Below are 53020 nucleotides of genomic sequence, written 5' to 3' on the forward strand. Positions count from 1 at the left end.
TCAACTGAGCATCGAGCGCTACGGTCGGCCGATTCAGCCCGGCAGCCACATCCGCCTGGGCCCTGGCGGCCTGCATCCCATAGCCCGCAGCGCGACCGAGACTGGAATTGGAGCGAACACGTTGTTGAGCGGCCGCATAGGTCAGAGCGACTGTAGCGTCGCCCTGGGCCGCCTCTTGGGGCGCGGCCTGAACTTGGGAGACCGCCGCAAGGGCGTTCGGCGCTGATCCGGCCAAAATGCCGACAGCAACCGCCCCGATCCAAGCTGCACGCATCGTTTCACTCCGACGTCAGCAAGCATAACTAACTCAAGCGCAGCCGTTACGTCCAGCAACTGGCGTTGCGATATCAGCCAAGGGTCTAACCCTATCCTCGTTATCGAGCGGTCGCTGTTGGAAGTTAGTTGCCTAGAAGCTGACATCCCTTAGGTCGCCTTGGAGTCAAAACCAGACGTTGTTAGGGCGCTGACAAACTGATTCGTTGCCGATGGCGCTCGAACGCGGTCTTTGCGCGGTCGCGACTCCACATTCGTCGGCCTGCGTGTAAGGGTTCGGTTGGGAGGACTGACTGATGGCGACACGCAAGACCCTCATCAGATCGCGCGCTGGCGTTCGCCTTCAACGCATCGAGCATCTGGTCCGTCAGCAGGTGGTCCAGTCGTCCTGGCGGCTTTCAACCCTACGCCAGAACCAACCACGCTCATTTGCCGATGAGACGGAAGCGGAGGACGCCTTTGACATGGAGGTCATCGCTTCGCTGACCGATCCCATCATCATGGACATGCAGCGTCGCGGACTGATCGACTGACATGGCGGCCAAGCTGAAGGTCTTCACCTGGTCCGACGGCTTCCATGCCTTCACCGTCGCCACAAGCTCGCGACCCAAGGCTTTGGAGGCCTGGGGCTCAAAGCAAGATCTGTTCGCAACCGGCCTGGCCAGCCAGCTTTCCGGCGGACCGGATTACGAGGCCGCCCTAGCCTCTCCTGGCGAGGTCGTCGAGCGCGGGCTTGCGATCGATGTCGGCAAGATCGGAAAGGCGAAACCCGCCAAACCTCGGGGACCATCCAAGGCGAAGGCCGCCAAAATCGAAAAGCTGCAGGCGGCGCTGGCCGATCTGGATGAGCGCCGTCAGGCCGAGGTGGCTGATTTCGAGGACCAGCAGACTACGCTGAACAAGGCGCGTCAGGAGGCGGAGGCGACCTATGAGGCGGACCGTAAATCCCTGGCTGCGGATCTGAAAAAGGCCAAGGTCTGATGTGTAACCTCTATCGCCAGCGCTCGGGTCCCCAAGCCATAATGGATGCGGCGAACGCGATGCGGTCGACCGTCGGCAACCTCGCGCCGGGCGATATCTATCCCGATTATCCAGCCCCAATTGTACGGTGGGAGGGCGCAGAGCGCATCCTTGCATCCGCGCGCTGGGGCATGCCGTCGTCCAAAAGAATGATCTTCGACAATGCGACGAAGCGCGCCGACAAGCTGCGCGCCAAGGGCGGCGAGGTGGACTTTCCGAAAATTCTGGAGTTCGAGCCCGACAGCGGCACGACCAACGTCCGCAACACCCGCTCCAGCCATTGGCGCCCGCATCTGTCGCCAGCGTCGCGCTGTCTGGTCCCCTTCACGGCCTTCAGCGAACCAGGTCGGGACGCCGCCGGCAAATACCGACCCGTCTGGTTCAAGCTCGCCGGGGACGATCCCGAGCCCCTCGCCTTCTTCGCCGGCATTCACCTTCAGGCCCACACAAGCGTGCGCAAGATCAAGACCGGCATGGAGACGATCGACGTCTTCGCCTTTCTGACGACAGACCCCAACGCCGAGGTCGGCGCGGTTCACCCCAAGGCCATGCCGGTGATCCTGATGCAGTCCGACGAGATCGAGGCGTGGATGACGGCGCCGTGGGAGACGGCCAAGGCGCTTCAGCGACCGCTGCCCGACGGCGCTCTGTCAGTTATCGACGCCTGAACCGCGTAAAGCCTCCGATCGTTGTTTAAAGACGATCCGGCCCCGTCCTGGCGCTCGCCACAAGGTCTGCGGTCAACGGATCAGGCGACAAATCCCAACGGGTCAGCGCCGCGTCGAACACGGTCGAATCAGCGGCCCGTCAGTTTCATTTGGCGGGGCGTTGGGCGCCGCGTGAAGAGCGCAGACGGTCCTGAACGAGTCTTCGGGGAGTGGTGGCGGCGCGACGGGGAGATCGACGCCATGCGAGACTATTTCCAGCTGAGGACGAGGCTGGGGAACGCTTCTGGGTTTTCAGACGGGGCGATGGCGAACAGCCTGTCACCGGGGATCTCAGTTGGTTTCTCCACAGCCTTTTTGGCTAGACATTTTCCCTGTGCGCCGACCGTGAGACCCAGCCTCTCGTTCAACCGCGCGACTGAGCCGCCTGATACGCCTTGATGCCCGGCTGAAAGCTTGGACGGAAGTCTGCCGATATCCCCAATCCCGGACGTTGCGCCATGAAGCGATCAAACCGCTGCTGCCCCTCCAACTGCAGCGTTTCCACCCAACTCATGTCCACGCTCACCTGGGGCGGAGGATTTTTCATGTTTGCCGCTTTGACGTTCGCACCAACTGGAATGCTCTTTGGAACGACCCTCTCAACGACGCTCGGCGTTGCCGGATCACGGCCCCCAACCCTCGCTATCCCAGCCGCCCGTGCCGCGCTAAAATGCACAATATCCATGTAACCCTCCCAATCCGCACTCCCCGGTTGCAAGGAACGCGCCGCGCAGCGCCATTATTCCCCTTTGTTTTTCCACGTTTTATTTTAACGAATTAACCCCATTACCAGCAAAACGCGCCGGCTCGGCAGTTTTTTCCACTACAGCATCATCCAGTCTGTTTCGAAGACCTAGAGATGGTCCACCCATAAGACAGGAGGCGTTGAGGCCATCATGGTCGGTCGAGCCGCTCCGACCAAGTTGCCAAGATCTTAGGTTGTTCGATTCTCAAGCTTGAGCGTCTCCATGAAATCCCCGCCATGGTACCATTCAGAGATGATCAGAGCCTGATTATAGACCCCAATCCGAAGCACCCAATTGCCAGCAAGCTTCAGGGTCATATCAAAGCCGAAGGCGTTCCATGCCCATTTGAACGGCCTCCGGAAGATCATTCGCCGCGACATTGTCCCCGAAGCTCTAAATGAGAAACTGTTTTTTAGTTTTACACGTCATCATTGACGCCCCGAAAACTTTTGGTTGCCTAGATGGACGGTGACTTCGGTCTCCTGTCAACTCCTCGTTGTGATAGATGCGCGGTTGAGCAACCTTGCACGAAAGGCCGACTATGAGCGCCGATAACTTCAAGCCACGTGAAGCTCCGCGATGGGATGCTCGACACCCCACGCGCACGCCCTACATCGAATGGCTCCCGTTCCAGAAGTTGGACCAGCCCTGGAAGATCAACGCCGCTCTCCGAGCTGGCTCCGGGGCGTTCGTAGCCATCGCGCTCTCCCACGGTTTCTCCGCCTTCTCTGCCTGGATCTCCCCTATCCGCGGCGACACCCTGCTGTTCGGTTACGACAAATCGGCGGTCCTGACGGCGAACCTTCTGGTCGGCTTGTTCGCCCTGTGCTTGGCCGCGGTCACGTTCCGCGCTCCCTCGCGTCCTTTGTACTACCTCGCCTTGGCCTGGTCGCTGATCGAACTCATCCCCCCGCTAACCTATGGCCTGTATGGGCATGGAGCGGGCTATTTCATCAGCTTATTCGGGCTGGCCGTCGCGATGACTGGCGTCCAGGGAATTCACGCGCGGCGACGATTCCGGAGTGGCGTCCCCACGTCGAGCCAACTCTGAGACCGTCATTGCGGCAGACGCTCAACGGCTCGGTCCGAGTGATGCGCAAAAGGCGGTCTACCTATGCTCTTCCTTGAGGTTTAGTGGAGCTTTTACGCACGATCGACCGCCGGATGGGGGCGTTCCTCCTAGTCTGCGACCTTGTAGTGCTGGAACCGACCACTTGCCGCGTTGACGTAGGAGATGTCGCCTGTTGGCAGGGCGTAGACTTGGGAACAGGCGGTCAGAGGCCGCTCGGGCTCGTCTCGACGACGACACATCCAACCGTCAGCGATCCAATAGGCGCCGCCAAAGCTGTGGTAGTCGCTTTCGAAGCGATAGGTACCGTCACGCTCGAAAGCCTCGGTGACGATCGCCGAGCTGTGCTGAATATCAACGTAGCGCTTCCCGACGAAGGTCGATCGCAGTTGGGCGTCCGTCATCGGGACCTGACCAGCAGGCACTCTAGCGTAGGTCACTCGCATCGAGGACGGAGGCGCGGGCGTCCCCGTCGCCACACCTTCAGCCGCTTGCATGTCCTTGGCTGCGTTGGTGACGCGCGCCTCGCTGCATGAGGCCGCTCCAGTGCCCAGGACGCCGAGAACGAGAGCGGATACGCACGTCAGGGGGCGCACTGCCCAGCCTGATCCTGATGACGAGCGGCGCGAGGGCGTCACGCCCCATGGGATTGCTGCGGTCATGCAAACATATACTCCTGATGGAACCGAGCCCCCGTCGGGGTAGCTGAAACCATCCCCTCCTCAATGTCAAAGGGAGCCGCCGACGCAGGACACAGGCTGGTTGGGCCTGTCGGGGGCATTCGAGGCTGAATCAGGTGAGAGTAACGCGTCGAGCGTGCTCCAGACCTAGTTCCCAAAAATAGATGGCCTTCATGCTGGACAGCACGTCCAAGCCCTCGCTTCCCGTCGGGTCTGTTAGCCTATCGCCAAGTCCTAGTCGCTGCGACGACGAGCGTCGAGGGTAATAGCCGCCTACCTGGTCTTCAAACCTGAAGCCGGCCCCACTGGCCAGCTCGGATGATTGCGCCACTGAGTTCGCCGCCCAGATTTGAGGATGGGGGCTGACTATGCCGCTCGAGACCTGCCAGTGTCAGCCGATTCTCCGGCATTTGCAGGAGTCATAAGTGACCCAGTACACCCGCCCCTGCGTCCGCATGAAGCCCTAAAAGCGGACCTTTTTGGACGTCCGTTTTGAGTCTGTAGCGGGTGCTGGACGCACCGTCAGCGATTGCCGATCGACAAACTGCTGCCGACACGCCGTCACCACGCCCGAGTTCCTGGGCAGTTTTTGGCCAGCGGCTCTGGCCGAGGACCAGCTAAATCATTGAAGGAAATGGTGGACGCGACAGGGATTGAACCTGTGACCCCCTCGATGTCAACGAGGTGCTCTCCCGCTGAGCTACGCATCCGCCGTAGGGCTCCGAAAAACGTCTTCGGAGCGGGAAGAGCGGTCGTATAGCGGCGAGGCCGGTCGGCATCAAGCCGATTTAGCGGCAAGAATGCGATTTCTCGCCGAACACCGCTCGGCCCAGTCGCAGCGAAGGGTCAGGCGGCGACCATCCGCTCGACCTCATTGACCAGATCGCGCAGGTGGACGGGCTTGGACAACACCTTGGCGTCCGGCGTGGCCTGGGCGGCGGTCAGGGCGACGGCGGCGAAGCCGGTGATGAACATGATGCGCAGCCCGGGCTGGCGGGCGGCGGCGACGCGGGCGACCTCGATCCCGTCAGCGCCCGGCATGACGATGTCGGTCAGCAGCAGGTCGTAGGGACCGTCTTCCAGGGCGTCGATCGCGTCGTCGCCGTTCTCGCAGTCGATGACCTGGTGGCCTGCCCGCTCCAGCGCGCGCGTCAGAAATCCGCGCAGCGAACCGTCGTCTTCGGCCAGGAGAATACGCGCCATTCGAAAAACACCCTTGAAACAGACCGCAAACCTAGAGCCCGAACGGTAAACCGCCGATGAAATTCGCTGATCAGCCGACTTCCTTCCACAGCGAAACGCGCTAAGCGGAGGCATGACCGACGGCGGCGACAGCTTTTCGATCACCGCCCCTGCGGCGGACGCGCCCGCGACGGCGCTGGTGTTCGCCTCGCCCCACTCCGGCGACCTCTATCCCGACGACATGGGCGCCGCGCCGGGTCTGTCGCGCGCCAGCCTGAAAAGCGCCGAGGACGCCCTGGTCGGGCGCTTGGTCGCAGAAGGACCGCGCAGAGGCGCCGCGCTGATCGAAGGCCGGATCGGCCGGGCCTATGTCGATCTGAACCGTGACCCGTCCGAGCTTGACCCGGCCCTGATCTCGGATCTGGACGGGCCGGTCGGGGCCAAGACGGCCGCCGGTTATGGCGTGATCCCCCGATTGGCCGGCGACGGGACGCCGCTCTATGCGCGCCGGCTGACGCTGGCGGAGGCGAGACACCGAATCGCCAGGGTCCACGTCCCCTATCACCAGGCCCTGGGCGAACGGATGCAGGCGACGCGCGCGACGCACGGACGCGCGGTGCTGATCGATTGGCATTCGATGCCGGCGCGCGCCGTCGGGGCTGAGGTCGTGCTGGGCGACCGTTACGGCTCGGCCTGCAGTGCGCGGCTCAGCCGGCGTCTGCGCGATTTGTTCGAGGGCTTGGGCTGGCGCGTGGCGCAGAACCATCCCTACGCCGGCGGTTGGTCAACCCAGCGCTGGGGCCGGCCGGACGAGGGCTATGAGGCCATCCAGATCGAACTGAGCCGCAAACTGTATCTGGACGAGACGACGCTGGCCCCCAACGCGACCTATGCCAGGACGCAAAAGGCCCTGTCCCGCGTGATCGCCGCCCTGTGCGCAGACGACTGGTCGGCCTGACTGATCGCTGATCAGGTCAAAAAAAAGCCGCACCCGAGGGTGCGGCATTAAAAGTCTATAGGGAGGAAACGCCCAGGAAGGGCAAGACGCCCGGAGGCGTCAGAGGTCAATCTAGGTTGCGATGCACAATGGGTCAAGACCCATGCACGCGCACATGGTCACGCCTTGTTACGCAAATGTGGCGTATCGCCTGACAAGACGGCGCTCTTTCGACCAAAGTCGGACGAGCGTTCAGTCTCGCAACTGCGAAAGGATCGGGTCAGTTGTCCAGAAGCCGCCGTGCGTTGCGAATGGCGCGGGCGGCGGGCGAGGCCTCCTGGCGATAGATCAACAGGCCGAAGGACGAGGCGACGCCCAGCGCCAGCCACAGCGGCCCGAACAGCCAGGCCGCCGCCGCCAGGGCGAAATAATAGCCGCGCACACCCTGACTGAAGGAACTGAGCGCCGGATTCAGAAGCTGGCCTGCCGCCTCGCTGAAGGCCTTGCGGTCGGTCTTGGTGTGGATTTCCGGCGCCGCGCCGATCAGCGCCAGGGCGTAGTTCATCTGGCGCAGCGCCCAGATGAAATCCAGAAAACCGCGCGCCAGACAGATCAGCACCAGCGCCAGCTTGGCCTCCAGAATCTTCATCGGCACGTTCTCCGCGCCGACGGCGGCGAATCCCTGAAGCGCGCTTTCGCCGCCGAACAATATGCCCGCGACCGCCGCAATCAGCAGCAGGTTGGTGGAGGCGAAGAAGGAGGCGGAGTTGATCGAATGGCCCATAAGCTGGCTGTCGATCAGCTTCATCTCCCGATGCGTCATGGACTGCATCCAGGCCGCCCGGACATGCTCCATGTCCTGGTTCAGCGAGCCGCCCTTCCTGCTGATGAAGGCCAGGATGGGGCTGTATCCCAGCCAGCAGATGAAGAAGAGGGCCAGCGCCGCCCAATCGGTCCAGGTCATGATCCAGATGTCCGCGATGATGCGACCCGACGCAAGCCCGCCGAGGGCGGTGTTCGCCACAGGGCGCCCTTGCCGTGACGGGCCGGGGAGCCTATCACCCTTCGCCTTTCAAAGTTTCGCAGTCGCAGCAAAGACCCCGCCATGAACCTCGACGCCATTCCCGTCGGCCCGAACGCTCCCTGGGACATCAACGTCATCATCGAAATCCCGCAAGGCGGCCTGCCGGTGAAATACGAGATGGACAAGGAATCGGGCGCCCTGTTCGTCGACCGCTTCCTGCACACGGCCATGTACTATCCGGGCAACTACGGCTTCGTGCCGCACACCCTGTCGGACGACGGCGATCCCTGCGACGTGATCGTGCTGAACCCGACGCCGGTCGTTCCCGGCTGCGTCATCCGCTCGCGTCCCATCGGCGTGCTTAAGATGGTGGACGAGGCCGGCGGCGACGAGAAGATCCTGGCCGTGCCGGTCGACAAGCTGAACCCCTACTACACCGAGATCGCCAGCTATCGTCAGCTGCCGGCCATCCTGATCGAGCAGATCGAGCACTTCTTCACTCGCTACAAGGACCTGGAGAAGGGCAAGTCGGTTAAGGTTGAGGGCTGGGGCGACGCCGGCGAAGCCGCCGACCTGATCGCCAAGGGCATGCAGGCCCACCAGGACAAGCTGGCCAAGAACAAGGCCGCCAACGCCGCCTGATACTAGCGACGAGCGCTTGAAGCCTTAAGGCGTCCTCCGATCGGGGGACGCCTTTTCGCTGGGCGATCTGCTATCGCCGCCGCGCCGAGCCCGGAGGAGGCATAGTCGGCAGCCCCGGCTTCAAAATCACGCCGCGACGCCCTGCCCTCTCCCGCAACGGTTCGGCCTCTCCTATCTGCGTCGCATGACCGAACTGACCCCCCGCGAGATCGTCTCCGAACTGGATCGCTATATCGTCGGCCAGAACGACGCCAAGCGCGCCGTCGCCGTCGCCCTGAGGAACCGCTGGCGCAGGAAGCGCGTGCCGGCGGACCTGCGCGACGAGGTGACGCCCAAGAACATCCTGATGATCGGCCCCACCGGCGTCGGCAAGACCGAGATCGCGCGTCGGCTGGCGCGGCTGGCGGGCTCGCCCTTCCTGAAGGTGGAGGCCACCAAGTTCACCGAGGTCGGCTATGTCGGCCGCGACGTGGACCAGATCGTGCGCGATCTTGTCGAAAGCGCCCTGATCATGGTGCGCGAGCGTCGGCGCGGCGACGTGCGGGCCAAGGCCGAGGCCGCCGCCGAGGACCGGATCCTGGACGCCCTGGTCGGACCGGGCGCGGGGCCGGCGACGCGCGACAGTTTCCGCAAGAAGCTGCGCGCCGGAGAACTGGACGACAAGGAGATCGAGATCGCGCTGGCGGACACCGCTTCGCCGATCCAGGGGCTGGACATTCCGGGCGGCGGCAACGTGGGCCTGCTGAACCTGTCGGAAATGCTGGGCAAGATGGGCGGCGGGCGCACCAAGACCGTCAAGCTGGCGGTGCGCGATGCAACGACGCCCCTGATCGCCGAAGAGGGCGACAAGCTGCTGGATCAGGACAGCCTGACCCAGGAGGCGCTAAAACTGGCCGAGAACGAGGGCATCGTCTTCCTGGACGAGATCGACAAGGTGGCGGCCCGGCAAGGCGCATCCGGCGCGGACGTGTCGCGTGAAGGCGTGCAGCGCGACCTGCTGCCCCTGATCGAGGGCACCACGGTCTCGACTAAGTACGGGCCGGTGAAGACCGACCATGTGCTGTTCATCGCCTCGGGCGCCTTCCACGTCGCCAAGCCCAGCGACCTTCTGCCCGAGCTTCAGGGGCGGTTGCCGATCCGGGTCGAGCTGAAGGCCCTGACGCGCGACGACTTCAAGCGCATCCTGACCGAACCCGAGGCCAATCTGATCCGTCAGAACCAGGCCCTGCTGGCGACCGAGGACGTGACCCTGACCTTCACCGACGATGCGGTCGAGGCGATGGCCGATGCGGCGGTGGCGGCCAACAGCGCGGTCGAGAACATCGGCGCGCGCCGGCTTCAGACCGTGATGGAGCGGGTGCTGGAGGAGACCAGCTTCAAGGCCTCGGACCTGTCGGGCCAGACCGTGACCTTCGACGGCGATGCGGTGCGCGAGAAGATGGACGCCCTGACCAAGGACGTCGATCTGAGCCGCTTCATTCTGTAGCGGTCGGCGCCCCGGCGGCGTGGCGGTTGGGGCGGCGCATGATCCGGTCGGCCATCATCTCCGCATGACGCTGGGTGAAGGCTAGGGCGGCCGGGTTGCCGCGTCGCGGACCGATGCTGTCGGCGACCTTGGCGCCCCGCTCGCCGATCGGCAGGGGCTTGCCGGTGGTCGTGTCCACGGCGGTCTGGTGCTCGATCTCGGCGTTCAGCTCCGCGCCCATCAGGATCACCTGCACCGACAGCCAGGTCCACAGCAGGAAACCCATCATGGCCGCCAGCGGGCCGTAGCTGTCGGTCCGCACGAAGTTCGACAGATACCAGCTGAACAGGAAGGACACGGTCAGGCTGAGCAGGGCCGCGAAGATCGCGCCCGGCGTGACCCAGCGCCAGCGCGCGCGCTGACGGCAGGGGCCGTAGCGGTAGATGACGGTCAGGGCGGCGACATAGCCGATCAGCAGCAGCGGCCAGCGCAGCGGCGCGATCAGGCCCCACTCCTCCTCCAGCCCGAACAGCCGCACCACCACCGGGACGCCGACCACCAGCGCCGAGGTCAGCAGGACCGCCAGAATGGCGCCCACGGTGAAGACCATGCAGATCAGGTTGTAGCGCACGATGTTGCGGCGCTCGACCTCGTGATAGGCGACGTTCAGGCCGTAGAACAGCACCTTGACCGCCCCGTTGGCGGTCCACAGCGACAGGGCCAGGGTCCAGGCCAGGGTGAAGGTCAGCTGGCTGTTGGAGTTCTCGGCCAGCCGCTGCATCTCCCCGCCCAGGAACTCGGCGATGCTGTCGGGCAGCAGGGCGTAGAGGAACTGCAGCCGGCCCCACGCGTCGGTCGGATCGGCGAACAGGCCGTAGAGGGTGACGAACGTCCCCAACAGCGGGAACAGCGACAGCAGGGTGAAGAAGGTCACCCCGCCGGCCACGAACCCGACCCGGTCACCGAAATAGGACCCGCCGGTGCGCCAGACGATGTCGGACCAGCCCTTGTGCGGAATGTGCTCGGGCCGTTTGGCCATGCGGCCGCGACCGGGCTCCTGGGCCTCATAGTCCTCGGGCGTGGGGACCTTGGGCGGCAGGGGTTCGGGACGGGGGGCGCGCAGTTCGACTCCGACCTTGTGCCCCTGGCTGTAGAGCAGGTGGGCGGCGCTGGCGCCGGCGGCCAGACCCCCGGCGGCGGCGGCCAGGAACTTCCACACCCGGCCGCGCTCGACCGGCATGGGCGTCCGGGCGAACAGGTTGCGAAGCGGGGCGAGGCGGGAGGGGCGGCGCGCAGTCATCCCGACGCGAACGGTCAAGCTGGCCTGATGTTCCCTGCCGTCGCGCTTGAAATCGACGCCGGGCCGGGCCAATCAACGCCCATGACCGACCCCATCACGCCCAAGTCCGACACCGACGCCCCGACCCTGCTGACCGCCTGGAAGGCGGCGCAGGCCCGGCTGAAGACCGGCCGCATCGACAGCCCCGCCATCGACGCCCGCCTGCTGCTGGAGGCCGCCGCCGGCGCCAGCCGCATGGACATCCTGACCGACCCCTATCGGCCCATCACCGCCGACCAGCTGAGCGCCTATGAGGCCATGGTCGAGCGCCGGCTGAAGCGCGAGCCCGTCTCGCGCATCGTCGGCAAGAAGGGCTTCTGGAAGATCATGCTGAACGTCACCCCCGATGTCCTCAGCCCACGCCCCGACACCGAAACCCTGATGGACGTCTCCATGCTGGCCTTCGGCAAGAACGAGGCCTTCGACGCCATCGACCTGGGCACAGGTTCGGGCGCGATCCTGCTGGCGCTTCTGGCCGAGCGGCCCGCCGCGCGCGGGGTCGGCACCGACATCTCGTCCGAGGCCCTGGCGGTGGCCAAGGAGAACGCCGCCAACCTGGACCTGAACGAGCGCGCGACCTTCCTGCGCACCGAATGGGCCGCAGGCTTCGGCGACGCCAGCTTCGACCTGGTGCTGTCCAACCCGCCCTATATTCCGACCGACCATATCGCGACCCTGGACCCGGAGGTCCGCGACCACGACCCGCACCTGGCCCTGGACGGCGGCCCGGACGGCTTGCAGGCTTACCGCGACCTGGCGCCCGAGGTGAAACGCATCCTGAAGCCGCTGGGCGTTTTCGCCGTCGAGATCGGCTTCGATCAGGGCCCGCAGGTCAAGGCGCTGTTCGAGGCCGCCGGCTTCACCGACGTCAAGATCATCAAGGACCTGGGCGAACGCGACCGCGTCGTCACCAACGGCCCGGACCCACGCACCAATCCGATCCCGCAGGACTGACCGACTTCAGACGGTCGGCGGACAAAAACACCGTCTAATTCGTCTGATTCGTCTGAATTGCCCCTCCCCGGCCGTGCACTGCGTCCCCTGCGGACGAACCGAGACAGGATCGCACGGTTTTGGGAGCGTGGGCAGGAGGATGACGCTAGCGGGCGGCAGGGTGTTGAAATCGTTGACGGGACCCATCTCGATTAAGACGGCTACCTCTTCTTTCGTCATCCTCCGGCCAGCCGCGCCTTCGCGGCGCAGACCGGGGGACCCAGCGGCGCCGAAGGCGATCCATCCGACTCGTGATGTTTCGACACCGCGTCCGCGACAGGTTCGCGCTCACGCGCGCCGCTGGGTCCCCCGGTCTCCCCTCGCTTTCGCGAGGGCGCCGGAGGATGACGAAAGTTAATCTTCAACCGGCGGTCGCCAGTTCGGATCGTTCACCGGAAACCAGTCGTCGGCCAAATCCCGCCATTCCGGGTTTTCCGCCTCGATCAGCTTCAGCTTCCAGTCCCGCAGCCACTTCTTGATCCGCTTCTCGCGCGCGATGGCCTCGACCACCCAGGCGTGCCGCTCAAACCAGACCAGCCGCGAGCATCCATGCGCAGCGGAGAAGCCGTCGAACACGCCGCTGCGATGCTTCCAGACCCGCGCCTCCAGGTTCGCCGTCATGCCGGTATAGAGCGTGCCGTTGCGCCCGCTGGCCATGATGTAGGTCGCGATGAACGTCCGATGCGTCGGCATCCGCACAACCTATGCCATACGCCCTCTTTCGTCATCCAGCACGCCGCTCTCTCCTTTCGTCATCCTCCGGGCCGCGCAGCGGAACCGGGGGACCCAGCGGCGCGCGAGAGCGCGACCCTGTCGCGGACGTGCCTTCCTGCATCGTGCGGCGGAAAGATTTCGCCTGACGGCGCCGCTGGGTCCCCCGGTCTGCGCCGCGAAGACGCGGCTTGCCGGAGGATGACGAAAGGATGGTCCTAATGCACCCGCATCTTACCGATCTCCAGCCCGCCCTCGCCCGCTGTTACCGCGATCACGCCGCCGTCCTCGATCTCGCCGGCTAGCAGCTTCCTCGCGATCGGGTCGACCAGGTCCTTCTGGATGACGCGTTTCAGCGGCCGTGCGCCATAGGCGGGATCGTAGCCGCGGTCGGCGAGCCAGGCCAGGGCGCTGTCGTCCAGGTCCAGGGTCAGGCGGCGGTCGGCGAGCAGCTTTTCGAAGCGTGACAGCTGGATGCGGACGATGCCGCCCATCTGGTCGCGGCCCAGGCGGTGGAACAGGATGATCTCGTCGATCCGGTTCAGGAACTCGGGCCGGAAGTGGGCGCGCACGGCGTCCATGACGAAGGGACGCACGGCCTCGACGTCATCACCCTCACCCTGATCGGCCAGATACTGGCTGCCCAGATTGGAGGTCATGATGATCAGGGTGTTCCTGAAATCGATGGTGCGGCCCTGGCCATCGGTCAGGCGGCCGTCGTCGAGCACTTGCAGCAGCACGTTGAAGACGTCGGGGTGGGCCTTTTCGACCTCGTCGAACAGGACGACCTGATAGGGGCGGCGGCGCACGGCCTCGGTCAGGGCGCCGCCCTCGTCATAGCCGACATAGCCGGGAGGGGCGCCGATCAGGCGCGAGACGCTGTGTTTCTCCATATATTCTGACATATCCAGGCGGGTGATGGCCGCCTCGTCATCGAACAGGAAGTCGGCCAGAGCCTTGGTCAGTTCGGTCTTGCCCACGCCGGTCGGGCCCAGGAACAGGAAGCTGCCCAGCGGACGGTTGGGGTCGTTCAGGCCGGCGCGGGCGCGGCGCACGGCGTCGGAGACGGCGGCCAGCGCCTCGTCCTGACCCACCACGCGACCGCCGAGCGCGGTCTCCATCTGGAGCAGTTTTTCGCGTTCGCCCTCCAGCATCTTGTCGACGGGCACGCCGGTCCAGCGGCTGACGACGGCGGCGATCTGTTCGGCGTCGACGACCTCGGGCGTCAGGGGGCCCTTGCCGCTGGTCTCGTTGGCCTCGGCTTCTTCGAGCTGCTTTTCGATCTGGGGGATCTGGCCGTAGGCGATCTCTGACGCCCGGCCCAAATCGCCGGCGCGCTGGGCGTTGGCGAGTTCCAGGCGCAGGCGGTCCAGGGTTTCACGCAGTTGCGCGCCCTGGCCGACCTTGTCCTTTTCGGCCTTCCACTGGCTGGTCAGGTCGTCGGACTGGCCTTCCAGATCGGCGATCTCGTCCTCCAGCTTTTCCAGACGGTGTTGGGAGGCCTGGTCGGTTTCCTTCTTCAGGGCCTCGCGTTCGATCTTGAGCTGGACCAGGCGGCGGTCGATCTCGTCCAGGGCCTCGGGCTTGGAGTCCACGGCCATGCGCACGCGGCTGGCGGCCTCGTCGATCAGGTCGATGGCCTTGTCCGGCAGGAAGCGGTCGGTGATGTAGCGGTTCGACAGGGTGGCGGCGGCGACGATGGCGCTGTCGGAAATGCGCACGCCGTGGTGGACCTCGTACTTCTCCTTCAGTCCGCGCAGGATGGAGACGGTGTCCTCCAACGTCGGCTCCTCGACCATGACAGGTTGGAAGCGGCGGGCCAGGGCGGCGTCCTTTTCGACGTGCTTGCGGTATTCATCCAGGGTCGTGGCGCCGACGCAGTGCAGCTCGCCGCGCGCCAGCGCGGGCTTCAGCAGGTTGGACGCATCCATCGCCCCGTCGCCCTTTCCGGCGCCGACCAGGGTGTGCATCTCGTCGATGAACAGGATGATGCCGCCTTCGGCTGCAGAGACCTCGGACAGGACGGATTTCAGACGCTCCTCGAACTCGCCGCGGTATTTCGCGCCGGCGATAAGGCTGCCCATGTCCAGCGCCATGACGGTCTTGTCGCGCAGGGACTCGGGCACGTCGCCGTTGACGATGCGCAGGGCCAGGCCCTCGACGATGGCGGTCTTGCCGACGCCGGGCTCGCCGATCAGGACGGGGTTGTTCTTGGTGCGCCTAGCCAAGACCTGGATGGTGCGGCGGATCTCTTCGTCGCGGCCGATGACCGGGTCGATCTTGCCGTCGCGGGCGGCCAGGGTCAGGTCGCGGGCGTAGCGTTTCAGGGCGTCATAGCCGTCTTCGGCGCCGGCGCTGTCGGCGGTCTTGCCCTTCCTCACCTCGGCGATGGCGGCCTCCAGCTTGTCGGCCGTGACGCCCGAGGCCTTCAGCACCTCGGCGGCGACCCCGCCTTCCTTGGCCAGCGCGGCCAGCAGCCGTTCGGTGGTGACGAAGGCGTCGCCGGCGGTCTTGGAGGCTTCCTCGGCGGCGGCGAAGACGCGCGCGGTGTCGCCGTCCAGATAGAGCTGGCCCGAGCCGCCGGTGACCTGGGCGCGCTTCTTCAGCGCGGTTTCGACATCGGCCTCGGCGCGTCGGGCGTCGCCGCCGGCGGCGGTGATCAGATTGCGGGCCAGGCCGTCGCGCTCCTCAAGCAGCACCTTGAGCAGATGCTCGGGCGCGAACTGCTGGTGACGGCGGGCGAGCGCCAGCGACTGGGCGGACTGGACGGCCTGTTTGGCGCGGTCGGAATAGAGTTCGAGATTCATGGTGTCGGTCCCCTCGGGAGGCGGATGGATTTCAGCGCACCCTCTGCTAAGCAGCACGCCGTTGAGATCGAGGTGGGTGTGACGATCGGGTCACACAAGGGGTCCGCAAGGCGGCTTTCGGGGCTGTCCGTTTCGCCGCCGCGCGCCTAGGCTCGGACGAACAGGAGCGCGTCGTGATCGCCCATTCCGCCTGGCCCGTCGATCCCGCCGTCGTCGGCCCCTTTCTGATCGCCGTGGGGCTGATCGAGCTGACGCCGGGGCCGAACATGGGCTGGCTGGCGCTGGTCGCCCTAGCGCGGGGACGGCTGGCCGGGTTCGCGGCGGTAGCGGGGGTGACCCTGGGGCTGGCGGTGTGGATGCTGGCGGCCGCCTATGGGCTGACGGAGGTCTTTTCCGTCTGGCCGCCGCTGTATCAGGGCCTGCGCTGGGCGGGCGTGCTGTTTCTGCTGTGGCTGGCGTGGGAAGCCTGGCGCGCGCCGACGATCGAGGCGGCGCCCACGCCGGACGCGCGCTCGCTGCGCGGCCTGTTCGTGCGCGGCCTGATGGGCAATCTGCTGAACCCCAAGGCCGCGGTCTTCTATGTGGCGCTGCTGCCGACCTTCATGCGGCCCGACTACGGCGCGCCGCTGAGCCAGGCCCTGACGCTGGGGAGCCTGCATCTGGCGGTCGCCGTCCTGGTGCACAGTTTGATCGTGATCGGTGGCGCGGGCGCGGCGCGGCTGGCGCCCCGGATGCAGGGTCGCGCCCTGCGCATGATGATGGCCGGCGGCCTGGTCGTGGTCGCCGCCTGGCTGGCCTGGGAGACGCGGACCTGAGCCCGCGTCCCCGTCAGGCCGTCAGCCCCCGGTCGGGCCGGTCGAGAAGTCGAACTGCTCCGGCTGGCGGCGCGGACCGCCGAAGTTCCAGGTCAGGCCGATGTAGAAGGCCCGCAGCTTGATGTCCTGCTCCGAGCGTTCGCGGAACTGCGGCGTCTCGTAGATGGTCGTAGTGTTGAAGGTGTTGAACAGGTCCCGTGCGGTGAAGTTGAACGACAGCTGCTCGCTCAGCTTTCTGCGATAGCCCAGATTGACCATGCCGCCGGCCTCGCGCCGGCCCTGCGCCAACAGGCTGTCGCCCTGCCAGAAGCTGGAGACCTGGACGAAGTCCTTGGCTGTCGGCTGCCAGTTCAGGCTGAGACGGCCGCTGGCCAGGGTCGCTTCGCGGTCGCCGCCGCCGACGACAGCGCCCGAGTCGATCTCCTGACGGAAGACGTTGACGCTGGCGCTGTAGCGCAGGGTCGGATGCAGACGCCCGTTCGCCGTCGCCTCCACGCCCAGGTCGCGACGCGAGCCCAGGTTTTCCGGACGGGTCAGGAAGACGCCGCCTCCGATGTCGGAGGCCACGTCGGTGAAGGCCTTGTCGGTGTTCCGCAGATAGGCGGTGGCCTGATAGAAGCTCTGGCCCTTTCGCATCTGCCACATGGCCTCGAAGCTGTCGGTCTCCTGCGGCTCCAGATCCGGATTGCCCGAGCGGACGTTCAGCGGGTCCTGATAGACGACGAAGGGGTTCAGCTGGCTGGGCTGGGGCCGCTGGATGCGGCGCGAATAGCTGGCGCGCAGGGTCTGTTCGGGCGTCAGCTGATACTGGAGGTGGGCGGTCGGATAGGCGCGGAAATAATCCTGGGACGCCGAGGCGCCGCCGGTCAGATCCTTGATCTCGATGTCCGCCTGTTCCAGCCGCAGACCCAGTTGGGCCGACAGCTTCTCGCCCAGCGGCCGCTCGTAAGTGGTGTAGAGGGCATGCACCGTCTGGGTGGCTTCGAAGCGGTTGTTCAAGGCCGGGACCGGCGCCAGGGCCGCCGGCGAAGGACCGCGCAGGAACTCGGCGTCCTGCTCGGGCCGCTGGGCGTTCAGCTCATAGCCCAGGCGCAGCTTGCCGCCGTCGGACATCGGGCGGGTATAGGCGCTGGTGAAGCCCCAGGTGACCTGATCGACCTCCGTGTTGGTCCGCTCGTACAGAGCCGCGCCCGCCGGGGTCAGGAAGGTGGTCAGGGTCTGGCTGGTGGTGTCGTTGGCGTTGGAATCGTAGCGCAGCTCGTTGGACCACTCATGGCCGTCGCCGTCGAAGCGGCGCAGCACGCGCGCCGTGGCGCCCCAGTTGTTGAAGCTGAAGTCGGAATCGCCGACTCGACGATAGGCGCTGGTCACCGCGCCGGCGGCGTTGCGGGTTTCATACAAGCCGTCGCCCGAACCCGTGCCGTCGAAGGCCACGCCGCGCAGTTCGCCGGTCAGCTGGGTCTTGTCGTCCAGCTTGTATTCGGCGGTGAAGCGGGCGAAGGCGCCGTTCTGCTCGGACTCGACCGGCTGTTCGACGGTCGTGGTCGAAACCACCGCGCCAGTGACCGGATCCAGCTGTTCGCGGACGCGGTTGAACGTCAGTTCGGTCGGATCGGAGCGATAGCTGGCGTCGCCCGACAGGGTCAGGCGATCCTTCTGGTACGAACCGCTGAGGCCGGCGTTCCAGCGGCCGTTGTCGCCGACGTTGACGCGCAGCGAGCCGGTCGTCTGGGTGCCGGGCTTGGGCGCCGTGGGCTTGGTGATCAGGTTGATGACCCCGCCCGAACCCTCGGGACTGTAGGCGGCCGACGGATTGGTCATGACCTCGATGCGGGCGTACTGGCTGGCCGGCAGCTGGATCAGGGCCTGGCCGCGACCGGGGCCGGTCAGGATGCCGGACGGGCGGCCGTCGACCAGGATGGTGACATTGGCGTCGCCGCGCAGGGACACATTGCCCTCCGGGTCCACGTCCACCGACGGCACGTTGCGCAGCGCATCAGCCAGACTGCCCGTCGTCGCCTGAAGGTCGTTGGCCAGGCTGTAGCTGACCGAGTCGATCGAGGTGCGCACGTCATTGGCGCGGGCGTTGACGACCACGTCGCCGACGCTGGCGGGCTGCTGTTGCTGGGCCGGTTCGGCCGTCTGAGTGCGCGGCGCGGGCGTCTGGGCCGTCGTCGCCGGGGTCTGGGCGGCCGGCTGGCTCGTCGTCGCCGGCGGCGGGGTCTGAGATGGGGTTTGGGACGCATTCTGGGATTGAGCCAGAGCGGCGCCGGGCAGGGCGACGGCGGCCGCACCCAGCATGAGAACGAGTTTGGAAGAGGTCATGCCCCGGCGATCCTGAAAGAGTGCGCGGGCGTCTATTTGCGCCCGTCGATAAGCCTGACTATCGACGTTACTTTGAATCGCAAAGTTACATCTTCTTCATCGAGACGGCGCGGTTGTGGCCAAGCTGGGAACTGTCAGCTTCGCCATACGCTTTGACCCGATGCTGACCACGAAGATGAACCCCCGCGTGTTCTGGGGCGCGAGCGCCATCATCGCGCTGCTGCTCCTCGTCGCCATCGTCGCGCCGGGAGAATCCGACCGCCTGTTCCAGAGCGTTCAGGCCTGGGTGATCGACACCTTCGGCTGGCTCTATATCGCCTCGGTCGCCGCCTTCGTGGGGCTGGTGCTGGTGCTGGCGATCGGCCCGACCGGCGCGCTGAAGCTGGGGCCGGACGACGCCGAGCCAGACTTTCCCTATCTGTCCTGGCTGGCCATGCTGTTCGCCGCCGGCATGGGGATCGGCCTGATGTATTTCGGCGTCGCTGAGCCGATCCAGCACTATATCAATCCGCCCGAAGGCGCCGGCCGCACCTTCGACGCCGCGCGTCAGGCCATGGGCATCACCTTCTTCCACTATGGGGCGCATGCCTGGTCGATCTATGCGCTGGTGGGCCTCAGCCTGGCCTTCTTCGCGCACCGCAAGGGTCTGCCGCTGACGCTGAGGTCGGGGCTGTCGCCCTTGCTGGGCAGGCGCGTCAACGGGCGCATCGGCGATGCGGTCGACATCTTCGCCATCTGGGGCACGGCGTTCGGCATCGCCACGTCTCTGGGTTTCGGCGTGTCGCAGATGAACAGCGGCCTGACCTATCTGCTGGGCATTCCCAACACCGCCTGGGTTCAGGTCGGGCTGATCGTCGTGGTCATGGCGGCGGCGACCGCCTCGGTCATGAGCGGGGTCGGCAAGGGGGTGCGCCGTCTGTCGGAGCTGAACCTGGTTCTGGCGGTGCTGCTGATGCTGTTCGTGCTGGTGGTCGGGCCGACCGGCTTTTTGTTCAAGGCATTGGTCCAGAACTTCGGCTTCTATCTCAGCCATTTCGTCGAGCGAACCTTCACCCTCTACGCCTATGAGCCGCGCGCCTGGATGGCGGACTGGACCCTGTTCTACTGGGCCTGGTGGATCGCCTGGTCGCCGTTCGTGGGGATGTTCATCGCCCGGATCTCGCGCGGGCGAACGGTGCGGGAGTTCCTGCTGAACGTTCTGCTGGCGCCGGCCGGCTTCACCTTCCTGTGGATGACCGTTTTCGGCAATACGGCGATCAGCCTGGACATGGGGCAGGCGGCGGGCGCGATTTCCAACGCCGTCTCGGCCAACCTGTCGACCGCCCTGTTCTACTTCCTGGAGCAGCTGCCGGGCGCAGCCTTTACCTCGGGTCTGGCCATCCTGCTGGTGGCGGTCTTCTTCGTCACCTCGGCCGATTCCGGCGCCCTGGTGATCGACACCATCGCCTCTGGCGGCGCCGAAGACACGCCGCGCTGGCAGCGGATTTATTGGTGCCTGCTGCTGGGCCTGGTCGCCGCGACCCTGTTGCTGGCGGGCGGGCTGGGCGCGCTGCAGGCGGCGACCCTGGCCGCCGCCCTGCCCTTCGTCCTGATCATGATCCTGCTGTCGATAGGCCTGGTGCGCCAGATGAACGCCGACGTCGCGGGCCGCAGCCTCGAGACCGAAGGCGCGCCCCTGGCGCAACAGCTGAAACGCATCCTGGCCCCGGCCAGCCGCAACGACATCGACGATGAGATCGAGCGCCACGGCCTGCCCGCGCTGGAAACGGTTCACGCCGCCATGGAGGCCGAGGCGGCGGAGTCCGAGATCGGGCGTGACGACGGCGTCGCCTGGCTGACGGTCAAGCAGGGCGAGCGCACCTTCATCTATCGCCTGGGCGCCCGCTCGCGTCCGCGTCCCGCCGTGACCCAGCGCGAGACGCCCGAAGGCCGCCGCCTGCTGGAATGGCGACTGACCGCCCAGACCGGCCAAGGCGAACGCCCCCACGACATCACCGGCTTCACCCGCGACCAGATCGTCGCCGACGTGCTGGAAAAGCTGCAACGCTGGCGACTGGCCTAAGGACCTCAGGTCCTTGGGATGATGCGCGGCGCGGGCTCGTCCTTCCACCACAGTTGCATGGCGCCGTCCTTGAAGCCGATGCGCAGGACGTCGAGACCCTCGACCGCAAACAGGCCGTCTGCGGTCAGCGCTTGCAGCTTGCGCGGCGCGGGCCACAGCGGGTGGCCGGGCCGGGCGACGACCAGGGCGCCGTCCTGCATCGTGACCACGTAGTTGCGATAGGCGCCGGGCGCGGATTGCAGCAGGGCGGCGTCGGTCACGGGCGGGTTCAGGCGCGCCTCGACCGCAGTCAGGGCCCAGGCGTAGTCCGTCTTGGCGGCGTCGGACGTCGTCGTCGACAGCAAGCCGCGCAGGGCCTCGGCCTGGGCGGCGTCCAGCGCCTGGACGGAGGAAGTCGGGGTGTCCGGCGCCACGCCGACGCCCTCCCAGTTGCCGCCGCTGACCGCGTGAACGGGCCGGCCGACCGACAGGCTGAGCATAAAGCCCGGCGCGATGGGGAAGAAGTCATTGGTGTTGGCGGCGCCCGCCGTCTTGGCTCCCACCAGCCGGCCGAGTTTGAACTGCTGCACGTCATAAGCGAAGGATTCCGCCGCAGAGGCCGAGGCCTGGTCGATCAGCACATACAGGGGCGTACCGGTCAGTCGCCCGGCGGGCAGATTGTCGAGCGCGCGCGTCTGCACGGGCTCCTGCCCGGCCTTCAGGAAGGTGATTTCCAGCGTCCCGGCCTTTAGGAAGTGGCTGACCAGATACTGGACCGCCTCGGACGCTCCGCCGCTATTTCCCCGCAGGTCGATTATGACCGCGTCGCCGCCCTTCAGGAACCGCATGGCGTCGTCATAGGCGCGGCCCGTTTCGTCCGAGACCCAATAGCAGGCGTCGATCTTCAGATAGCGGACGTTGCCGGGCAGGATTTCCAAGGCGCTGAGACCGTGGTTGTCGCGACGGGCGGCGGCGGCGTCGATCTCTGAAAGGGCTTGGGTCGCGTCGGCGCCGGCCGAGGCGGCGGCGAAGCGATCAGGCGCATATTCCAGATAGACGTGACCGTCCTGGCTGGCGTCGCGCAGGTCGCCGCTGATCAGCCCCGCCAATTCCTTTGGCGAGGACACCTCATAGCGCCCGGAGGCCTGGGCGGCGTCGAGCCGGGCGAGGATCGCCGGCGCCCGGTCGGGAAAGACGTAGGAGGACTGAACCGCCTGTCGGATCGCGCTCAGGACCGCCGCCCGCTGGGCTGCGGACAGTTCGGTTTGGGCGGCGGCCGCGACGGGCTGCCGGGCCTGGGCATGAGCGACGCCTTGGCCGCCCATCAGGGCGAGCGCCATCGCAGCGGCGGAAAGCAGCTTGGAACGCATGATAGATTCCGTTGGAGAGGTTAAGGGTTTAGGGCGCGGACTGCGTTTTTGCAGCCGCCTGTATGCGTTGGCGGAAGGGTTGATCCGTCAGGGCGGCGATGGCCTCCTTGACCACGCCGGAGAGGGGCGCCGACAGCTCTTGGTCCAGCGTCTCGGCCGCCTGGTTCACCGCCGACCATTGACGTTGCAGACGCGGGATCATCGCTTCGGTCTTGGCGGTCAGCATCACGATCCGCTCGCGCGCGTCGGCGCCGGGCTTCAGCAGAACCAGCTCGTCCTTGACCATCTGGGTCACGGTTTGGCTGACGGCCGAATGGCTGATGCCGATCTGCTGCGCGATGGTCTTGATCGACTGCCCGCCGTCGCGCATCAGAACGCGCAGGATCGGCGTGTAGCGGGGACGCCAATGCAGGCCAGAGGCCGCATAGGCCGCCTCGACCTCTCCGTCCAGAAGATCGATCAGATGGCGCAAGAGCGTTCCGAGGGTGGGCGATGCAGACAACATGAGGACTTATATATATAAGTGCTTATATTTATCGTCAATCTCCTTTTGTCAGCAGCGCTTGGCCTTGGGCTGGCGGGGCGCTAGCGTCCGGCGGTCTTCGCTGGAGTTCGCCATGTCCCTTCGTTTGTCGCGCCGCACCCTGTTCGCTTCCGGAGGCGCGGTGGCGCTGGCGGCGGGGCCGGTGCTCGCCCAAACGACAGCTCAGAGCGCGCCGGCGAACGATGATGCGTCGCTGGCGGCGGCGGTGGACGCCTATGTGGCCAAGTGCATGGCGGCCTGGCCGGATCAGCCGGCGCTGGGCGTCGCGGTGGTCAAGGACGGGGCGACCGTTCTGGCGCGCGGTTATGGCGTCAAGGTTCAGGGCAAGCCCGCGCGGGCCGATGAGCACACCCTGTTCGCCATCGCCTCCAACACCAAGAATGTCACCGCCGCCGCCCTGGCCATCCTGGTCGACGAGGGCAAGGTGAAGTGGGACGCGCCAGTTCGGACCTATCTGCCCGGCTTCACCCTGTCCGATCCCTATATCGGCGCGCACATCACGGTGCGCGATACGCTGAGCCACCGGGCCGGATTCGGTCTGGGCGCCGGCGACCTGCTGTTCTGGCCCAACTCGGACCGCACCCGCGCCGAGGTGCTGGCCCAGGCCGCCTTCGTGCCGATCGAGGACGGATTCCGGGCGCGCTACCACTACTGCAACCTGATGTTCGTGGTGGCAGGCGCGGTGCTTGAGGCCGTGTCGGGGATGAGCTGGGAGGCCTTCATCCAGACGCGCATCCTGGACAAGGTCGGGATGACCGAAACCGTGCCGCTGGCGCGTCTGGCCGATGCGTCCAGGTCCGCCCTGCCCCACGGCCGGGTCGGGCCGCCGCTGCGCTATCAAGGCGCGATGACCCAGATCGCCAAGTCCATCGTCGAGGTGTGGAACTGGGATTCGGCGGCGGCGGCAGGCGGCATCTGCACCACCCCGACCGACTGGGCCAAATGGATCGCCTTGCGGCTGAACGACGGCAAGCTGCCCGACGGGACGCGGCTGTATTCTGAGGATGCGGCGCGCGAGATGTATCGCCCCAACATCATCGTTGGATCCTCGGCCGGACCAACGGCGGAACTGCCCAACCGATCCATCGCCTCGACCTACGCCATGGGTCTGCAGGTTCAGGACTATCGCGGCGAGCGGATCGCCAGCCACGGCGGCGGCTCGCCCGGCGGGATTTCCGCCACGGTGCTGATCCCCGGCCGCAAGACCGGCTTTAGCGTCTTCTCCAACGCCGAGGAGAGCTTCCTGCTGCGCGCCTTGAGGTCTGGCATCACCGACATCTGCATGGGCAAGGTCGATGTGGACTGGATCGCGGACTCCAAGACGCTGGAGGTCGAGGGCAATGCAAAATCCATCGCCGCCGCGGCCGATATCGACGCCAAACAGGCGGCGGGCGCGCCCCCGTCCATGCCGCTGGACGCCTACGCCGGGACCTGGCGTGATCCGTGGTACGGCGACATCGTCATTGCGCCCAAGACCGAGGGGCGCGGTCGCAATCGCAAGAGCGGCCTGTGGCTGAGTTTCACCCACACGCCCGCCCTGCAAGGCTGGCTGGAGCCGTATGACGGCGAGACCTTCCGCACACGTTTCCCGGACAAGCGCGAGGAGGACGCCTTCGTCACCTTCTCGATCCTGACCGCCAAGCCGGCGACCGCGACGGTGAAGGGGGTCAGCCCCGACATCGACTTCAGCTATGACTATCAGGACCTGAGACTGACGCGGGTTTGACCTCGGACGACCCTGTGACCCAGGGTCGCAAACCGGAACAGCCCCGGCGTCCTGACGCTGTCTTCCCATCAATCGAAAGGGAGACCGTCATGTCAAAGACCCCAAACCCGCGCGCGCTGGATCGCGATGAGGCGGATATGGTCGAACAGACGAAGGCGCTGGCCGAGCGTTCGCCGGCGGAGCTGCGAGATCTGATCGGGCGGCTGCGCGCGCGGCGCGATCGGGTTCAGCGCCAGATCCGGACGCGCGTTCGTGCGGGAAAGAGCGGCCCGGATGCGGGCGCGCGTGAAAAGAAGGCGCTGCTGACCGAGGCCATCGCCCGCGTCGCCAATGAGATGGACCGGCGCAAATCCGGCTCTAAATCCGGCGGGGCATCCGCGACGGCGACCGACAATCTGCGCGAGGCCGTCCGTCGCAAGGCCGAAAGCCCGAGCTGGACCGGGCCGGAGGATCGCACCGCCGATCTGGGACCCAGCGAAACGCCGAACACCAAGATCGCCCCGTCAGGCGCGCTTCACGCCGAGGGCATGCGCGCCGCGATCGCCCGCTCGACCGGCGCGCGCTAGCCGGTGATCTCCAGCAGCTCCAGCTTGGCCTCTTGCTTGGGCCACGGCAGGACCAGGCGCCAGCGGTTCTGGCCGATGCGTTCGATGACGCCGACCTGATCGCGTTCGGCCTTGTCGCCATAGGCGGGGAAGGTCTTCTCGTCGGCGCCCCAGGCCTGGGCGCCGACATAGACGGCGCGGCGGTCGGTGTCGGGATAGATCAGGCCGCGCGTGCGCTGCGATCCCGTCGTCTTGGTCAGGACCAGATCGCCGCCGGGCGTCAGCGCGACCGAACAGGCGAACCAGGGATATTCCACATAGGCCAGTCCCTGGCCCTCGACACGGCGACCCATCTTGATGGTGCGGCAGCGATAGGTTCCGGGGCCGGGTTGGTTGCGGCCCGTCTGGGCGGCGTTGGGATCGGCGAGCGGCCCCAGAGCCTCGACCTGACGCGAGAAGCCGCCGTCTTCGGCCTCGGCGCGGGCCATGCGCCAAGCCTGATCCAGCCGGCCAAGTAGGCTGGCGTCGGCGGCCTTCGCGACCTGACGCCAGTCGTCGGTTCCGCCCTGCATGCCGCCTGCGGGCGTCGCGGGCTGCTGCGGCGTTGTTCCTGAAGCGGGCGTGGCGGGATCGGCCGGAGAGGCGTGGGCCGCCGGAGAAGCGGGAGCGGCCGGCGTCGCGGGAGAAGCCGGGCTTGCGGGACGGTCGTCGCCACAGGCCGCCAGGGCTGTCGTGGTCATCAGGGCCAGAACGGCCAGAGGGGTGCGGCGCATCAGCGTCTCCATCGGTTGCCCTGACCGAACGTGACAGGGCGCCCGAGGTTCAGGCGAACCTTAGCCGCGCGGCGCCGGGACCAGCTCGATCAGGTCCAGATTCGATTCGGTGTTGGGCCACGGAAGGACCAGCCGCCAGCGCGCCTCGCCGATGCGTTGCAGGATGGCGACCAGATCGCGGTCGGGATTTCGGCCATAGGTGTTGGCGGCGGGCTCCTGCGCCAAGGCCAGTGAGCCGAGCATCACCATATGGCGGTCGTCTTCGGGGAAGAGCAGACCGGAGGGGCGCTGCGAGCCGGTCAGCTTGGAGAACTTCAGGCCTTTCGGCGTCTGTTCGATGCGGCAGGCGAACCAGCCATAGACGACATAGCCCAGCCCGTCCTCGCCCCCCTGGGTACCCAGTTTGACGGTGCGGCAGCGATAGTCGCCGGGCGGCGGGGCGACGCCGGGACGGTCGGCCTTGGGGTCGATCAGATCGCCCAGGCTGTTCAGATCGCCGGAGCCGCGCTGACGCTTGGCCTGTTGCAGGGCCAAGGTCCAGGCGGCGTCGACGCGGCGATAGCGATCCCGGTCGCCGGAGGTGATGACGCCGCGCCAGTCCATCAGCGCGCCCGATGCGCCGGACGGCGGCGGGGGCGGCGGCGGCGGCGTCGAAGCGCAGGCGGCGACGGCGCACACGACGGCCAGCGGCGCCAGACGACGCGTCAGCGAGCGGAACGGGATGAAAGGGGACATCGACGCTTCCCTTGGGGCGACCAGGCGAACTTGAGCCTCTTAGGCCCTCTCGCGACCGTCGGCGTCAACCTCCGGGCCGCCCAGGGCCGTATTCAGGGCCGTATTCAGCGCCGCAGCCAGGGCCGCCAGATCCAGCGGCTTGGCCAGCCAGGCGTCGAAGCCGGCGGCGCGGCCGCGCGCCCGGTCCGGCGCCGAGACGGCCGCCGTCAGCGCCAGGACCGGCACATGGCGCGTCAGGGGGTCGACGTCCAGCCGCGCCTTGACCTCATAGCCGTCCATGTCCGGCAGGCCGATGTCGAGCAGGATGATGTCGGGTCTGAGCGCGCGCGCCAGATCCAGCCCCTCCGGCCCCGTCGTCGCGGCATGCAGGGTCAGGCCCAGCCCGCTCGCCGCCTGGCGCATCAGGGCGATGTTGGCGGGATTGTCCTCGATGTAGAGCACCACCGCCTGACGCGATGACGCCAGACCCGGCGCGGGGGCTGCCGGCAGGCTGAGCGAGAAGACGGCGCCCGCGCCGGGGTTGCGCGCCATAGTCAGGGCGCCGCCCATCCGCTCGGTCAACCGCTGGACCGAGGCGACGCCAAGGGCGGTGCCGCCTCTGGCGTCGCGACCATCCAGCGGGCGGAACGGTCGGTCGTCGCCCGCGCCGGCCGGGATCATCCCGGCGTCATGGATGGCGATGACGATCCGGTCCTCAGCGCGCGACATCTCCATGCGCACCGTGCCTCCGCTGGGCGAATGGCGCAGGGCGTTCTCGACCAATCGGCGCAGGATGCGGCGAATCTGGCCCGGGTCGGCCATGACGCACAGGCCGTGGGCAGGCGGCGGACAGGCCAGCGTCACCCCCGCCTCTCGCGCCTGCGCCTCCAGCCCATCGCAGACCTGGCGCAGCGCCAGACGCAGATCCACGCGGTGCAACGAAGGCGAACCGCCGCCGTCGCCGCTCATGAAGGCTTCAGTTTCCTCGATCACAGCCAACAGGACGCCGGCCGCGGCCTCGATCTGACGCACGAACTGAGCCTGGCGCGCGGTCAGAGGGTCGGCCTGGTCGTTGGCGCGCAGCAACTGGGCGAAGCCCATGATCGTGGTCAGGGGGTTGCGCAGTTCTCGCCCCAGGGCCTGCATGATCTCGTCCCGCGTCCGCAGCTCGGCGGTCAGACGGTCGACCTCGCCCTCGGCCGTCGTCAGGGCGCGGCGCAGGCCTTCGGCCTGCTGGACGGCGCGGGCTTCGAGCCGGGCGTTCTCACGACGCAGGCGCTCGGCGACCCCGTGCGCCTGAAGCCAGAGCCAGATCCCGGCGCAGGTCCCCGCCAGCGCCAGGGACAAGACAAGCAAGACGAAATCCATGACGCCCCTCCGACGCGCCATATTGACGCGTTAGAGTTGCATTCAGGTAAACGTGCCCGCCTAGGTTGTTATCAGTCTTCGCTGGCCGCGGCGGCTTCGGGCTTGCGGCGCGGCGCACGGCGACGCGGGGCCGCCTCGCCTTCGGCCTGCTCGACCGGACCCGACGATGCCGGCGCGCGCGTCAGAAAGCCCGGCAGGGCGGTCGGGGCGTCGCCCTCGTCCGCCGCGACAGCGGCGGCGGTGCGGCGCGGACGGCGTGCGGGCCGTTCGTCGGCGGCCGGCGCCTCGACGCTCGGCGTTTCAGCGACAGGGGCTTCAGCGGTGGGCGCTTCGCTGACGGCTTCGGCGCGCTCGGCCTCGGCATAGGCAGGAGCTACGCCCTCAGCACCGTCTTGGGAGCCGTCCTGATTATCGAAGCGGCGATTACGTTCCTCGCGGCGACGCTCCCAGCGTTCGCGGCGGCTTTCGCGACGACCGCCGCCCTCGCCCTCGGCGCGGACCTCGTCGCCCTCGCGCGGCTCGCGCGGCTCGCGGGGTTCGCGAGACTGCTGACCGTCGCGGTTCTCGTCACGGTCACGATCGCGGTTCTGATCGCGGTCGCGGTCGCGGTTGTCACGATCCCGGTCCCGGTCGCGATTGTAGTCGCGGTCGCGGTTCTGATCGCGGTTCTGGTTCTGCTCGGCGCGTTCGGCGGCCTCTGCGGCCTGACGGTCGGCGGCCTGCTGGGCGGCGACGAAGGCGGCGGCCTGAGCGCCGGATTCGTCCTCGAAGTCGATGTCGAAGCCCTGGTTGGACTGTTCGCGCGCGGCGATGTCCGAGAAGGACCGCTGCGGCTGGAGCGCGCGCAGGACCCGGTAATAGTGCTCGGCGTGCTGCTGATAGTTTTCGGCCAGCACCCGGTCGCCGCTGGAGGCCGCATCGCGGGCCAGCTGCTGATAGCGCTCGTACACCGTCTGGGCGTTGCCCCGGACCTTGATGTTCTCGGGGCCTTGCGAATCCCACGAACGATTCGGATTGGCGTTGTTGGCGTTATTGGCGCCCGCCTTGTTCCGATTGCGTCCGCGCTGACGCTTCATGCCCTTGAAATCTCTCATTCGCGCTACCGTGTGCAGGGGCGGACCAAAGCCTGAAGGCCGGTTCCGTCCGTTTCGTGGTTCCGTCTCGCTCGGGGCCGATCCCCGATTGTCGAACTGTCGGAATGCCTTGTCGCCCGCATGGTGCGCCGGTCCTTTGGGGACCGACCGTCATGGCCGGCTCAAGCCGCGAACAGCCGGGTATGCGCCCGTAAAGCTGCGATTGAGTGGGAGACGGCAGAGACTTAACCCGAGTGGGCGGCCTTTCCAAGCAATATTCGTCAATGCGTCGCACCGAACCCTGCACAGCGCCGCTTTGCCAAGCCCGCCGGCTGGGCTAGGCATGACCTTTGAGACGACGACGAGGCGATCCCATGCGCGTGCTGGTTCTGGGCGGCGACGGTTTTTGCGGCTGGCCCACGGCCCTGCATCTGTCGGCCGAAGGGTGGGACGTGACCATCGTCGACAACCTGAGCCGCCGCAACATCGACAACGAGCTGGAGGTCCAGTCCCTGACGCCGATCCGCACCATGGGCGAGCGGATCAAGGCGTGGAAAGACGTGTCCGGCCGCGACATCGGCTTCGTCAACATGACGGTGGGCAAGGAGTTTGACCGCCTGGTCGCCCTGATCCGCGACCTCGCCCCCGACAGCGTGGTGCATTTCGCCGAGCAGCGGGCCGCCCCCTATTCGATGAAGTCGGCGCGGCACAAGCTGTACACCGTCGACAACAACATCAACGCCACCAACCATCTGCTGGCCGCCATCGTCGAAAGCGGCCTGGACGTTCACCTGGCGCACCTGGGGACAATGGGCGTCTATGGCTACGGCACGGCGGGTCTTCGTATCCCCGAGGGTTATCTGAAGGTGACGGTGGAGACCGACAACGGTCCCGCCGAGCAGGAAATCCTGTTCCCGCCCAATCCTGGCAGCATCTATCACATGACCAAGACGCAGGACGCCCTGCTGTTCCAATTCTATGCCCGCAACGACAATCTGCGCATCACCGACCTGCACCAGGGCATCGTCTGGGGCACCCAGACCGAACAGACCAAACAGGACGAACGACTGATCAACCGCTTCGATTATGACGGCGATTACGGCACGGTGCTGAACCGCTTTCTGATGCAGGCGGCGGTCGGTTATCCGCTGACGGTGCATGGATCGGGCGGCCAGACGCGGGCCTTCATCCATATTCAGGACACGGTGCGCTGCGTCGAGCTGGCGCTAAAGAACCCGCCCAAGCGGGGCGACCGGGTCAAGATCCTGAACCAAATGACCGAGAGCCGCCGCGTGCGCGATCTGGCAGGCATGATCGCCGACAAGACCGGCGCCGAAGTCCACAATGTCGCCAATCCGCGTCAGGAGGCCGACGAGAACGATCTGGTCGTCGCCAACGATCAGTTCCGCGATCTGGGGCTGAAGCCGATCACCCTGGCGCAGGGTCTGATGGACGAGGTGACGGACATCGCCCGCCGCTATGCCGACCGGGCCGATCTGGGTCGGGTGCCGTGCGTCTCCGCCTGGAACCAACGCCGGGCGGAGGCGCTGGAAAATGAGGCGCGACCGGCAGTCAACGCGCCGCCTTCCCAAGTTCTGACGGCCTGAGTTTCGTAATGCCTATCGCCTCCCCTCCCCTCGATCTGCTGGTCTTCGGCGGCGGCTATCTGGGACGGGCGGCGGCGCTGGAGGCCATGAGGCGCGGCGGACGCGCGACCGCCACCTCTCGCGATCCCGAGCGGCGCCGCGCCCTGGCGGCCGACGGGATCATGGCCATCGACCCCAGCGATACGGCGGCCCTGAAGACGGCGCTGGAAGCGGCGACGGCCGTACTGATCACCGCCGCGCCGGACGCCCAAGGCTGTCCCGGTCTGCGGGCCCTGGGGCCGTTGGCGGGCGACGCTTGGCCCGACTGGATCGGTTATGTCTCCTCCACCTCCGTCTACGGCGACCGGGCCGGCGGATGGGTGTTCGAGGACGGGCCGCTGAACGCCGCCAATCTGGAGGGCGCGCGCCGTGTCCGGGCCGAGCGCGATTGGCTGGACGGGGCGCAGGGGATGGGGCTGACGGTCCAGATCTTCCGCCTGCCCGGCTTCTACGGGCCGGGGCGCAGCGTGGTCGAGCGGCTGAGGGAAGGTACGGCCAAACTGGTCAGAAAGCCCGGCCAGGTCTTCAACCGCATCCATGTGGACGACATCGTCTCTGGCCTGTTCGCCTCGATGGCCCGCCCGCGACCGGGCGCCGCTTACAATCTGACCGACGACGAACCGTCGCCCGCCGATGTGGTGATGGAATGGGCGGCGGATCGGATGGGCCTGCCCCGCCCGCCAGAAGTGGACTGGACCGACGACGGCGTCAGCGAGGCGATGCGCCGCTTCTATCTGGATTCCAAGCGCGTCTCGAACGCCTTGGCCAAGGCCGAGCTGGGCTGGCGGCCCGCCTACCCCAGCTGGCGCGAAGGGCTGGCGACGCTGATGGACGCGCCGCCGCCGCTGCGATTGGTGAGCTGACTTTCGTCATCCTCCGGCACGTAGCGACCGGGGGACCCAGCGGCGCCGAAGGCGATGCGTCCGCCACAACGATGTCAGAAGACCTCGTCCGCGGCAGGTTCGCGCTCTCGCGCGCCGCTGGGTCCCGCGGTCTGCGCCGCAAGCGGCTTGCCGGAGGATGACGAAAGAGGAGATCAGAAAGGCAGCAGATTGCGCTGGCGGCTGTAGCTCATGGTGCCGACGTTGGCGCCCAGGCGCAGGCCGACGCCGGTGCGGATGGGGGCCAGGACGATGCCGTCGGCGCGCTGATAGTTCACGCCCAGGCCGGCGACCAGATAGGCCGAGCCCTCGATGCCGGGATAGCGGCGATAGATCATGTCGGGGTGGTACAGGCCATAGACCAGGGTGAAGACGCGGCTGGCGTTGCCGCCCCAGTCCCAGCCCACCGACGCGCCCTGCCAGAACACTTCCTGGGAGGCCGACAGGTCCTTCATGTGCAGGGCGCCGCGACCGTAGCGGGCGCCGACGACCACGGCGCCGGAGCCTTCCTCGCCCGCGATATAGGCGGTCGGGCGGTCGCCCTGATCGGCGAAGACGCGCTCGATCGCGCCGCCCACGACCTCGGCCGCGATGCCCAGCTCGCGCGAGCCGGCCGCCACCAGTTCATCGAAGCTGTAGGCCTGGGCCGTCTGGTCCGAGCGGATCGGATAGTTGGGATCGCGCGGCGGCGCCGAGGCGCAGGCGCCCAGCGACGAGGCGCCGGCGGCGGTGGCGAGGCCCGAAAGGATCAGTTGGCGGCGATGCATGGAGGGCGCTCCGAAAGGCGACGAGAGGACGGCCGGCTGGCGCGCCGGTCTTGGCCTCACCGTCCCCGACCTTTGCGGCAGCCTTGCGGCTTCAAGGTTAACGGGGTCTTACCAGGGCGCGCCGATCAGGCCGCAGCGCGCTTTCGCCGGACCAACAACCAGGCCAGGCCGATCAGGACCGCCAGCATTCCAAAGGCCTTTCCAGCCGTCAAAGGATCCTCGACCACGAAGATCACGAACAAGGTCGTATTGATCGCCAGGGCGACGATGGCCGGCAGGGGGTAGAGCGGCATCTTCCAGGGCCGTTCCAGATTGGGCTCGCGCACCCTCAGCACGATGACGGCGGCGTTCACCAGCACGCTCATCAGCGCCAGCAGCGACGTCGAGAAGGTCAGCAGGGTCTCATAGACCCCGATGGTGGCCAGCAGCCCGCCGGCCAGCACGGTGGCGATCAAGGCCAGACGCGGCGTGCCGTTGGCGGCGACCCGGGTCAGGGCCGAAATCTGATACTCGCGCGCCATGGCGAAGAGGACGCGCGGGAACACCATGACCATCGCATTGATGATCGTCACCAGCGACACCAGCGAGATGGCCGTGACGATGGGGCCGGCGACATCGCCGAACACGCGACCGGCGGCATCCGCCGCGACGAGGTTCGACCCGGCCATCTCGGCCGGCGTCAGGACGTTCAGATAGGCCAGGTTGGCCAGCACATAGATCACCGTCACAACCGCGATGCCCGAAAAGGTGGCGCGCGCGATGGTCCGGCCCGGATCGACGACCTCTTCGCAGAAATAGGAGGCGCTGTTCCAGCCGTAATAGGTGCCCGAGATCGCCCGCAGGGCCATGACGATGCCGCCGAAGGTCAGGGCCGCCGCCGTCGCTGGAGCGATCTCGGTCGCGACGGGCGCGCCACGCGGCGCCAGAAACAGGCCGATGATCAGCACGGTGAACAGGGCCGCCTTGACCGCGCTGCCGATCTCCTGCGACCGACCGCCGACCTTGGTGCCCAGCCATTGCACGCTGCCCACCACGACCACGATCAACAGGGCCAGGACGCCGATCGGCACGCTGGTCGCGACGCCTAGTCGGTGCAGATATTCGCCGAAGACCACGGCGATGAAGGCGATGCCGCCCATATTGCCCAGCCAGTCGCAAACGCCGACGGCGAGGCCGGTCAGCGACCCGAAGGCGCGTCGGGCAAAGATATAGGGGCCGCCCGTCTTGCGGATCGAGGCGGCCAGTTCGACGGTCGACATGGCGTCGATCCAGGCGACCAGACCGGCGACGCACCACAGGGCGATGATGATCGTGGGGTTCTGAACCCCCTCGGCGACCACGCCCGGCGTGCGCAGTATGCCCTGACCGATGACGCCGCCGACCACGACGGCGACGCCGAACGTCACGCCCAGGACACGCAGCAGATGGCCGCGATCCGGTTGGGCCGCCTGAGGTTCCGTCGTCATCGCCAATGTCCCCCGACGCCGCCCGAAAGCGGCGCTGCGCCCCCTCAAGCCCGCAGCTTGCCGCCCTGCTTTTCGACCGCTCCGACGACCTTGGCGGTCAAGGCCTCAATCTCGGCTTCGGTCAGGGTGGCCTCGCGCGGCTGGACCACGACCTCCAGGCCGACGGACTTGAAGCCCTCGTCCACGCCCTTGCCGCGATAGACGTCGAAGACGCGCACGTCGGCGATCAGGGCCTTGTCGGCGGCCGTCGCGGCCCGGACCAGATCGCCCACCGGCTTGGCGTCTTCGACCACAAAGGCGAAGTCGCGGGTCAGGGGCATGAAGGCCGACAGGTCCGCCGAGCCGCGCGCCTTGCCGCTTTTGCCGCGTGGCTCCGGCACATTGTCCAACATGATTTCGAAGGCCAGGATCGGACCGTCAGCGTCCAGCGCCTTCAGAACGCGCGGATGCAGTTCGCCGAACTCGACCATCACATTCTTAGGCCCCAGTTGCAGCCGGGCCGAACGGCCGGGGTGCCACCAGTCGCGGTTCTGGCCCTGGACCAGCTGCAGCGAGGCGACCGGGGCGCCGATCTCTTCCAGCAAAGTGGTCAGGTCGCCCTTGAGCGTGAACAGAGCGTCCTCGCCGGCGCCGGCCCAGTGCCGGGCGGCGTGCGGGGCGACCAGACCGGCGATGACCGTGCGCTGATCCGCCGGACCGTCGCCCAGATAGATGGGGCCGATCTCGAACAGGGCGGCGTCGGCGAAACCGCGCGCGGCGTTCCTCGCCGCCGCCTGGATCAGGTTCGGCAGGGCCGAGGGCCGCATGCAGTCCAGATCGGCCGCGATCGGGTTCTCAAGCACCAACTTGTCGTCGCCGCCGCCGAACAGGGCTGCGGTCGACTGCTTGGTGAAGGACCAGGTGACGGCCTCGGCATAGCCCAAGGCCGCAAGGGCGCGACGCGCGGTGCGGACGCGGGCCTGGCGCGGGCTCAGCACCCCGCCGGCGGGGCGGGCGACCTCGGGCAGGGGCGTATCGGGCAGGCTGTCGAAGCCCTCGATGCGCGCAACCTCTTCTACCAGATCGGCCGGACCTTCGACGTCGCGACGCCACGAGGGCGGGGTGACGATCCAGGGCTCGGCCTGACCGGCCGGCGCGGCCTGAACCAGGAAACCGAGCTGGCCCAGGATGGTGCCGATCCGGTCGTCGGCCAGATCCATGCCGCTGAGGCGCTTCACATAGGCAGGGTCGAAGGCGAAGGGCGCCGGGCTCGCCGGCGGTTCGCCGACGAAGACGATGTCCGACGGCTCGCCGCCGCACAGGTCCAGGATCAGACGCGTGGCCAGTTCCAGACCCGGCGTGACCGAGACCGGATCGACGCCGCGCGCAAACCGGTACTGGGCGTCGGAATGGATGCCCAGCGCACGGCCGGTCTGGGCGATGACCAGCGGGTCGAACCAGGCGCTTTCCAGGAAGACGTCGGTGGTGGTCTCGTCGCAGCCAGTGCTCTCGCCGCCAATGACGCCGCCCAGACCGATGGGCCGCTCGCCCCCGGCGTCGGCGATGACGCAGTCGGCTGCGGACGCGGCATAGGTTTTGCCGTCCAGGGCGATCAGATGTTCGTGCTCGCCGGTTGCGGCCGAAACCTGCCCCGCTCGCACCACGACCTCCGTTCCCGACAGCTTGGCGACGTCATAGACGTGCAGCGGCCGGGCGCGGTCATAGGCGATCAGATTGGTCACATCGACCAGACGGTTGATCGAGCGCAGGCCGATGGCCGTCAGACGCTTCTGCAGCCAGGCCGGCGACGGGCCGTTCTTGACGCCGCGAATGACGCGACCGGCGAAGACCGGGCACATCTCGGGCGCGTCCAGCCGCACGCTGATCGGCGAGGGGAAGCCCCCGCGCACCACGGCGATGTCGAAATGCTTCAGCTTGCCGACGCTGGCGGCGGCCAGATCGCGGGCGATGCCGGCCACGCCCAGCCAGTCGGGCCGGTTCGGCGTGACCTCGAAATCGATGACCGGCTCGGCGCCGAACAGGCCGGCGACCGGCGTGCCGACGGGGATTTCCGGCGGCAGTTCCTGAATGCCGTCGCTCTCGTCCGACAGCTCGAGCTCGGAGGCCGAGCACAGCATGCCGTTCGACACCACGCCGCGCACCGGCTTCTCGACCAAGGTCACGCCCAGACCCGGCACATAGGCGCCGATGGGGGCGTAGATGGTGGTCAGGCCCGCCCGCGCGTTCGGCGCGCCGCAGACGATCTCCTTCATCCCCTCGACCGTCTCGACCTGGCAGACCTGCAGCCGGTCGGCGTTAGGATGCCGCTCGGCCGAGACGATCTTGGCCACGGTGAAGGGCGCCAGTTTGGCGGCGGGGTCGAGCACTTCCTCGACCTCCAGCCCGGCCATGGTCATGGCCTCGGCGATCTGCTGAACATCCGCCTCGGTCTCGAGGTGGTCCTTCAGCCAGGACAGGGTGAACTTCATGCCGTCGGTCCCGCCACCGTCGGAACAGCCGCCAGTTGCTCTAGAATCTCGGCGGCTCCGGTGAAGCCCACATTGTAGAATTCGCAGCCCACGAAGGTGCAGTCATGCATCGGGATGGTGCCCAGCGCCTTGTCCCCCATCGGCTGGAGCAGAAGATTTTTCATACCGCCGCGGGAGTCGCCGAAGTTCGTCTCATCGAACGTCGTGCCGGGTCCGACCAGAACGATCGCCGGGCCATCCAGCCGGCAACCGGTGAAGGTGCGCCCCACGACCGCGCCCTTGTCACGGCAATGCTGATACAGATCGTGCAGGTTCAGATCGACGTTCTCGAACGTGGTCTGGGTCAGGTCGCGCGCAAGATTGACGGGACGGTTGATCGGAAGCCGGCTCATGCTTGCACCGCCCGTGCGCTGAGAAGGTCGGCCTCGATCTGCTCAAGCAGATCCGGCGCGCCGGTGAAGCCGACCTGAACGAAGCGGCAGCGGACGAAGCGGCAGTTGGAAATGCCCACGACGCCCGCGATCATATCGCCCATCGGCTGAAGCAGCAGGGTGCGGGGGTTGGTCGCCACGCCCATGTTGCAGCTATCGAACGTCGTGCCGTTCATGACCGCCATGACAGCCGGCCCCTCGATCAGACAGTTCGTGAACGTCTTGTCCTCGATGAACGTCTTGCCGGCGTTCATGTGATGAACGGCCAACGACGGCAGCCAGACGGCTTCCTTTTCGAAGGTCGTGCGGGAAACCAGTTCTCGGCCGAACTTTTCTTCGGCCGACATCGGCGTTTCAGTTTGATCGGTCATCTTGAAACTCGTTCAGCTCAGGCCCGAGGCCGGGTTGGGGGCGGCGAAGGCCGAGAAGCCGTAGTGGGACAGCCAGCGGGTGTCGGCGTCGAACATGGGGCGCAAGTCGGGCACGCCGTATTTCAGCATGGCCAGCCGATCTACCCCCATGCCGAAGGCGAAGCCCTGATATTCGTCCGGGTCGATGCCGCAGTTCCTGAGCACATTGGGATGCACCATCCCGCAGCCCAGGATCTCCAGCCAGTCGTCGCCGGTGTTGAACACCAGTTTCCCGCCCGAACGGTCGCAGCGGATGTCCATTTCGGCCGAGGGCTCGGTGAAGGGGAAGTGGTGCGGACGGAACCGCGCCTGGACCAAGTCCAGCTCGAAGAAGCGGGCGATGAAGGTCTGCAGCGTGGTCTTCAGGTGGCCCATGTGGATGTCGCGGTCGATCACCAGACCCTCGATCTGGTGGAACATCGGCGTGTGGGTGGCGTCGGAGTCCTTGCGGAAGGTCCGGCCGGGCGCAACGATGCGGATCGGCGGCTTCTGGCTCATCATGGTGCGGACCTGCACCGGGCTGGTGTGGGTGCGCAGCACCTTGCGCTCGCCCGTCTCGGGGTCCGGCTTCAGGAAGAAGGTGTCGTGCATTTCCCGCGCCGGATGTTTGGGCGGGAAGTTCAGGGCGGTGAAGTTGTGGAAGTCGTCCTCGATGTCGGGACCTTCGGCCACGGCGAAGCCCATCTCGGCGAACAGGGCGATCATCTCGTCCATCACCTGCATGGTGGGATGAACCCCGCCCTTCCTGCGCGGACGCGCCGGCAGGGTCAGGTCGATGCGTTCCGACAGAAGGCGGGCGTCTAGTTCGGCGGCTTCCAGCGCGGTCTTCTTCGCGGCGATGGCGGCGGCGACGCGGTCACGCAGACCGTTGATCATCGGCCCCTGTTCGCGGCGTTCGTCGGGGCTCATGGCGCCCATGCCCTTCAGCAGGCCGGAGACGGAGCCGGACTTGCCCAGGGCGGCGACGCGCACCTCTTCCAGGGCGGCGACGGTTTCCGCGCCGCCAATGGCGTTGATCAGGTCGAGTTCGAGTGTGGCGAGATCGGTCATTTGCGCTGTGCCTTAGCGTTCTCGCGCGCGTTCGTCACCCTTCAAGGGGCCGATGCGATGGCCTGAAGTTCCGACGCCGGCGCCTTGTTGGCCGCAACGATCCAGGCGGGCGGTTCCGGCTCCCAGCGGATGGGCCGGCCGTCGGTCTGCATCCAGCGATGCAGCCAGGAGATTCCGTTGGCGCGGACATAGGTGTCAGGGTGCTGATAGATCGGATCGGCCAGCGCCTCTTCCAGCGGCACGAAGCGATAGCCGCGCGCCAGATAAAGGGCGTGGATCTGCGGATACCAGGCCTGGTTCAGGGTGTTGGCGTGCAGCAGCAGCACCTGCGCCGGTTCACGCCCGCCCGCCACCTCGGCGCTGTAGGGTTCGAAGAAATCCAGCACCGTCGCCATATGCGCCACATAGGCCTGACCGATGCGCTGCATCAGCGCCTGATCGCCGATCTGCTCGGCCTTGCGATAGACGTCGGCGAACATCCAGTCGTTGTTGTCGAGGGTCACAGGCGCGACCGTATAGCCGCGCTGGGCCAGGCCGGCGGCGATGGCGTCGTGCTTCGCCTGCGTCTCGCCGGTGAACAGATAGGGGTGGCGGAACCAACGCAGGGTCTTGCCGCGCGCCTCAAGCGCCTGCCGAACGATCGGCGCCCCGGCGTCCACGTCGGCCAGATAGGCCTCAACCGTCGTCGCGTGGATGTTCAGATGGGTGTTGGTGTGGTTGCCCAGGTCCAGACCAGCGTCCAGCCAGACGTTCAGCACGCGCGGCAGGATCGTGGCGCGCTCGGCCTCGCACACCTTGCCCGCGTTGACGAAGGCTGTGCCGTGCGTATCCAGCGGCTTCAGCATGGCGACGAAATCCTGGGTGATCGTCATCAGGCGGGCCGGATCGCACAGGGTCGCCGCATCGGTCTGGAACGGCAGGTCGTCGAAGGTCACGGCGACGCGTCGGTCCTGCGCGGCGGCGGGAGTGACAAGAACGAGGGCGGCAACCAGGCCGCAGATCAAGGTGCGCATCATGCGGCAAGGCTATCGAAGCCGCGGCCGCGAGGGAATATGCGGCGCGACAGCGACTTTCCATCCGCCCACGGATCGACTGTCGAAAACCCGCCGCGAAAGGTTCATGAACGGCAAAGCTGGCGTTAAATATCACCGTCTAATCAGGCCTCCGGACTAGCGAGGACCTTGATGCCGCTGATCGGTGATTTCGTCGACTTGATCGCGCCCGTGGCGCCATCCACGCCGGGCGCAGATGTGTTCGAGCGCTTCCAGACCGAGCCGAACACCCTGGCCCTGGCTGTCGTCGACGACGATGGCCGACCCCTCGGCATCATTGAACGCAACGCCTTCACCCTGAGGATGGCGGCCGAGTTCGGACGCGCCCTGTATGCCCGCAGGCCCGCCGAAAGCCTGATGGACCGCAATGCGCCGGTGGCGGAAGCGGCGACCAGCGCCGAGGCCTTCTTCCAGGCTTACGGGGCCGCCGAACTGGGCGCCCTGCTGACCGGCTTCATCGTGGTGGCGGGCGGCCGCTACGTCGGCGTCGGCACAGCGTTGCAGGTGGTTCAGGCGGGCGCGGCCCTGCACCGCCAGCGGGCCGAGGAAATGAGCGCCCTGGCCCGCGACCTGGCGCTGGCCGAGGCCGAGGCCGTCGCCTCCAGCCGGGCCAAGTCCGAGTTTCTGGCGGTGATGAGCCACGAGATCCGCACGCCCCTGAACGGGGTGCTGGGCGTCGCGGCCCTGATGGACAAGAAGCTGGAGCAGGAAGAGCTGCGCCCCTACGTCCGCACCGTGATCGATTCGGGCCAGAGCCTGCTACGGCTGCTGACCGACGCGCTGGACATGTCACGCGCCTCGGCCGGCATGCTGACGCTGGAGGAAGAGCCGCTGGACCTGTCGGCCGTCGCCTTCGACATCGACGCCCTGTGGCGCGCGCGGGCCGACGAGAAATCGCTCGGTCTGACCATCCGCACAGACCTGGCCGTTCCCTGCGTTCAGGCCGACGGGATGCGGCTGAAGCAGCTGTTGAACAACCTGATCGGCAATGCGCTGAAGTTCACCCTGAAAGGCGAGGTCGTCGCCCTGATCGAAAGCCACGCCGACGGCGAGGTGATCTTCACCGTGGACGACAGCGGCCCCGGCGTGCCCGAGGCGGCGGCCGCGACCATCTTTGATCCCTTCAACACCGGAAAGGCCGGGCGTGAGGGCGCGGGCGCGGGCCTGGGCCTGGCCATCTGCCGACAGATCGCCGAACGGATGGGCGGCGCGATCTCGCTGGGCGCCTCGCCCCAGGGCGGCGCGCGCTTTCAGGTGCGCCTGCCGTTGCGCGTCGCGACCGAGAGCGCGGCGCCCGCCCCCGCCATGGCCGAGCCGACCCCGCACGACACCCTGCATGTGCTGGTGGTGGACGACAACGCCACCAACCGCTTCGTCGCCGGCAAGCTGCTGGAGACGTTCGGCTGCACCTGCGAGATGGCCGAGAACGGGCGGGAGGCGGTGGACGCCGTAATGGCCCGTCCGTTCGACCTGGCCCTGATGGACATCAAGATGCCGGTGATGGACGGGGTCGCCGCGACGCGGGCTATCCGCGCCCTGCCCGATCCGGCCGGCGCCCTGCCGATCCTGGCCCTGACGGCGAACGCCGACGAGCGCGACGAGCTGGACTATATCGCCGCCGGCATGAACGGCGTGGCGCAAAAGCCGATCCAGCCCGACGCCCTGCTGAACGCCATCCGCATGGTGCTGGCGCAGAGCCAGGCATCGCAGGTCCTCAAGGCAGCCTGAAGCGAAGAACGCCCGCCCCGGAAACCGGAGCGGGCGTCATTCTTGTTGCGCTACGCTCGCGACGCGATCGCTCGCGGCTTGAGCGCGGCCCTTAAGCCAGGGCGGCGCGGACCTTGTCGGCGACGGCCTTGAAGCCGGTCGCGTCAGCGGCGATCGCGGCCAGAACCTTGCGGTCCAGTTCGATGCCGGCCTTGTTCAGGCCGTTGATGAACTGGCTGTAGGTGAAGCCTTCCAGACGGGCGGCGGCGTTGATGCGCTGAATCCACAGGGCGCGGAAGTTGCGCTTCTTGGCGCGACGGTCGCGATAGGCGTATTGCCCGGCGCGGTCGACGGCGGCCTTGGCCGTACGGATGGTATTCTTGCGGCGGCCGGAGAAGCCCTTGGCCTGCTCCAGAACCTTCTTGTGCTTGGCGTGCGAGGTTACGCCACGTTTAACGCGAGCCATGATGTTTTTCCCTTCGGGAAGTCCCTATCGCGCGCCGCGCGGCGGCTTGCTGCTTGAGGGACTGTGGTTCAAATTCAGTGCGAAAAGATCGTCTGCGTGCAGTGCGCCGATCAGGCGTACGGCATGTAGGATTTGATCTTCTTGGCGTCGGCGTCGGCCATGACCGAGGTGCCGCGGTTCTGGCGGATGTATTTCGAGTTGTGGCTGATCAAGCGGTGACGCTTGCCCGCAACGCCGGCCTTAACCTTGCCAGTGGCCGTGAATTTGAAGCGCTTCTTGGCGCCCGACTTCGTCTTCAGTTTCGGCATTTCAGTCTCCTTTTTGGAGGGCGACCGTCCCTTGGACTGCTTGAGCCCGTGGGAGGTATCTCTCCAGAGTTTAAGAACCGCCCAGGCATGCCTGTTCGCCTGGCGGTTCGGTACGCGAAGGCGCGGCTTCTACGTGAAGAGCGCCGCCATTGCAAGACGAGTCAGGCCGGGGCTTTGACGCCGCCCTCGCTGCTGCGAATGACGCGTCCAGCGTTGATCGCCATCAGGGCCGCCGGGAGGGTCAGCAGCGCCCCGATCACGAAGGGCCAGTCATGCCCCAGCCCCGAGAACAGCGCGCCCGCGATCATCGGCCCGAAGATGCGCGCCACCGAGCTGGAGGCCATGTTCAGGCCCAGCATGGCCCCCTGCCGATCCGGCGGCGAGGCGCGGCTGATCATGGCCGAGATGTTGGGCATGGCCAGCGACATGCCGCACGCGCCGATCGCCATCACGATCGGGATGATCCAGCCCTGGACGACCGGGATCGTCAGCGGGCCCAGCTCGAGCCGCGTCGCGGGAAACCACGCGACCGGCGCCAGCACCTGCAACACCAGCGAGGTTCCAAACAGCAGCATGCCGGTGGCCAGCACGCGCGATTCGCCGAACCGCCGCGCCAGCCGCCCGGCGAAGAACCCCTGGTTCAGCGTCGAGACGATGCCCACGATCATGAAGCTGAGCCCCACCTCGCGCGCCCCCCAATGATAGCGGCTCTCGGACCACAGGCCGAACACGCTCTCCATCGCCGAAAACCCGGCCATATAGATCAGGGTCACGACCAGCACGCGCGACACCACCGCGTTGTCGCGCGCCGCCTTCAGCCCCGCCAGGAAGGCTGGCCGTGGGGCGGCGGGATCGGCCTTGGCCCGGCTCTCCCGCAGGAAGACGACGACGCCGACCGCCGCGACCGCCGCCAACGCCGCCGCCAGGAAGATCGGCAGCTGATAGCCCAGCCGCCCCAGTTGCGGCTGCGTCAGCAATCCGCCCAGCCATGGCCCGACGATGAAGCCCAGGCCGAACGCGGCGCCGATCAGACCCATCCGCCCGGCCCTCTGCTCGGGCGGGGTCACATCGGCCACATACCCCTGAACCGTCGAGATATTGCCCGCGCCCAGGCCGGTGAACAGCCTGACCGCGATCGCCAGCCAGATGTTGGGCACGAAGGCCAGCATCAGATAGCCCAGCGCATTGGCGATCAGGGTCATCAACAGCACGGGCTTTCGTCCGATCCGGTCCGACAGCCGCCCCCAGAACGGCTCGGCGAAGAACTGCCCCAGCGAATAGGCCGAGAACATCAACGTGATCTGCCATGCCTCGGCCTTCAGGCTCTGGGCGAAGAACGGCAGCAACGGCACCACCAGCCCGAACCCGACCAGGTTGATGAACACCGTCGCAAACAGCACAGCCAGCGCCGGTGTTTTCAGCTTGGGCGGTTGGGTGCGCGCAGCGACCGTATCGGCGTTCGTCATCGCCTACGCTTAGCCGTTTCTCCAGCAAAGAAAAACGCCCCGGTCGCGGGACCAAGGCGTTTGGTTTTCAGCGATGGATTGCGATCAGCGCGGAGCCAGGATCATGATCATCTGGCGGCCTTCCATCTTGGGCGCGAACTCGACCTTGGCGATTTCGTCGAAGTCGGCCTGGACCTTGTTCAGCAACTTCATGCCCAGTTCGGGGTGCGCCATTTCGCGGCCGCGGAAGCGCAGGGTGACCTTGACCTTGTCGCCCTCGTCGAAGAAGCGGTGCATGGCCTTGGCCTTCACCTCGTAGTCGTGGGTGTCGATGTTCGGACGGAGTTTGATCTCCTTCAGCTCGACGACCTTCTGGCGCTTACGCTGCTCGGCCTTCTTCTTCTGCTCCTGGAAACGGTGCTTGCCGTAATCGAGGATCTTGGCCACCGGCGGCTCGGAGGTGGAGACGATCTCGACCAGGTCCATCCCGGCTTCCTCGGCGGCTTCCAGAGCGGCGGAAGTGGGCATGACGCCCTGTTTTTCGCCGTTCTGGTCGATGAGCAGAACGCGAGGCGCGCGGATATCCTGGTTCATACGCGGCCCGTCTTTCACGGGTGGCGCTTGCATGGGACGGCGAATGGGCGTCGTTTCCTTATGTGGTCAGAGAAGGCGTATGTCGTGATGAGCGAATGCACGCGGCGATCGCCACGTTCCCCTCAAGGCCGGCAATATGCTCCGCGAGCCCCGATTTTTCAAGGGTTCGCAGGCGTTTCGCCGATATAGGCGTCATGTAGCGCCAACACTGCGTCGAAGACGTGATCCACCGTGAGATCCTCGATCGGCGCGAACTGGCCGCGGGTCTCGTTGGACGCTGCGGTTCGCGTCTTGGGGCCCCACGGTCCATACAGCCACCACTCCGTCGGACCGAACAGGCCCAGGGTCGGACGGCCCAGCGCGGCCGAGACGTGCATCAGGCCGGAGTCGTTGCCGACGAACAGATCGGCCCGATCAATGGCGGCGGCAGAGGCCATGATGTCGCCCTTGCCGACAAAATCGATTCCACGCGGCCCTGCAGCTTCCAAGGCCGGGGTCGCGGGCGGCCGGTCGCCCGATCCGCCCACCGGCATAAAGCGCCAGCCATCAAAGCGCGGCTCGGCCTTCAGCTTTTCGACCAGCGCGCCCCAGCGATCGGCGGGCCAGCTCTTGCCCGGTTGGTGCGCGATGGGCGCAAGCGCAATGATCCGACCGGGACCGGCGCCGCCCGCCAACTGCGGATCGATCACGGCTGCGGCCTCGGCCCGCCCCTGATCGTCCAGGAAGATTTCGGGATCCAGCGGCGTCGGCGACCCCATCAGGCGCGACACCATCTCGACCTTGCGCAGGCCCGTCTCCCACGAGCGGTTATAGACGATGCGCCGCTTCGCCGGGATCAGATAGCTTAGCGCCGAACCCCGGATGTCGATCACCAGGTCCCAGCGCGTACCGACGACCTGTTTCCACAGATCGACCCAGTGTCCGGCCAGCTTCTTCTTATCCAGCACGATGGTGCGCACGACGCCGGGCGCATTGCGGAAGAAGGGCGCGGGCGGCCGCCCGCAGGCGACGGTGATCTCGCCCCCCGGGACCTGACGCGCGATCTCGCGGATCACGCCCGACGAGATGACGCAGTCGCCGATGCGGTTGGAGGTGACGAACAAGACCTGGGGTGCGGACATGGGTCTGTGTTCCGCCATCGCGCGTCGAGGTCAAGGGTGACGGCGGCGGAAAGTCCGGGCAGAACGGCGCCATGAGCGACATCCAGCACCTGTCCCGCCCCGACGGCGAAACCTTGGCCTTCAGGCGCGTCGAAGGCGACGGACCGACCGTGATCTGGGTCGGCGGTTTCCGCTCGGACATGGAGGGGACCAAGGCCCTGGCCCTGGACGTCGCCGCGCGCGAACGCGGCTGGAACTTCGTCCGCTACGACCATTTCGCCCATGGCGAGTCTTCCGGCGACTGGAGACAGGCCACCATCGGCCGCTGGCGCGAGGACGCCGTCGCCCTGATCGACAGACTGTCCGGCCCGGTCATTCCGGTGGGTTCCTCGATGGGCGGCTGGGTCTCGCTGCTGGCGACCCTGGCGCGGCCGGACCGGATCAAGGGGCTGGTGCTGGTCAATCCGGCCCAGGACTTCACCGAACGGCTGATGTGGCCCGGCCTGGGGGACCAAGAACGCCAGGCCATCCTGCGCGAGGGCGAAACCCTGATCGTCGAGGAGGGTCTGGGCGAATATGTCCTGACGCGGCGCATGTTCGAAGAGGCGCGCGATTGGCTGCTGCTGGACGGCGCGATCGAAATCGCCGCGCCGGTTCATGTCCTGCAAGGGCGCGCCGACGACGTCGTGCCGTGGCGACATCAGGTCGAACTGGTCGAACGTCTGACGGGCGGCGACGTGCGGCTGGACCTGATCGACGGCGGCGATCACCGGCTTTCGACGCCGGCGGACCTCGACCGACTGGTCGCGGCGGTCGAGGCGATGCGTCTCTGAATTTCCGCTCATCCCCGCGAAAGCGGGGACCCAGCGCTTTGGGCGCTCAGGCGCCGCCAGGGATCCGCGCTCGATGGCCAGCACGGTGATGCAAAAGAACTGGGTCCCCGCTTTCGCGGGGATGAGCGGATTGTTTAACGCGCCCCCGTCAGCGCCCCGTACAGGTCTGTGCGGCGATCGCGGAAGAAGCCCCAGGCCGCGCGGTATTTGTCCAGTTCGTCCAGATCGAAGCGGTGCACCAGCACCCCCTCCTCCTCGGCGCCCAGTTGCTCGACCAGTTCGCCCTGCTGATCGGCGATGAAGGAATGGCCGTAAAAGGTCTGGCCGACCTCGGTCACGCGCTCATGACCGATCCGGTTGGCGCCGACGACCGGCACGGCGTTCGACACCGCATGGCCCTGCATGGCCCGCCGCCACGGCTCGGCCGTATGCAGGGTCGCATCGTGCGGCTCGGTGCCGATGGCGGTCGGATACATCAGCACATCGGCGCCCATCAGCATCATCGCCCGCGCCGCTTCCGGGAACCACTGGTCCCAGCAGATGCCGACCCCGACCCTGCCGAAACGCGTCTTCCAGACCTTGAAGCCGGTGTCGCCCGGCCGGAAATAGTATTTTTCCTGATAGCCGGGGCCGTCGGGGATGTGGCTCTTCCTATAGACGCCCAGCGCCTCGCCGTCGGCGTCCAGCATGACCAGCGAGTTGTAATATTGCGGCCCGTCCTTCTCGAAGATGGAGACCGGAATGGCCACGCCCAGTTCCTTAGCCACCGGCGCCATGGCCACAACACACGGATGGTCGCGCCACTCATAAGCCTGGGTGAACCAGTGCTCTTCCTGCGACACGCAGAAATAGGGCCCCTGGAACAGCTCCGACGGCAGGATCACCTGCGCGCCCCGCCCCGCCGCCTCGCGCACGAAGGCGATGGTCTTCTTGATATTCGCCTGCATGTCCTCGCCATACGAGGTCTGGATACCGGCGACGGTGATGTTGCGGATCATGCGGGCTCCTGCTGTGAGATGCAGTGGAACGAGCCGCCGCCGGTCAGGATGGCGTTGGACGGCAGCGGGATGATCTCGCGATCGGGGAAGGCGTCCTTCAAAGCCTGACAGGCCATGTCGGCGGCGCGCGCATCGCCATAGGTGGGCACGATCACCGCGCCGTTGGCGATCAGGAAGTTCATGTGGCTGGCCGGGATCGGGCGTTCGTCCTCGTCCAGCACCAGGCCTGGCGACGGGATGCGCACGACCTTCAGCCGACGGCCCGCCGCATCGGTCACGGCGGCCAGACCGCGCGCCGTCGCGTCATAGACGTCGGCGTTGACGTCGTTCGTCCCCCAGGCGACCGGGCAGGCGACGACGCCCGGCGCGACGAACCGCGCCAGATTATCCACGTGTCCGTCGGTGTGATCGTTCAGCAGACCGTCGCCCAGCCACACCACCACCTTGGCGCCGACCGCCTTTTCCAGCGCCGCCGCCGCGACAGCCTCATCCTGGTTCCAGGCCGGGTTGCGGTTCCGGTTCAGCAGGCACTGGCGCGTGGTCAGAACGGTCCCCTCCCCGTCGTGATCCAGCGACCCGCCCTCCATGACAAAGTCGTTCCAGGTCAGGTCCACGCCCGCATGTCGGCCAATCTGGCCGGCGACCAGGTCGTCGCCCGGCATGTCGTATTTGCCGCCCCAGCCGTTGAACTTGAACGCCGCCGCCGTTTTGGATCCCGCGCCGAAGATCGGCCCGGTGTCGCGCAGCCAGACGTCGCCGAACTCGCCGGCCACGACCTCGACATTCGCCACACCCGCAAAACGCGCCTGGGCGTCGGCCAGGACCTCGGCCTTGCCGACCATCAGCTTGACCTGCTCGCGGCCCGGTCCGGCCAGAGCTCGCACCAGACCCTCGACCTCGTCCTGCGCCTGCTCCAGCGCCTCGAACCAGTATTCCGCATGGCTGGGCCAACCCACCCACATGGCGCGGTGCGGCGCCCATTCGGCGGGGATGGCGGCAGCAGTCGGATCGGTCATGCAGGCGTCCTCAAGAAGGGCCGAACTGGGAGCCGCGCCATATGGCCCCAAGCGCCCCCGACTTCAACGTCAGCCACGAAAAAGGGCGGCCCGCAAACGGACCGCCCTTCGTCGTTCTAGCCTTGGCTAAGCCTTAGAATGCGTAGCGCACGCTGGCCATGACCGTCCGCGGAGCGGCGATGTTGGCGAACGGGCGGCTGTAGCCGGCGCCACCGACCACGGACGAGGTGGTCGAGCCCAGCGAACCGTAATAGCGCTCGTCGAACAGGTTGATGACGTTGAACTGCAGGTAGGTGCCCTGCAGGCCCAGCGGAGCGAAGTCGAAGCGGGCGTCCAGATCCACGACGGTGTAGGCGTCAACCTTCTGGTCGTTGACGTCGGTGACCCAACGCTCGCCGACATATTTGCCCTGGATCGCCGCCGAGAAGACCGGGTTGAAATCGTAGGCGATACGCAGGCCCAGGGTTTCCTTCGGCGTCTCGACAACTTCCTTGCCCTTGGTCAGCGCGACCAGGGTAGAGGAGATGTTGACGTTGTCCTTCAGCTCGCTTTCCAGCAGCGACAGCGAAGCGAAGATGCTCAGCTTGTCAGTCGGCTCCCAGCCCAGCGAGCCATCGAAGCCGTAGGATTCCACGGCGCCGACGTTACGATCGACGTTGAAGCCCAGGTCCTGATCGTACGAAGAGACGATGCGGTTCTGGTAGTCGGTGTGCCACACGGCGGCCGAGGCGATCAGGCTGGAGGTTTGGTAGCGATAACCCAGATCGAAGGTCTTGGTGGTTTCCGGCTGGACGTTCGGATTGCCGATCGAGCCGTCGGCCAGACGCGTCACCGAGTAAAGGCTGTCGGTGCGCGGAGCCGAGATGCCTTCGGCGTAGGAGGCGTAGACCATGTGATCGCCGCCGAAGCGATAGGTGGCGCCCACGTTCGGCAGAACGTCGTCGTACTTCAGCTCGCGCGAATAGGGCGCAATATACTGGGTCGTGCCGGTCGAGGCGAAGGTGACATTGCCGTTGGCCAGGGTGGCGTTCGGCGTCTCGCTGGTGCAACGCACGCTCGACGACGAGTTCTGCGAGTAGCAGTACTGGTTCAGCTCACGCTTGAAGAAGGGCATGCGCACGCCGATGTTGATGCGCAGAGCCTTGTCCAAGAAGTCGCCGCGGTACTCGAAGGCCGCCTGGTTCAGCTCGGCGTACGACAGACGGTCGCGGGCGCGCAGATAGTATCCGTCCAGGTTGACGATGCGGTTGTTCTTGTCGTCCAGACCACCGAACTCATCGGCGAAGCGCGGGTTGGCCGGATCGCTGAAGTCGATGAAGCCGTAAGCGCCCGTCTGGCGGTGACGCCCGTAGTCCAGCGTATAGGCGGCGCGCAGTTGGTGATCGTCGTTGATGTTCCAGATCAGCGAGCTGTTGATGCCGTAACGATAGGTGTTCGTGTTCGACGGCGTCATGACGCGAACGGTGTCCAACGTGTCGCCGTCGCCGTTCAGGTCGATGCCGCCGGTGGTGCGCGTGCCGCGGATCAGAGCGTTGGTTTCCGTCAGGGTCGTTTGCTGACCGCCGCCGTTGGCCTGGGTGTACTGGAACGACGGATCGAAGGTGAAGGTCAGGCCTTCAGCCAGCGTGAACTTGGAGTTCAGACGGACGTTGCCCGTGTCCGACGGGTTGATGCGAAGGCCGTAATAGGCGGCCGCCACAGTGCTGGAGGTGTTGAGGTCGATGTCTGCAACGCCGTTGCGGAAGGTCGGGGCCACATAGTTGGTGCTGTAATCGATATTCCAGCCGAACGGGCTGGTTTCGACTTCCGCAGGCGTCACGACGCCGAGCGCCGACGTCGATTCCAGGCTGGGGCTGTAGTACGAGAAGTTGCGGTTCTCGTTATAGTGAGCCGACAGGGCGACGAAGTCGCCGTTCGAACCAAGCGGCTGATAGATGCGCATATTGTATTGCGTCTTCTTCAGGTCGCCCTGGCCTTTGAACTTGTCATACTCCTGATGCGAGACGGCGAACCAGGCCGAGGTGCCCCAAGGGCCGACTTGGCCCGTATCAACCAGCGCCATGATGCGCTTGTAGTCGAAGTCACCGAGCGAGCCCTGGATCCAGCCGCCGAAGTCCGCAGCCGGACGACGCGACGTGTAGTTGATGGTGCCGCCGGTCGCCGAGGCGGTCGGGCTGTCGACGTCAGTCGTGCCGGTGTTGACCGAGGCGCGTTCGATCAGTTCCGGGTCCAACTGTTGGTTGGTGTAGCTGGCGTAGTTGCCGGTGTCGTTCAGCGGAATACCGTCGAACGTCAGGGAGACGCGGTTGCCGTCGAAACCGCGCAGACGGATGTTGCCGCCCGACGAGCCATAGGGATCGTTGTTGGTGAAGTTCAGGCCCGGCGTCAGGTTCAGCGTCTGGACGATGGTCTGACCGGCGGCTTGGGTCGAGATGAACTCCTGCGTCACGGTCGAGCGCGTCTTGCCGGCCGTTTCAGCTACGATGGTGCCGTCGGTCGTGCGCGGACCGCGCGTCCCGGTCACGACCACTTCCTGCACTTCGGTCGCTTCGGTGCCGGTCGATTGGGCGGAGGCGGTTCCGGCGAAGGCTAGCGAGCCGGCAAGGGCGGTGGTCGCCCAGATCAGGCTTTTGCGAGTAATCATTACATCTATCCCCAGATGGACGGCGCGAATGGCTCTGGCGTCAGGCGTCCATCGCCTGTCGCAATCCAGCCCCCTCTAGGGCGCATGTTGAAACCTTGGGCGACAGTTATGTAACAGCAATATGACAGAGACAGAGGGTGGTCTGGGCGCCACACCTTACGGGGGTCAGCTAGGCTAACGCCCGCTCAAAAACGTCCGCGATGCCATTGGCCGTCGGCACGATGGCGTGCGGCTCATGATAATTGCCGTTCACCTGGCTTTGGGCGATCACATGCGCACGGAATCGTGTGAACAGGTCGCTATCCGGCGCCTCCGGCGCGCGCCAGAAATCATCCAGCGGCTTCTGATCGGTCAGACCCTCGAAGTCGAAGAAGGCGTCTCCCAGCACCTTGACCGGCGTATGGAAACCCAGCGCCGACAAGGCGGCGCTGGAGTTGTTGACCACCATGCCTTGCGAGGCGCGGCACAGGGCCGCAAGGTTGCCGCCATCGATGAAGTCGACACGGCCGGCGACGCCATGCTGCTCAGCAAGACGCCGCATAATGGCGCGCAGATTGACCAGGCCGGGATCAAGCGGATGGTTCTTCACGACCAAACGCGTCTTCGGCGGCGCCTTGGCAGCGAAACTGGCGATCACCGCCGTGAGGAAGGCGCGGTTGTCGCAATAGCGCGAATAGCGCAGCAGCTGCGCGTCGCCCTCGCGCTGCAGACACGCGATGAAGAAGTCGCCCCTGGCCTTTATGACGTCGGCGTCACAGTTCTCAGCCCGTCTGAACGCCAGGCTCAAATAGCGCCGGATGTGACCGAGGCACTGGTCGAGCGGCGAGAACACGTAAGGCGCCGTGTAGTTCGGGAACAGGGCTTTTCCCGCCACCTGCACCGTGTGGTAGGCGCTGATATTGGCGACGTGATGCGGCAGGATTTTTCCGACCGTAAAGGGTTCAGGCAGCAGTGGCGCAGGCTCGGGATAGCCGCCCTTGAACCGCGGCAGGGCGCTCGAGCCGTTGACGCCGTTTCGCTCGACCGTGATCCAGTCGGGACGGAAATAGCCGTTCTCCAAAACCCAGACGCGCGCTTGCAAACGGTCAGACGCCGCCAGGACCGCTCGGTTGTACTCTCCGGCCTCGCCAAACAGGATTATGTCGGTGAACGCCGAGGCGAACTCGATCAACCCTTCTGTCCATGCCTTCGCCGTGTCCTTGAACACAATGCCCCCGGACCGACGCCAGTTCATCGCGTCGCCGGCGTTGAAGATCATGCGGTTCACATGAGCGCCCCGCGCCTCAAGAACCGACGCCATCACCGGACCGAATCGCCCAAACGGCGCCGAAACGATCAGGAAGCGACGACCGGACAAGGCGGTCGGACCGACCTTTCTCTTGGCCGGGAAGGTGGAAATCGTCGCCGAGTGCGAAGGCCGCGACGCCTGCAACCTCGGGCGGACCTCGGGACGCACCGCATCGCCGCGAAGCCGATATCTGCGCCGCCGTCTTGCCGACAGAAGTCTGGAGGATGATCGCAAGTCCACCATCACGCCTATCCTCTACCCGCCACCGAGGCGTGCATTGCTGCGCTCCGGCTGCGACCGAGATGTCTGTGATTACGGATCATCGCCATGCTTGTGTCCCGCAGTTTGGACGCGATCAATTGAAATCGCTCAAGTCCCGGGGATTTTGAAACGCAGGACGGTTGGCGTTGCTTTATGGCACCAAAACCGCCGCCGCCCAAAGGGCGACGGCGGCATGATGTTGTCAAATCGACGAACTTCATGACCTCGGGAGCGCCGGGCCGGATGAACCGCACCGGCGCACCCTCGGACCTTAGAAGTTGATGTCGATGGTCGCGCGGCGGTTGAGCGGTTCGCGCACACCGTCGGCGGTCGGCTTGGCCAGGTTGGTTTCGCCCTTGCCGTCCAGGGCGATCACGCCGCCGTTGACGCCTTGAGCAACCAGGGCGTCCGCGACGGTGCGCGAACGACGGTTGGACAGACCCAGGTTATAGGCGGCCGAACCCGAGGTGTCGGTGTAGCCGACGATCAGGACGCGCGTCGGACGACCCGACTTGGCGTAGTTGGCGGCCTGCGTCACCACCGAACGGGCTTCCGCGGTCAGGTCCGAGCGATCCCAGTCGAAGTAGACCACGAACTGGCGAGCGACCGGGGTCTGAGCGACCGGCGGAGGCGGCGGCGGGGGCGGAGGAGGCGGCGGGGGCGGGGGCGGCGGAGGCGGCGGCGGCGGCGGGACGTCTTCCGCACCGAAGCTGTAGCGCAGACCCAGGGTCACGGTGTGCGACTGGTCGTAGTCGCCGTCCCACTCGCCGAACTGCGTGGCGCCCACGCCCGTGCCGGCCGTCGTCGAGGCGAAGTTGGCGTCGCCCGTCAGGTAGCGGTAGGTCAGGTCGATGTTGGCGCGGTCGCCGATGGCCCAGGCCAGACCCGCGATCGCCTGAGCGGCGAACTTGGTCGAGCTGTCGTCAGCGGTGAAGGTGGCGCCGCGGTTGGCGCGCAGAGCGCCGATGGTGTCGGTCGAAACGCGGTTCACACCGGCGCCGAGGCCCACGAACGGACGAACGCCCCAGTATTCGAAGCCGAAGTCATAGATGACGTTGGCCATCAGGGTGGCGGATTCGATGTCGCCTTCGGGCGAGAAGCAGCCGCCCGTCGCCGGGGTCAGGTTGCACAGGCCTTGCGTGCCCGAGACAGCGCGCACGGTGCCGATGTCGCCCGAGCGGTAGCCGCCTTCCAGTTCAACGCGCCAGTTCGGGTTGAAGCGGTAGCCGAGGCGAGCGAACGCCGCCCAGCCGTCGTTCACTTCCCAGTTCCAGTTGGCGCCGGTCGTGGACGATTCAGC

47 protein-coding genes, 1 tRNA gene and 1 pseudogene are annotated in these 53020 nt (G+C 66.6%); 16 read left to right on the forward strand and 33 right to left on the reverse strand.

Annotation, left to right across the window (positions count from 1 at the left end; translation table 11 throughout):
• Window positions 1-274: pseudogene (locus tag VH88_RS16490) on the reverse strand (TolC family protein); the annotation flags it as partial.
• Window positions 275-569: 295 nt separating this feature from the next.
• Between VH88_RS16490 and VH88_RS09465 the strand changes: the two are divergent.
• The 3 genes from VH88_RS09465 to VH88_RS09475 are packed head-to-tail and all read left to right on the forward strand — an operon-like array spanning window position 570 to window position 1961.
• Window positions 570-806, forward strand: a complete 237-nt coding sequence (locus VH88_RS09465; RefSeq protein WP_045811039.1) for a hypothetical protein — start codon at window positions 570-572, stop codon at window positions 804-806.
• A gap of 1 nt (window position 807) precedes the next feature.
• Window positions 808-1254 (forward strand): hypothetical protein, encoded by a 447-nt coding sequence (locus VH88_RS09470; RefSeq protein ID WP_045811040.1) that lies wholly within the window; start codon window positions 808-810, stop codon window positions 1252-1254.
• 59 nt (window positions 1255-1313) lie between these two features.
• Window positions 1314-1961: an SOS response-associated peptidase family protein gene (locus VH88_RS09475; protein ID WP_231576634.1), complete on the forward strand. Its 648-nt coding sequence runs from the start codon at window positions 1314-1316 to the stop codon at window positions 1959-1961.
• Between the two features lie 403 nt (window positions 1962-2364).
• Here the strand turns inward: VH88_RS09475 and VH88_RS16015 are convergent, their stop codons facing one another.
• Window positions 2365-2685: a hypothetical protein gene (locus VH88_RS16015; protein WP_156146791.1), complete on the reverse strand. Its 321-nt coding sequence runs from the start codon at window positions 2683-2685 to the stop codon at window positions 2365-2367.
• 602 nt (window positions 2686-3287) lie between these two features.
• Here VH88_RS16015 and VH88_RS09485 point away from each other — a divergent pair.
• A complete protein-coding gene (locus VH88_RS09485; protein ID WP_045811043.1) occupies window positions 3288-3797 on the forward strand; it encodes a hypothetical protein in 510 nt (169 codons plus the stop codon).
• A gap of 128 nt (window positions 3798-3925) precedes the next feature.
• Here the strand turns inward: VH88_RS09485 and VH88_RS09490 are convergent, their stop codons facing one another.
• The 3 genes from VH88_RS09490 to cpdR form a co-directional block, all read right to left on the reverse strand.
• Complete coding sequence (locus tag VH88_RS09490) at window positions 3926-4219, reverse strand: hypothetical protein (protein WP_045811044.1); 294 nt, start codon at window positions 4217-4219, stop codon at window positions 3926-3928.
• A gap of 911 nt (window positions 4220-5130) precedes the next feature.
• Window positions 5131-5205, reverse strand: a tRNA-Val gene (locus VH88_RS09495).
• A gap of 136 nt (window positions 5206-5341) precedes the next feature.
• The gene (gene cpdR, locus VH88_RS09500; RefSeq protein ID WP_045811045.1) at window positions 5342-5698 is read right to left on the reverse strand and encodes a cell cycle two-component system response regulator CpdR; all 357 of its coding nucleotides are present in this window, start codon (window positions 5696-5698) and stop codon (window positions 5342-5344) included.
• Between the two features lie 112 nt (window positions 5699-5810).
• Here cpdR and VH88_RS09505 point away from each other — a divergent pair, with 112 nt between their 5' ends.
• A complete protein-coding gene (locus VH88_RS09505; RefSeq protein ID WP_045811046.1) occupies window positions 5811-6635 on the forward strand; it encodes an N-formylglutamate amidohydrolase in 825 nt (274 codons plus the stop codon).
• A 259-nt stretch (window positions 6636-6894) separates the two neighbouring features.
• Here the strand turns inward: VH88_RS09505 and VH88_RS09510 are convergent, their stop codons facing one another.
• Window positions 6895-7638, reverse strand: a complete 744-nt coding sequence (locus tag VH88_RS09510; protein WP_231576635.1) for a DUF599 domain-containing protein — start codon at window positions 7636-7638, stop codon at window positions 6895-6897.
• Window positions 7639-7719: 81 nt separating this feature from the next.
• Here VH88_RS09510 and ppa point away from each other — a divergent pair, with 81 nt between their 5' ends.
• Together ppa and hslU are read left to right on the forward strand one after the other, a co-directional pair.
• A complete protein-coding gene (ppa, locus tag VH88_RS09515; protein ID WP_039246191.1) occupies window positions 7720-8280 on the forward strand; it encodes an inorganic diphosphatase in 561 nt (186 codons plus the stop codon).
• 184 nt (window positions 8281-8464) lie between these two features.
• A complete protein-coding gene (gene hslU / locus VH88_RS09520) occupies window positions 8465-9766 on the forward strand; it encodes an ATP-dependent protease ATPase subunit HslU (RefSeq protein ID WP_039246193.1) in 1302 nt (433 codons plus the stop codon).
• Here the strand turns inward: hslU and VH88_RS09525 are convergent.
• Window positions 9756-11063 (reverse strand): YihY/virulence factor BrkB family protein, encoded by a 1308-nt coding sequence (locus tag VH88_RS09525; RefSeq protein ID WP_231576636.1) that lies wholly within the window; start codon window positions 11061-11063, stop codon window positions 9756-9758. The two genes, hslU and VH88_RS09525, sit on opposite strands and share 11 nt — an antisense overlap.
• Window positions 11064-11126: 63 nt before the next feature.
• On the opposite strand from VH88_RS09525, the gene prmC reads away from it, so the two are divergent.
• The gene (gene prmC, locus VH88_RS09530; protein ID WP_045811073.1) at window positions 11127-12038 is read left to right on the forward strand and encodes a peptide chain release factor N(5)-glutamine methyltransferase; all 912 of its coding nucleotides are present in this window, start codon (window positions 11127-11129) and stop codon (window positions 12036-12038) included.
• A 393-nt stretch (window positions 12039-12431) separates the two neighbouring features.
• Here the strand turns inward: prmC and VH88_RS09535 are convergent, their stop codons facing one another.
• Together VH88_RS09535 and clpB are read right to left on the reverse strand one after the other, a co-directional pair.
• A complete protein-coding gene (locus VH88_RS09535; RefSeq protein WP_045811047.1) occupies window positions 12432-12770 on the reverse strand; it encodes a GIY-YIG nuclease family protein in 339 nt (112 codons plus the stop codon).
• A gap of 236 nt (window positions 12771-13006) precedes the next feature.
• A complete protein-coding gene (gene clpB, locus VH88_RS09540; RefSeq protein WP_045811048.1) occupies window positions 13007-15595 on the reverse strand; it encodes an ATP-dependent chaperone ClpB in 2589 nt (862 codons plus the stop codon).
• Window positions 15596-15768: 173 nt separating this feature from the next.
• On the opposite strand from clpB, the gene VH88_RS09545 reads away from it, so the two are divergent.
• Window positions 15769-16410, forward strand: a complete 642-nt coding sequence (locus VH88_RS09545; RefSeq protein WP_231576637.1) for a LysE family translocator — start codon at window positions 15769-15771, stop codon at window positions 16408-16410.
• Between the two features lie 21 nt (window positions 16411-16431).
• Here the strand turns inward: VH88_RS09545 and VH88_RS09550 are convergent, their stop codons facing one another.
• Window positions 16432-18735 carry a TonB-dependent receptor domain-containing protein gene (locus VH88_RS09550; protein WP_045811049.1) on the reverse strand — a complete coding sequence of 768 codons (2304 nt, stop codon included), beginning with the start codon at window positions 18733-18735 and terminating at the stop codon, window positions 16432-16434.
• A gap of 160 nt (window positions 18736-18895) precedes the next feature.
• On the opposite strand from VH88_RS09550, the gene VH88_RS09555 reads away from it, so the two are divergent.
• Window positions 18896-20797 carry a BCCT family transporter gene (locus VH88_RS09555; protein WP_045811075.1) on the forward strand — a complete coding sequence of 634 codons (1902 nt, stop codon included), beginning with the start codon at window positions 18896-18898 and terminating at the stop codon, window positions 20795-20797.
• A gap of 5 nt (window positions 20798-20802) precedes the next feature.
• Here VH88_RS09555 and VH88_RS09560 read toward each other — a convergent pair whose 3' ends face one another.
• Entirely contained in the window at window positions 20803-22146 is a 1344-nt protein-coding gene (locus tag VH88_RS09560) for a S41 family peptidase (protein WP_045811050.1), read from the reverse strand.
• Window positions 22147-22174: 28 nt separating this feature from the next.
• Window positions 22175-22618 (reverse strand): MarR family winged helix-turn-helix transcriptional regulator, encoded by a 444-nt coding sequence (locus tag VH88_RS09565; protein ID WP_231576638.1) that lies wholly within the window; start codon window positions 22616-22618, stop codon window positions 22175-22177.
• Window positions 22619-22763: 145 nt separating this feature from the next.
• Between VH88_RS09565 and VH88_RS09570 the strand changes: the two genes are divergently transcribed.
• Together VH88_RS09570 and VH88_RS09575 are read left to right on the forward strand one after the other, a co-directional pair.
• A complete protein-coding gene (locus VH88_RS09570) occupies window positions 22764-24416 on the forward strand; it encodes a serine hydrolase (RefSeq protein WP_045811077.1) in 1653 nt (550 codons plus the stop codon).
• An 89-nt stretch (window positions 24417-24505) separates the two neighbouring features.
• The gene (locus VH88_RS09575; protein WP_045811051.1) at window positions 24506-24982 is read left to right on the forward strand and encodes a hypothetical protein; all 477 of its coding nucleotides are present in this window, start codon (window positions 24506-24508) and stop codon (window positions 24980-24982) included.
• Here VH88_RS09575 and VH88_RS09580 read toward each other — a convergent pair.
• The 4 genes from VH88_RS09580 to VH88_RS09595 form a co-directional block, all read right to left on the reverse strand.
• A complete protein-coding gene (locus VH88_RS09580; protein ID WP_197071047.1) occupies window positions 24979-25734 on the reverse strand; it encodes a DUF4893 domain-containing protein in 756 nt (251 codons plus the stop codon). The two genes, VH88_RS09575 and VH88_RS09580, sit on opposite strands and share 4 nt — an antisense overlap.
• A gap of 60 nt (window positions 25735-25794) precedes the next feature.
• Entirely contained in the window at window positions 25795-26469 is a 675-nt protein-coding gene (locus VH88_RS09585; RefSeq protein ID WP_045811053.1) for a DUF4893 domain-containing protein, read from the reverse strand.
• Between the two features lie 39 nt (window positions 26470-26508).
• The gene (locus tag VH88_RS09590) at window positions 26509-27816 is read right to left on the reverse strand and encodes a hybrid sensor histidine kinase/response regulator (RefSeq protein ID WP_045811054.1); all 1308 of its coding nucleotides are present in this window, start codon (window positions 27814-27816) and stop codon (window positions 26509-26511) included.
• 71 nt (window positions 27817-27887) lie between these two features.
• The gene (locus VH88_RS09595; protein ID WP_045811055.1) at window positions 27888-28910 is read right to left on the reverse strand and encodes a DUF4167 domain-containing protein; all 1023 of its coding nucleotides are present in this window, start codon (window positions 28908-28910) and stop codon (window positions 27888-27890) included.
• Window positions 28911-29263: 353 nt separating this feature from the next.
• Here VH88_RS09595 and VH88_RS09600 point away from each other — a divergent pair, with 353 nt between their 5' ends.
• Window positions 29264-30496: an NAD-dependent epimerase/dehydratase family protein gene (locus tag VH88_RS09600; RefSeq protein WP_045811056.1), complete on the forward strand. Its 1233-nt coding sequence runs from the start codon at window positions 29264-29266 to the stop codon at window positions 30494-30496.
• A gap of 8 nt (window positions 30497-30504) precedes the next feature.
• Window positions 30505-31398 (forward strand): epimerase, encoded by an 894-nt coding sequence (locus tag VH88_RS09605; protein ID WP_045811057.1) that lies wholly within the window; start codon window positions 30505-30507, stop codon window positions 31396-31398.
• Window positions 31399-31571: 173 nt separating this feature from the next.
• Here VH88_RS09605 and VH88_RS09610 read toward each other — a convergent pair whose 3' ends face one another.
• The 7 genes from VH88_RS09610 to VH88_RS09640 form a co-directional block, all read right to left on the reverse strand.
• Entirely contained in the window at window positions 31572-32183 is a 612-nt protein-coding gene (locus tag VH88_RS09610) for a DUF1134 domain-containing protein (protein ID WP_045811058.1), read from the reverse strand.
• A gap of 125 nt (window positions 32184-32308) precedes the next feature.
• Window positions 32309-33649, reverse strand: coding sequence for an APC family permease (locus tag VH88_RS09615; RefSeq protein ID WP_045811059.1), 1341 nt, complete (start codon window positions 33647-33649; stop codon window positions 32309-32311).
• Between the two features lie 44 nt (window positions 33650-33693).
• Complete coding sequence (gene pheT / locus VH88_RS09620; RefSeq protein WP_045811060.1) at window positions 33694-36117, reverse strand: phenylalanine--tRNA ligase subunit beta; 2424 nt, start codon at window positions 36115-36117, stop codon at window positions 33694-33696.
• Window positions 36114-36509, reverse strand: a complete 396-nt coding sequence (locus tag VH88_RS09625) for a hypothetical protein (RefSeq protein ID WP_052689542.1) — start codon at window positions 36507-36509, stop codon at window positions 36114-36116. Before VH88_RS09625 ends, pheT begins: the two co-directional genes overlap by 4 nt.
• Window positions 36506-36919 (reverse strand): hypothetical protein, encoded by a 414-nt coding sequence (locus VH88_RS09630; protein WP_045811061.1) that lies wholly within the window; start codon window positions 36917-36919, stop codon window positions 36506-36508. The genes VH88_RS09625 and VH88_RS09630 overlap by 4 nt, the downstream gene beginning before the upstream one ends.
• Window positions 36920-36931: 12 nt before the next feature.
• Window positions 36932-38008 carry a phenylalanine--tRNA ligase subunit alpha gene (gene pheS / locus VH88_RS09635; protein ID WP_045811062.1) on the reverse strand — a complete coding sequence of 359 codons (1077 nt, stop codon included), beginning with the start codon at window positions 38006-38008 and terminating at the stop codon, window positions 36932-36934.
• Window positions 38009-38049: 41 nt separating this feature from the next.
• A complete protein-coding gene (locus tag VH88_RS09640) occupies window positions 38050-39024 on the reverse strand; it encodes a polysaccharide deacetylase family protein (RefSeq protein WP_045811063.1) in 975 nt (324 codons plus the stop codon).
• A gap of 168 nt (window positions 39025-39192) precedes the next feature.
• Between VH88_RS09640 and VH88_RS09645 the strand changes: the two genes are divergently transcribed.
• The gene (locus VH88_RS09645; protein ID WP_045811064.1) at window positions 39193-40788 is read left to right on the forward strand and encodes an ATP-binding protein; all 1596 of its coding nucleotides are present in this window, start codon (window positions 39193-39195) and stop codon (window positions 40786-40788) included.
• A gap of 91 nt (window positions 40789-40879) precedes the next feature.
• Here the strand turns inward: VH88_RS09645 and rplT are convergent, their stop codons facing one another.
• The 5 genes from rplT to VH88_RS09670 all read right to left on the reverse strand — a co-directional run bounded on the left by rplT (window position 40880) and on the right by VH88_RS09670 (window position 44701).
• Entirely contained in the window at window positions 40880-41233 is a 354-nt protein-coding gene (rplT, locus tag VH88_RS09650) for a 50S ribosomal protein L20 (RefSeq protein ID WP_017506327.1), read from the reverse strand.
• Between the two features lie 110 nt (window positions 41234-41343).
• A complete protein-coding gene (gene rpmI, locus VH88_RS09655; RefSeq protein ID WP_003166435.1) occupies window positions 41344-41541 on the reverse strand; it encodes a 50S ribosomal protein L35 in 198 nt (65 codons plus the stop codon).
• 161 nt (window positions 41542-41702) lie between these two features.
• Entirely contained in the window at window positions 41703-43007 is a 1305-nt protein-coding gene (locus VH88_RS09660; RefSeq protein ID WP_045811065.1) for a tetracycline resistance MFS efflux pump, read from the reverse strand.
• Window positions 43008-43091: 84 nt separating this feature from the next.
• Window positions 43092-43613 carry a translation initiation factor IF-3 gene (infC, locus tag VH88_RS09665; RefSeq protein ID WP_026108595.1) on the reverse strand — a complete coding sequence of 174 codons (522 nt, stop codon included), beginning with the start codon at window positions 43611-43613 and terminating at the stop codon, window positions 43092-43094.
• A 125-nt stretch (window positions 43614-43738) separates the two neighbouring features.
• Window positions 43739-44701 (reverse strand): glycosyltransferase family 9 protein, encoded by a 963-nt coding sequence (locus VH88_RS09670; protein WP_045811066.1) that lies wholly within the window; start codon window positions 44699-44701, stop codon window positions 43739-43741.
• A 71-nt stretch (window positions 44702-44772) separates the two neighbouring features.
• Here VH88_RS09670 and VH88_RS09675 point away from each other — a divergent pair, with 71 nt between their 5' ends.
• Window positions 44773-45513, forward strand: coding sequence for an alpha/beta fold hydrolase (locus VH88_RS09675; RefSeq protein ID WP_045811067.1), 741 nt, complete (start codon window positions 44773-44775; stop codon window positions 45511-45513).
• Between the two features lie 134 nt (window positions 45514-45647).
• Here VH88_RS09675 and aguB read toward each other — a convergent pair whose 3' ends face one another.
• The 5 genes from aguB to VH88_RS09700 form a co-directional block, all read right to left on the reverse strand.
• Window positions 45648-46511: an N-carbamoylputrescine amidase gene (aguB, locus tag VH88_RS09680; protein ID WP_045811068.1), complete on the reverse strand. Its 864-nt coding sequence runs from the start codon at window positions 46509-46511 to the stop codon at window positions 45648-45650.
• Window positions 46508-47527, reverse strand: a complete 1020-nt coding sequence (locus tag VH88_RS09685) for an agmatine deiminase family protein (protein WP_082064438.1) — start codon at window positions 47525-47527, stop codon at window positions 46508-46510. The genes aguB and VH88_RS09685 overlap by 4 nt, the downstream gene beginning before the upstream one ends.
• 133 nt (window positions 47528-47660) lie before the next feature.
• On the reverse strand, window positions 47661-50171 hold the full coding sequence (locus tag VH88_RS09690; protein ID WP_052689543.1) for a TonB-dependent receptor: 2511 nt from the start codon (window positions 50169-50171) through the stop codon (window positions 47661-47663).
• A 169-nt stretch (window positions 50172-50340) separates the two neighbouring features.
• On the reverse strand, window positions 50341-51471 hold the full coding sequence (locus VH88_RS09695) for a capsular biosynthesis protein (RefSeq protein ID WP_082064441.1): 1131 nt from the start codon (window positions 51469-51471) through the stop codon (window positions 50341-50343).
• Window positions 51472-51991: 520 nt separating this feature from the next.
• Window positions 51992-53020 (reverse strand): OmpA family protein (locus VH88_RS09700; RefSeq protein WP_045811070.1); only part of this gene is annotated, 1029 nt, incomplete at its 5' end.

This window comes from Brevundimonas sp. KM4 (assembly GCF_000964075.1).
Lineage (GTDB): Bacteria > Pseudomonadota > Alphaproteobacteria > Caulobacterales > Caulobacteraceae > Brevundimonas > Brevundimonas huaxiensis.

What these genes read in the sequence shown, in the direction of transcription:
- VH88_RS09660 (WP_045811065.1), bottom strand. Translation starts at nt 43,007, where the DNA reads ATGACGAACGCCGATACGGTCGCTGCGCGCACCCAACCGCCCAAGCTG.
- VH88_RS09465 (WP_045811039.1), top strand. Translation starts at nt 570, where the DNA reads ATGGCGACACGCAAGACCCTCATCAGATCGCGCGCTGGCGTTCGCCTT.
- VH88_RS09615 (WP_045811059.1), bottom strand. Translation starts at nt 33,649, where the DNA reads ATGACGACGGAACCTCAGGCGGCCCAACCGGATCGCGGCCATCTGCTG.
- cpdR (WP_045811045.1), bottom strand. Translation starts at nt 5,698, where the DNA reads ATGGCGCGTATTCTCCTGGCCGAAGACGACGGTTCGCTGCGCGGATTT.
- VH88_RS09490 (WP_045811044.1), bottom strand. Translation starts at nt 4,219, where the DNA reads ATGACGGACGCCCAACTGCGATCGACCTTCGTCGGGAAGCGCTACGTT.
- VH88_RS09605 (WP_045811057.1), top strand. Translation starts at nt 30,505, where the DNA reads ATGCCTATCGCCTCCCCTCCCCTCGATCTGCTGGTCTTCGGCGGCGGC.
- VH88_RS09560 (WP_045811050.1), bottom strand. Translation starts at nt 22,146, where the DNA reads ATGCGTTCCAAGCTGCTTTCCGCCGCTGCGATGGCGCTCGCCCTGATG.
- VH88_RS09630 (WP_045811061.1), bottom strand. Translation starts at nt 36,919, where the DNA reads ATGACCGATCAAACTGAAACGCCGATGTCGGCCGAAGAAAAGTTCGGC.
- VH88_RS09575 (WP_045811051.1), top strand. Translation starts at nt 24,506, where the DNA reads ATGTCAAAGACCCCAAACCCGCGCGCGCTGGATCGCGATGAGGCGGAT.
- VH88_RS09610 (WP_045811058.1), bottom strand. Translation starts at nt 32,183, where the DNA reads ATGCATCGCCGCCAACTGATCCTTTCGGGCCTCGCCACCGCCGCCGGC.
- VH88_RS09625 (WP_052689542.1), bottom strand. Translation starts at nt 36,509, where the DNA reads ATGAGCCGGCTTCCGATCAACCGTCCCGTCAATCTTGCGCGCGACCTG.
- VH88_RS09570 (WP_045811077.1), top strand. Translation starts at nt 22,764, where the DNA reads ATGTCCCTTCGTTTGTCGCGCCGCACCCTGTTCGCTTCCGGAGGCGCG.
- VH88_RS09585 (WP_045811053.1), bottom strand. Translation starts at nt 26,469, where the DNA reads ATGTCCCCTTTCATCCCGTTCCGCTCGCTGACGCGTCGTCTGGCGCCG.
- VH88_RS09675 (WP_045811067.1), top strand. Translation starts at nt 44,773, where the DNA reads ATGAGCGACATCCAGCACCTGTCCCGCCCCGACGGCGAAACCTTGGCC.
- VH88_RS09695 (WP_082064441.1), bottom strand. Translation starts at nt 51,471, where the DNA reads ATGGCGTCGGTTCTTGAGGCGCGGGGCGCTCATGTGAACCGCATGATC.
- VH88_RS09470 (WP_045811040.1), top strand. Translation starts at nt 808, where the DNA reads ATGGCGGCCAAGCTGAAGGTCTTCACCTGGTCCGACGGCTTCCATGCC.
- VH88_RS09590 (WP_045811054.1), bottom strand. Translation starts at nt 27,816, where the DNA reads ATGGATTTCGTCTTGCTTGTCTTGTCCCTGGCGCTGGCGGGGACCTGC.
- VH88_RS09595 (WP_045811055.1), bottom strand. Translation starts at nt 28,910, where the DNA reads ATGAGAGATTTCAAGGGCATGAAGCGTCAGCGCGGACGCAATCGGAAC.
- prmC (WP_045811073.1), top strand. Translation starts at nt 11,127, where the DNA reads ATGACCGACCCCATCACGCCCAAGTCCGACACCGACGCCCCGACCCTG.
- infC (WP_026108595.1), bottom strand. Translation starts at nt 43,613, where the DNA reads ATGCAAGCGCCACCCGTGAAAGACGGGCCGCGTATGAACCAGGATATC.
- hslU (WP_039246193.1), top strand. Translation starts at nt 8,465, where the DNA reads ATGACCGAACTGACCCCCCGCGAGATCGTCTCCGAACTGGATCGCTAT.
- pheS (WP_045811062.1), bottom strand. Translation starts at nt 38,008, where the DNA reads ATGACCGATCTCGCCACACTCGAACTCGACCTGATCAACGCCATTGGC.
- clpB (WP_045811048.1), bottom strand. Translation starts at nt 15,595, where the DNA reads ATGAATCTCGAACTCTATTCCGACCGCGCCAAACAGGCCGTCCAGTCC.
- aguB (WP_045811068.1), bottom strand. Translation starts at nt 46,511, where the DNA reads ATGATCCGCAACATCACCGTCGCCGGTATCCAGACCTCGTATGGCGAG.
- VH88_RS09600 (WP_045811056.1), top strand. Translation starts at nt 29,264, where the DNA reads ATGCGCGTGCTGGTTCTGGGCGGCGACGGTTTTTGCGGCTGGCCCACG.
- ppa (WP_039246191.1), top strand. Translation starts at nt 7,720, where the DNA reads ATGAACCTCGACGCCATTCCCGTCGGCCCGAACGCTCCCTGGGACATC.
- VH88_RS09685 (WP_082064438.1), bottom strand. Translation starts at nt 47,527, where the DNA reads ATGACCGATCCGACTGCTGCCGCCATCCCCGCCGAATGGGCGCCGCAC.
- VH88_RS09550 (WP_045811049.1), bottom strand. Translation starts at nt 18,735, where the DNA reads ATGACCTCTTCCAAACTCGTTCTCATGCTGGGTGCGGCCGCCGTCGCC.
- pheT (WP_045811060.1), bottom strand. Translation starts at nt 36,117, where the DNA reads ATGAAGTTCACCCTGTCCTGGCTGAAGGACCACCTCGAGACCGAGGCG.
- VH88_RS09475 (WP_231576634.1), top strand. Translation starts at nt 1,314, where the DNA reads ATGCGGTCGACCGTCGGCAACCTCGCGCCGGGCGATATCTATCCCGAT.
- VH88_RS09645 (WP_045811064.1), top strand. Translation starts at nt 39,193, where the DNA reads ATGCCGCTGATCGGTGATTTCGTCGACTTGATCGCGCCCGTGGCGCCA.
- VH88_RS09690 (WP_052689543.1), bottom strand. Translation starts at nt 50,171, where the DNA reads ATGATTACTCGCAAAAGCCTGATCTGGGCGACCACCGCCCTTGCCGGC.
- VH88_RS16015 (WP_156146791.1), bottom strand. Translation starts at nt 2,685, where the DNA reads ATGGATATTGTGCATTTTAGCGCGGCACGGGCGGCTGGGATAGCGAGG.
- rpmI (WP_003166435.1), bottom strand. Translation starts at nt 41,541, where the DNA reads ATGCCGAAACTGAAGACGAAGTCGGGCGCCAAGAAGCGCTTCAAATTC.
- rplT (WP_017506327.1), bottom strand. Translation starts at nt 41,233, where the DNA reads ATGGCTCGCGTTAAACGTGGCGTAACCTCGCACGCCAAGCACAAGAAG.
- VH88_RS09505 (WP_045811046.1), top strand. Translation starts at nt 5,811, where the DNA reads ATGACCGACGGCGGCGACAGCTTTTCGATCACCGCCCCTGCGGCGGAC.
- VH88_RS09485 (WP_045811043.1), top strand. Translation starts at nt 3,288, where the DNA reads ATGAGCGCCGATAACTTCAAGCCACGTGAAGCTCCGCGATGGGATGCT.
- VH88_RS09580 (WP_197071047.1), bottom strand. Translation starts at nt 25,734, where the DNA reads ATGCGCCGCACCCCTCTGGCCGTTCTGGCCCTGATGACCACGACAGCC.
- VH88_RS09640 (WP_045811063.1), bottom strand. Translation starts at nt 39,024, where the DNA reads ATGATGCGCACCTTGATCTGCGGCCTGGTTGCCGCCCTCGTTCTTGTC.
- VH88_RS09535 (WP_045811047.1), bottom strand. Translation starts at nt 12,770, where the DNA reads ATGCCGACGCATCGGACGTTCATCGCGACCTACATCATGGCCAGCGGG.
- VH88_RS09670 (WP_045811066.1), bottom strand. Translation starts at nt 44,701, where the DNA reads ATGTCCGCACCCCAGGTCTTGTTCGTCACCTCCAACCGCATCGGCGAC.
- VH88_RS09555 (WP_045811075.1), top strand. Translation starts at nt 18,896, where the DNA reads ATGCTGACCACGAAGATGAACCCCCGCGTGTTCTGGGGCGCGAGCGCC.